Source organism: Bacillus sp. S2(2019) (assembly GCF_005144805.1).
In the GTDB taxonomy this organism is placed as follows: domain Bacteria; phylum Bacillota; class Bacilli; order Bacillales; family Bacillaceae; genus Bacillus; species Bacillus altitudinis.
The window spans coordinates 1-55,722 of the sequence record NZ_SWFL01000002.1 but is presented as its reverse complement, the minus strand read 5'-3'; the positions used below and the strand labels follow the sequence as shown (position 1 = coordinate 55,722).

Annotated in this window: 64 protein-coding genes, 1 tRNA gene, 1 rRNA gene, 4 pseudogenes and 1 riboswitch (1 of these 71 only partly in view); of the genes and pseudogenes, 58 read left to right on the top strand and 12 right to left on the bottom strand. The window is 40.7% G+C overall.

Annotated features, from left to right (window positions below; translation table 11 throughout):
• The 9 genes and pseudogenes from FBF75_RS20040 to FBF75_RS05425 all read left to right on the top strand — a co-directional run.
• Positions 1-828: pseudogene (locus tag FBF75_RS20040) on the top strand (cache domain-containing protein); its annotated part reaches 222 nt to the left of the window's first position; the annotation flags it as partial.
• Positions 820-1,770, top strand: a complete 951-nt coding sequence (locus tag FBF75_RS20035) for a methyl-accepting chemotaxis protein (protein WP_370529240.1) — start codon at positions 820-822, stop codon at positions 1,768-1,770. The pseudogene FBF75_RS20040 and the gene FBF75_RS20035, both read left to right, overlap by 9 nt.
• Before the next feature lie 126 nt (positions 1,771-1,896).
• Positions 1,897-2,940 (top strand): annotated as a pseudogene (locus FBF75_RS20030) (HAMP domain-containing protein); the annotation flags it as partial.
• On the top strand, positions 2,935-3,885 hold the full coding sequence (locus FBF75_RS20025; RefSeq protein WP_370529239.1) for a methyl-accepting chemotaxis protein: 951 nt from the start codon (positions 2,935-2,937) through the stop codon (positions 3,883-3,885). The pseudogene FBF75_RS20030 and the gene FBF75_RS20025, both read left to right, overlap by 6 nt.
• Before the next feature lie 176 nt (positions 3,886-4,061).
• A pseudogene (locus tag FBF75_RS20020) lies at positions 4,062-5,099 on the top strand (HAMP domain-containing protein); the annotation flags it as partial.
• On the top strand, positions 5,091-6,038 hold the full coding sequence (locus FBF75_RS20015) for a methyl-accepting chemotaxis protein (protein WP_370539194.1): 948 nt from the start codon (positions 5,091-5,093) through the stop codon (positions 6,036-6,038). The pseudogene FBF75_RS20020 and the gene FBF75_RS20015, both read left to right, overlap by 9 nt.
• 369 nt (positions 6,039-6,407) lie before the next feature.
• Positions 6,408-7,451: pseudogene (locus tag FBF75_RS20010) on the top strand (HAMP domain-containing protein); the annotation flags it as partial.
• Positions 7,443-8,396 (top strand): methyl-accepting chemotaxis protein, encoded by a 954-nt coding sequence (locus FBF75_RS20005; protein ID WP_375803961.1) that lies wholly within the window; start codon positions 7,443-7,445, stop codon positions 8,394-8,396. The pseudogene FBF75_RS20010 and the gene FBF75_RS20005, both read left to right, overlap by 9 nt.
• A gap of 90 nt (positions 8,397-8,486) precedes the next feature.
• Positions 8,487-9,011, top strand: a complete 525-nt coding sequence (locus FBF75_RS05425; protein ID WP_046526561.1) for a type 1 glutamine amidotransferase domain-containing protein — start codon at positions 8,487-8,489, stop codon at positions 9,009-9,011.
• Positions 9,012-9,066: 55 nt separating this feature from the next.
• Here FBF75_RS05425 and FBF75_RS05420 read toward each other — a convergent pair whose 3' ends face one another.
• Entirely contained in the window at positions 9,067-10,056 is a 990-nt protein-coding gene (locus tag FBF75_RS05420) for a Gfo/Idh/MocA family protein (protein WP_019743561.1), read from the bottom strand.
• A 200-nt stretch (positions 10,057-10,256) separates the two neighbouring features.
• Here FBF75_RS05420 and FBF75_RS05415 point away from each other — a divergent pair, with 200 nt between their 5' ends.
• The 4 genes from FBF75_RS05415 (at position 10,257) to FBF75_RS05400 (ending at position 13,460) form a co-directional block, all read left to right on the top strand.
• Complete coding sequence (locus tag FBF75_RS05415) at positions 10,257-10,649, top strand: DoxX family protein (RefSeq protein WP_008344160.1); 393 nt, start codon at positions 10,257-10,259, stop codon at positions 10,647-10,649.
• A gap of 65 nt (positions 10,650-10,714) precedes the next feature.
• Positions 10,715-11,857 (top strand): AI-2E family transporter, encoded by a 1,143-nt coding sequence (locus FBF75_RS05410; protein ID WP_007500555.1) that lies wholly within the window; start codon positions 10,715-10,717, stop codon positions 11,855-11,857.
• A gap of 124 nt (positions 11,858-11,981) precedes the next feature.
• Positions 11,982-12,815: an undecaprenyl-diphosphate phosphatase gene (locus tag FBF75_RS05405; RefSeq protein ID WP_024719699.1), complete on the top strand. Its 834-nt coding sequence runs from the start codon at positions 11,982-11,984 to the stop codon at positions 12,813-12,815.
• Between the two features lie 171 nt (positions 12,816-12,986).
• Positions 12,987-13,460: a stress protein gene (locus tag FBF75_RS05400; RefSeq protein ID WP_079920591.1), complete on the top strand. Its 474-nt coding sequence runs from the start codon at positions 12,987-12,989 to the stop codon at positions 13,458-13,460.
• 41 nt (positions 13,461-13,501) lie between these two features.
• Here the strand turns inward: FBF75_RS05400 and bioB are convergent, their stop codons facing one another.
• The 3 genes from bioB to FBF75_RS05385 form a co-directional block, all read right to left on the bottom strand.
• The gene (bioB, locus tag FBF75_RS05395) at positions 13,502-14,497 is read right to left on the bottom strand and encodes a biotin synthase BioB (protein ID WP_017358975.1); all 996 of its coding nucleotides are present in this window, start codon (positions 14,495-14,497) and stop codon (positions 13,502-13,504) included.
• Positions 14,498-14,652: 155 nt separating this feature from the next.
• Positions 14,653-15,003 carry a hypothetical protein gene (locus tag FBF75_RS05390; protein ID WP_003213146.1) on the bottom strand — a complete coding sequence of 117 codons (351 nt, stop codon included), beginning with the start codon at positions 15,001-15,003 and terminating at the stop codon, positions 14,653-14,655.
• Positions 15,004-15,245: 242 nt separating this feature from the next.
• Positions 15,246-15,623: a helix-turn-helix domain-containing protein gene (locus FBF75_RS05385; protein ID WP_007500560.1), complete on the bottom strand. Its 378-nt coding sequence runs from the start codon at positions 15,621-15,623 to the stop codon at positions 15,246-15,248.
• Positions 15,624-15,782: 159 nt separating this feature from the next.
• On the opposite strand from FBF75_RS05385, the gene FBF75_RS05380 reads away from it, so the two are divergent.
• The 18 genes from FBF75_RS05380 to FBF75_RS05300 all read left to right on the top strand — a co-directional run bounded on the left by FBF75_RS05380 (position 15,783) and on the right by FBF75_RS05300 (position 27,052).
• Positions 15,783-16,022 carry a helix-turn-helix transcriptional regulator gene (locus FBF75_RS05380; protein ID WP_017358976.1) on the top strand — a complete coding sequence of 80 codons (240 nt, stop codon included), beginning with the start codon at positions 15,783-15,785 and terminating at the stop codon, positions 16,020-16,022.
• An 18-nt stretch (positions 16,023-16,040) separates the two neighbouring features.
• Positions 16,041-16,193 carry a hypothetical protein gene (locus tag FBF75_RS19625; protein ID WP_162835675.1) on the top strand — a complete coding sequence of 51 codons (153 nt, stop codon included), beginning with the start codon at positions 16,041-16,043 and terminating at the stop codon, positions 16,191-16,193.
• Positions 16,171-16,365 (top strand): hypothetical protein, encoded by a 195-nt coding sequence (locus FBF75_RS05375; protein ID WP_226650593.1) that lies wholly within the window; start codon positions 16,171-16,173, stop codon positions 16,363-16,365. The genes FBF75_RS19625 and FBF75_RS05375 overlap by 23 nt, the downstream gene beginning before the upstream one ends.
• Positions 16,366-16,467: 102 nt before the next feature.
• A complete protein-coding gene (locus FBF75_RS05370; RefSeq protein WP_017358980.1) occupies positions 16,468-16,872 on the top strand; it encodes a RusA family crossover junction endodeoxyribonuclease in 405 nt (134 codons plus the stop codon).
• Positions 16,873-16,889: 17 nt separating this feature from the next.
• Entirely contained in the window at positions 16,890-17,075 is a 186-nt protein-coding gene (locus FBF75_RS05365; protein ID WP_370648332.1) for an XtrA/YqaO family protein, read from the top strand.
• Between the two features lie 124 nt (positions 17,076-17,199).
• Positions 17,200-17,718: a sigma-70 family RNA polymerase sigma factor gene (locus FBF75_RS05360; protein ID WP_136944513.1), complete on the top strand. Its 519-nt coding sequence runs from the start codon at positions 17,200-17,202 to the stop codon at positions 17,716-17,718.
• Between the two features lie 152 nt (positions 17,719-17,870).
• A complete protein-coding gene (gene terS / locus FBF75_RS05355; protein ID WP_007500563.1) occupies positions 17,871-18,518 on the top strand; it encodes a phage terminase small subunit in 648 nt (215 codons plus the stop codon).
• A gap of 8 nt (positions 18,519-18,526) precedes the next feature.
• Positions 18,527-19,828 carry a PBSX family phage terminase large subunit gene (locus tag FBF75_RS05350; protein WP_160758062.1) on the top strand — a complete coding sequence of 434 codons (1,302 nt, stop codon included), beginning with the start codon at positions 18,527-18,529 and terminating at the stop codon, positions 19,826-19,828.
• On the top strand, positions 19,825-21,282 hold the full coding sequence (locus FBF75_RS05345) for a phage portal protein (RefSeq protein ID WP_039169994.1): 1,458 nt from the start codon (positions 19,825-19,827) through the stop codon (positions 21,280-21,282). Before FBF75_RS05350 ends, FBF75_RS05345 begins: the two co-directional genes overlap by 4 nt.
• A gap of 34 nt (positions 21,283-21,316) precedes the next feature.
• Complete coding sequence (locus FBF75_RS05340; protein ID WP_125589763.1) at positions 21,317-22,408, top strand: XkdF-like putative serine protease domain-containing protein; 1,092 nt, start codon at positions 21,317-21,319, stop codon at positions 22,406-22,408.
• Positions 22,409-22,430: 22 nt separating this feature from the next.
• Positions 22,431-23,354: a phage major capsid protein gene (locus FBF75_RS05335; protein ID WP_008344119.1), complete on the top strand. Its 924-nt coding sequence runs from the start codon at positions 22,431-22,433 to the stop codon at positions 23,352-23,354.
• A 13-nt stretch (positions 23,355-23,367) separates the two neighbouring features.
• A complete protein-coding gene (yqbG, locus tag FBF75_RS05330) occupies positions 23,368-23,751 on the top strand; it encodes a protein YqbG (RefSeq protein WP_007500574.1) in 384 nt (127 codons plus the stop codon).
• Complete coding sequence (locus FBF75_RS05325; protein WP_017358987.1) at positions 23,748-24,104, top strand: YqbH/XkdH family protein; 357 nt, start codon at positions 23,748-23,750, stop codon at positions 24,102-24,104. Before yqbG ends, FBF75_RS05325 begins: the two co-directional genes overlap by 4 nt.
• Positions 24,101-24,598, top strand: a complete 498-nt coding sequence (locus FBF75_RS05320; RefSeq protein WP_025207873.1) for an HK97 gp10 family phage protein — start codon at positions 24,101-24,103, stop codon at positions 24,596-24,598. The genes FBF75_RS05325 and FBF75_RS05320 overlap by 4 nt, the downstream gene beginning before the upstream one ends.
• Before the next feature lie 4 nt (positions 24,599-24,602).
• Positions 24,603-25,058: a phage tail terminator family protein gene (locus FBF75_RS05315; protein ID WP_041091933.1), complete on the top strand. Its 456-nt coding sequence runs from the start codon at positions 24,603-24,605 to the stop codon at positions 25,056-25,058.
• Positions 25,045-25,257 carry a YqzN/YkzM domain-containing protein gene (locus tag FBF75_RS05310; RefSeq protein ID WP_008344108.1) on the top strand — a complete coding sequence of 71 codons (213 nt, stop codon included), beginning with the start codon at positions 25,045-25,047 and terminating at the stop codon, positions 25,255-25,257. The genes FBF75_RS05315 and FBF75_RS05310 overlap by 14 nt, the downstream gene beginning before the upstream one ends.
• A gap of 3 nt (positions 25,258-25,260) precedes the next feature.
• Positions 25,261-26,607, top strand: coding sequence for a phage tail sheath family protein (locus tag FBF75_RS05305; RefSeq protein WP_017367936.1), 1,347 nt, complete (start codon positions 25,261-25,263; stop codon positions 26,605-26,607).
• Between the two features lies 1 nt (position 26,608).
• A complete protein-coding gene (locus FBF75_RS05300; RefSeq protein ID WP_003213309.1) occupies positions 26,609-27,052 on the top strand; it encodes a phage tail tube protein in 444 nt (147 codons plus the stop codon).
• Between the two features lie 276 nt (positions 27,053-27,328).
• On the opposite strand, the gene FBF75_RS19795 is transcribed toward FBF75_RS05300, so the two are convergent.
• Positions 27,329-27,385 carry a putative holin-like toxin gene (locus FBF75_RS19795; RefSeq protein WP_229200408.1) on the bottom strand — a complete coding sequence of 19 codons (57 nt, stop codon included), beginning with the start codon at positions 27,383-27,385 and terminating at the stop codon, positions 27,329-27,331.
• A 183-nt stretch (positions 27,386-27,568) separates the two neighbouring features.
• On the opposite strand from FBF75_RS19795, the gene FBF75_RS05290 reads away from it, so the two are divergent.
• From FBF75_RS05290 to FBF75_RS05190, 21 genes are all read left to right on the top strand, one after another.
• Complete coding sequence (locus FBF75_RS05290) at positions 27,569-28,009, top strand: phage tail assembly chaperone (RefSeq protein WP_008344099.1); 441 nt, start codon at positions 27,569-27,571, stop codon at positions 28,007-28,009.
• A gap of 41 nt (positions 28,010-28,050) precedes the next feature.
• Positions 28,051-28,188 (top strand): hypothetical protein, encoded by a 138-nt coding sequence (locus FBF75_RS05285; RefSeq protein ID WP_008344097.1) that lies wholly within the window; start codon positions 28,051-28,053, stop codon positions 28,186-28,188.
• 1 nt (position 28,189) lies between these two features.
• Positions 28,190-32,182, top strand: a complete 3,993-nt coding sequence (locus FBF75_RS05280) for a transglycosylase SLT domain-containing protein (RefSeq protein ID WP_481748719.1) — start codon at positions 28,190-28,192, stop codon at positions 32,180-32,182.
• Complete coding sequence (locus FBF75_RS05275; RefSeq protein ID WP_008344093.1) at positions 32,175-32,843, top strand: LysM peptidoglycan-binding domain-containing protein; 669 nt, start codon at positions 32,175-32,177, stop codon at positions 32,841-32,843. The genes FBF75_RS05280 and FBF75_RS05275 overlap by 8 nt, the downstream gene beginning before the upstream one ends.
• Positions 32,844-32,854: 11 nt before the next feature.
• Positions 32,855-33,865 (top strand): XkdQ/YqbQ family protein, encoded by a 1,011-nt coding sequence (locus tag FBF75_RS05270; protein ID WP_135226206.1) that lies wholly within the window; start codon positions 32,855-32,857, stop codon positions 33,863-33,865.
• Positions 33,862-34,128, top strand: coding sequence for a DUF2577 family protein (locus FBF75_RS05265; RefSeq protein WP_017358996.1), 267 nt, complete (start codon positions 33,862-33,864; stop codon positions 34,126-34,128). Before FBF75_RS05270 ends, FBF75_RS05265 begins: the two co-directional genes overlap by 4 nt.
• A 14-nt stretch (positions 34,129-34,142) precedes the next feature.
• Positions 34,143-34,565, top strand: a complete 423-nt coding sequence (locus tag FBF75_RS05260) for a DUF2634 domain-containing protein (protein ID WP_008344087.1) — start codon at positions 34,143-34,145, stop codon at positions 34,563-34,565.
• Positions 34,558-35,604 (top strand): baseplate J/gp47 family protein, encoded by a 1,047-nt coding sequence (locus FBF75_RS05255; protein ID WP_136944511.1) that lies wholly within the window; start codon positions 34,558-34,560, stop codon positions 35,602-35,604. Before FBF75_RS05260 ends, FBF75_RS05255 begins: the two co-directional genes overlap by 8 nt.
• Positions 35,591-36,514, top strand: a complete 924-nt coding sequence (locus tag FBF75_RS05250; protein WP_116306111.1) for a YmfQ family protein — start codon at positions 35,591-35,593, stop codon at positions 36,512-36,514. The genes FBF75_RS05255 and FBF75_RS05250 overlap by 14 nt, the downstream gene beginning before the upstream one ends.
• Before the next feature lie 11 nt (positions 36,515-36,525).
• A complete protein-coding gene (locus tag FBF75_RS05245) occupies positions 36,526-36,909 on the top strand; it encodes a phage tail-collar fiber domain-containing protein (protein ID WP_116306108.1) in 384 nt (127 codons plus the stop codon).
• A 15-nt stretch (positions 36,910-36,924) separates the two neighbouring features.
• Positions 36,925-37,797 (top strand): hypothetical protein, encoded by an 873-nt coding sequence (locus tag FBF75_RS05240; protein ID WP_046526570.1) that lies wholly within the window; start codon positions 36,925-36,927, stop codon positions 37,795-37,797.
• A 10-nt stretch (positions 37,798-37,807) separates the two neighbouring features.
• Positions 37,808-38,137 (top strand): XkdW family protein, encoded by a 330-nt coding sequence (locus FBF75_RS05235; RefSeq protein WP_017367928.1) that lies wholly within the window; start codon positions 37,808-37,810, stop codon positions 38,135-38,137.
• On the top strand, positions 38,134-38,310 hold the full coding sequence (locus tag FBF75_RS05230; RefSeq protein WP_017367927.1) for a phage portal protein: 177 nt from the start codon (positions 38,134-38,136) through the stop codon (positions 38,308-38,310). Before FBF75_RS05235 ends, FBF75_RS05230 begins: the two co-directional genes overlap by 4 nt.
• 209 nt (positions 38,311-38,519) lie before the next feature.
• Positions 38,520-39,725 (top strand): hypothetical protein, encoded by a 1,206-nt coding sequence (locus tag FBF75_RS05225; protein WP_046526571.1) that lies wholly within the window; start codon positions 38,520-38,522, stop codon positions 39,723-39,725.
• A gap of 521 nt (positions 39,726-40,246) precedes the next feature.
• Complete coding sequence (locus FBF75_RS05220; protein WP_240692315.1) at positions 40,247-41,563, top strand: hypothetical protein; 1,317 nt, start codon at positions 40,247-40,249, stop codon at positions 41,561-41,563.
• A 13-nt stretch (positions 41,564-41,576) separates the two neighbouring features.
• The gene (locus tag FBF75_RS05215) at positions 41,577-41,897 is read left to right on the top strand and encodes a hypothetical protein (protein WP_136944509.1); all 321 of its coding nucleotides are present in this window, start codon (positions 41,577-41,579) and stop codon (positions 41,895-41,897) included.
• Entirely contained in the window at positions 41,897-42,037 is a 141-nt protein-coding gene (locus tag FBF75_RS05210; RefSeq protein ID WP_039170001.1) for an XkdX family protein, read from the top strand. Before FBF75_RS05215 ends, FBF75_RS05210 begins: the two co-directional genes overlap by 1 nt.
• Positions 42,038-42,073: 36 nt before the next feature.
• Positions 42,074-42,286: a BhlA/UviB family holin-like peptide gene (locus tag FBF75_RS05205; protein ID WP_017367922.1), complete on the top strand. Its 213-nt coding sequence runs from the start codon at positions 42,074-42,076 to the stop codon at positions 42,284-42,286.
• A gap of 12 nt (positions 42,287-42,298) precedes the next feature.
• Positions 42,299-42,562 (top strand): phage holin, encoded by a 264-nt coding sequence (locus tag FBF75_RS05200; RefSeq protein ID WP_116306105.1) that lies wholly within the window; start codon positions 42,299-42,301, stop codon positions 42,560-42,562.
• Between the two features lie 19 nt (positions 42,563-42,581).
• Positions 42,582-43,400: a peptidoglycan recognition protein family protein gene (locus tag FBF75_RS05195; RefSeq protein WP_136944508.1), complete on the top strand. Its 819-nt coding sequence runs from the start codon at positions 42,582-42,584 to the stop codon at positions 43,398-43,400.
• A gap of 102 nt (positions 43,401-43,502) precedes the next feature.
• Positions 43,503-43,949: a biofilm-forming protein gene (locus FBF75_RS05190; protein WP_136944507.1), complete on the top strand. Its 447-nt coding sequence runs from the start codon at positions 43,503-43,505 to the stop codon at positions 43,947-43,949.
• A gap of 59 nt (positions 43,950-44,008) precedes the next feature.
• Here FBF75_RS05190 and FBF75_RS05185 read toward each other — a convergent pair.
• Positions 44,009-44,081: transfer RNA gene (locus FBF75_RS05185), tRNA-Ala, on the bottom strand.
• Between the two features lie 72 nt (positions 44,082-44,153).
• On the bottom strand, positions 44,154-44,711 hold the full coding sequence (gene cudC, locus FBF75_RS05180) for a choline uptake/conversion transcriptional regulator CudC (RefSeq protein ID WP_136944506.1): 558 nt from the start codon (positions 44,709-44,711) through the stop codon (positions 44,154-44,156).
• 207 nt (positions 44,712-44,918) lie between these two features.
• Here cudC and betB point away from each other — a divergent pair, with 207 nt between their 5' ends.
• Together betB and FBF75_RS05170 are read left to right on the top strand one after the other, a co-directional pair.
• Entirely contained in the window at positions 44,919-46,388 is a 1,470-nt protein-coding gene (betB, locus tag FBF75_RS05175; protein ID WP_058213676.1) for a betaine-aldehyde dehydrogenase, read from the top strand.
• Between the two features lie 27 nt (positions 46,389-46,415).
• Entirely contained in the window at positions 46,416-47,624 is a 1,209-nt protein-coding gene (locus FBF75_RS05170) for an iron-containing alcohol dehydrogenase (protein WP_136944505.1), read from the top strand.
• A gap of 40 nt (positions 47,625-47,664) precedes the next feature.
• Here FBF75_RS05170 and FBF75_RS05165 read toward each other — a convergent pair whose 3' ends face one another.
• Entirely contained in the window at positions 47,665-48,144 is a 480-nt protein-coding gene (locus FBF75_RS05165) for a DinB family protein (protein ID WP_019743389.1), read from the bottom strand.
• Between the two features lie 205 nt (positions 48,145-48,349).
• Here FBF75_RS05165 and FBF75_RS05160 point away from each other — a divergent pair, with 205 nt between their 5' ends.
• Both FBF75_RS05160 and FBF75_RS05155 read left to right on the top strand, forming a co-directional pair.
• The gene (locus FBF75_RS05160; RefSeq protein ID WP_056702380.1) at positions 48,350-48,880 is read left to right on the top strand and encodes an NfeD family membrane protein; all 531 of its coding nucleotides are present in this window, start codon (positions 48,350-48,352) and stop codon (positions 48,878-48,880) included.
• Between the two features lie 11 nt (positions 48,881-48,891).
• The gene (locus FBF75_RS05155) at positions 48,892-50,439 is read left to right on the top strand and encodes a flotillin family protein (RefSeq protein ID WP_076820979.1); all 1,548 of its coding nucleotides are present in this window, start codon (positions 48,892-48,894) and stop codon (positions 50,437-50,439) included.
• Positions 50,440-50,469: 30 nt separating this feature from the next.
• On the opposite strand, the gene ftsW is transcribed toward FBF75_RS05155, so the two are convergent.
• Genes ftsW through FBF75_RS05140 form a run of 3 tightly spaced genes read right to left on the bottom strand, consistent with a single transcriptional unit; the run spans position 50,470 to position 53,416 of the window.
• Positions 50,470-51,603 carry a putative lipid II flippase FtsW gene (gene ftsW / locus FBF75_RS05150; RefSeq protein WP_481746905.1) on the bottom strand — a complete coding sequence of 378 codons (1,134 nt, stop codon included), beginning with the start codon at positions 51,601-51,603 and terminating at the stop codon, positions 50,470-50,472.
• Positions 51,604-51,608: 5 nt separating this feature from the next.
• A complete protein-coding gene (gene rodA / locus FBF75_RS05145) occupies positions 51,609-52,763 on the bottom strand; it encodes a rod shape-determining protein RodA (RefSeq protein WP_136944504.1) in 1,155 nt (384 codons plus the stop codon).
• Between the two features lie 14 nt (positions 52,764-52,777).
• Complete coding sequence (locus FBF75_RS05140) at positions 52,778-53,416, bottom strand: DUF1232 domain-containing protein (RefSeq protein ID WP_169476055.1); 639 nt, start codon at positions 53,414-53,416, stop codon at positions 52,778-52,780.
• 170 nt (positions 53,417-53,586) lie between these two features.
• Here FBF75_RS05140 and FBF75_RS05135 point away from each other — a divergent pair, with 170 nt between their 5' ends.
• Positions 53,587-54,141, top strand: a complete 555-nt coding sequence (locus FBF75_RS05135; protein ID WP_136944503.1) for a GNAT family N-acetyltransferase — start codon at positions 53,587-53,589, stop codon at positions 54,139-54,141.
• A 240-nt stretch (positions 54,142-54,381) separates the two neighbouring features.
• Here FBF75_RS05135 and thiT read toward each other — a convergent pair whose 3' ends face one another.
• Positions 54,382-54,957: an energy-coupled thiamine transporter ThiT gene (gene thiT, locus FBF75_RS05125; RefSeq protein WP_136944502.1), complete on the bottom strand. Its 576-nt coding sequence runs from the start codon at positions 54,955-54,957 to the stop codon at positions 54,382-54,384.
• Between the two features lie 97 nt (positions 54,958-55,054).
• Positions 55,055-55,157, bottom strand: a riboswitch (TPP riboswitch).
• Positions 55,158-55,592: 435 nt separating this feature from the next.
• Between thiT and FBF75_RS05120 the strand changes: the two genes are divergently transcribed.
• Positions 55,593-55,722 (top strand): 16S ribosomal RNA (locus FBF75_RS05120); the annotation flags it as partial.

Here is a 55,722-nt window from a genome sequence, read left to right as displayed (position 1 = left end):
AAACTGTTTACCGAAACATCCAGTGCTGCAGACTTTAAAAAGAAAAACCAGGACGAACTGTATGAGCATTTTGAGATATACAGTAAAATCAATGAAGATGATGTAGTTGGATTTTATGCAGCAAGTAAAAATCGTGATTTTATTCAGTTCCCTAAAGTGGACATGCCAAAAGGCTATGATCCAACAACTCGTGATTGGTATAAAGCGGCGATGCAGGACGAAAAAGGCGAACCTGTGGTCACCAATCCATACATCTCTGCCACAACAAACGGCATGGTTGTCACAATCGCTCAGCGTCTGAAGGACGGGTCGGGAGCCATTGGGATTGATATTGATGTTCAAGATATCGTCGATAAAATCAAAGATATTAAAATTGGACGAGAAGGATATCCAATTATTGCAAATAAAAACAAGCAGATTGTAGCTCACCCAGAAGAAAAATCAGGCTCTGCAGTTACAGAAAATATTTCATCAATCCTTTACAGCGGCAAAGAAGGAACATCAACTTATGAGAATAAAGGAGAGCAAAAACGCCTCGTTTTTGTGACAAATGATTTAACAGGTTGGAAAATTGCTGGAACGATGTTTGTATCAGAAACAGAAGAAGCAGCACAGCCAGTTTGGAATTCTGCCATTATTCTTTTAATTTCTTCTTTTATCCTTGGCGGTATCGCTATCTTCTTTATCGTTCGCTCCATCACAATTGGACTTAGAAGGCTTGTTGATTTCTCAGAAAAGGTGAGTGAAGGGGATCTAACGGAAACCCTCGAAACCAAATCGAAGGATGAAATAGGAGACCTCACAAGAAGCTTTAGTAAGATGAGTGAATCTTTGCGTGAAGTTATTCGAGCGGTCCAGCAATCTGTCGACAATGTGGCTTCAGCTTCAGAAGAGCTGACTGCTAGTGCCAGCCAAACAAGTCAGGCGACAGAGCATATCACCATGTCGATTGAACAATTCTCAAATGGGAATGAAGCACAAAATGAGAAAGTCGAATCTAGCACGAATCAGCTTGTCGCAATGAATGAAGGATTACAAGGTATGTCACAAACTTCATCAGAAGTGACTGCTGTCTCCATTCAATCGACAGAAGCGGCTGGACAAGGCGGACGTATCGTTGAAAGCACAGCGAATCAAATGAAACATATCGACACATCTGTACAAGAAGCAGAACAAGTCATGAAAGAATTAGAATACAAGTCTAAAGATATTACGAGCATTTTAAATGTCATTAATGGCATCGCAGATCAAACGAATTTACTTGCACTCAATGCAGCCATTGAAGCAGCAAGAGCAGGTGAATCAGGGCGCGGCTTCTCTGTCGTAGCAGAGGAAGTCAGAAAACTAGCGGTCCAATCCGCAGATTCAGCGAAAGAAATTGAAAAGCTGATCCAAGAAATTGTGTTGGAAATTTCCAAATCTCAAGAGATGTTCAAAGCTGTTAACCGAGAAGTAAATGCAGGACTTGGGATGACAGAAGAAGCAAAAGAAAGCTTCCAAAACATCTATGAGGCGGCAGAAGGTATGTCGAAAAAGCTCACTCAATTAAATGATACAGCGGTTGACCTATCAAGCGGATCAAAACTTGTGTCACAAGCTATGCAGGAAATGCGTCAAGTTTCAAGAGAAAGTGCGGCGAACATTCAAGATATTGCGGCATCTGCTGAAGAACAATTGGCATCTATGGAAGAAATTTCGTCCTCTTCTGTCACACTTGCCAATATGGCTGAGGAGCTAAAAGAGCTGACAAGTCAATTTAAAATTGATTAAAAAACGATGAAAAAATATCCAGAATTGTCTGGGTATTTTTTTTATTTTTAAACGTCATTTCCAGCCCTCTAAAAATAAACCTTTCATCCGATAATAACTTTAGAGAAGTAAAGGGGGAAAGAGAAAATGGGAAAAATGATCCAATGGTTCAAAAAACCATCCATTTCTAAAAAATTAGTTATTGCCTTTTTGGTAGTCCTCATACTGCCAACCGTCGCACTCACAATCAGTGCATTTTTTACATCAAAAACAGAGTTAGACAAACAGATTATGGGCAGTGCGATGAGTCAGGTCAATGCATTTGATACCTTAATCGATGAGAATATTGGGAACAAGGCAGAGGCTGTGACTCTGTTTACAGATGATCTCAAAGCGGTTAATCTTCAAGAAAAAAATAGAAAAGCTACCATTAAAGAATTGCAGCAATACGGAAAAATTAATGAAAAAGATGTCTCAGCCATTTATGCAGGTTCAGAAAAGGGCTTGTTCATGCAATACCCAGTTCAAAAAATGCCTGAAGGCTATGATCCGAGAGAGCGTCCGTGGTATCAAGAGGCCATGAGTGCTGATGGTAAACAAGTCATCACGAAGCCATACGTCGCAGCATCTACAGGTAAAATGGTCATCACCATTGCCCAAAAAACGAAAGATGGCTCAGGGGTAATTGGTCTTGATATGGAAATTGACAGCCTCATTCAAAAGCTAAAAGAAATTAAAATAGGTCAAAAAGGATATGCTTTCATCATGGAGAAGGATAAAACCGTGCTAGCAGATCCAACCCAAAAGCCAGGAAGCAAAGTCAATGAGAATTTGGCGAACATTATTTTTAAAAACAAACAAGGAAACGGCAGCTATACACTCAATGGAACAGATAAAAAGGTGGCGTATGTCACCAATGAACTAACCGGCTGGAAAATCGGCGGCACGATGCTCGTATCAGAAGTAGAGGATGCAGCTAAACCCGTTTTCAATACTGCCATTATTGTGTTCAGTGTGACACTGATCGTAGCAGGAACCCTCATCTTCTTTATTGTCCGCTCTATTTCAAGTAGATTATCCAATCTTGCCCGTTTCTCGAAAAAGGTCAGCGATGGTGATTTACGTGATAAACTTCAGATTCAATCAGATGATGAAATAGGACAAGTTGGTAAAGGCTTTAATACGATGATTGACTCATTAAGATCCCTCATTGGCGCCGTCCAAACCTCTGTTGAAAATGTCGCTTCTTCATCAGAAGAACTGACCGCAAGCGCAGGACAAACAAGTAAAGCAACAGAGCATATTACATTAGCCATTGAACAATTCTCTACTGGTAACGAAAGCCAGAATGATAAAGTGGAATCAAGCTCAGAAGAGTTAGAAGAAATGAACAGAGGCCTTCAGCACATGAATGAGTCGGCTGAATCGATTACCGCTTCATCCATCAAATCAACAGAGATTGCAGGAGAAGGCGGACAGCTAGTGGAAAAAACCGCTTCTCAAATGAACGTGATTGATCAATCAGTGAAAAAAGCAGAGAATGTCATCAGTGCGCTGGAAAGCAAATCAAAAGATATCACCCAGATTCTTGGTGTCATTAATGGCATCGCAGATCAAACGAATTTACTTGCGCTGAATGCAGCGATTGAGGCAGCAAGAGCTGGCGAATCTGGTCGAGGCTTCTCCGTTGTAGCAGAAGAAGTAAGAAAACTTGCTGTTCAATCTGCCAACTCAGCGAAAGAAATTGAAAACTTAATCAAAGAAATCGTTCAAGATATTGATGTATCACAAGAAGTATTCACAGCAGTAAATCAAGAAGTTCAATCAGGCTTAAGCTTTACTGAACAAACGAAAGTCAGCTTCCACAATATTTTCGACATGACCAAAGAAATCTCAGATCAGCTCCAAACAATGAATCGAACAGTTGTCCAGCTGTCAAAAGGATCTGCACATGTTTCTGAGGCTGTCCGTGAGATTGCAGACGTATCACGTGAAAGCTCCGCCAATATTCAAGACATTGCCGCTTCAGCTGAAGAACAGCTGGCATCAATGGAAGAGATCAGCTCATCCTCTGCCACCCTTTCTTCAATGGCAGAAGAATTACGTGATTTGATTAGCAAATTTAAAGTTGAATAAACAAAATGAAAAGAACCTCCAGCTAGGGGGTTCTTTTTTGAACTGAACATAACGAAAGAAATAGGTAAATATGCTTATTTTGGTGAGTTTTCGAGCATTACACCTTGAAAAATAATCCGTATTACCTAAAAATAGAGGGGGATGATCCCAAATCATAAACCAAAAGGAGTAGAGTCATGAAAAAAATCAACTTTTTTAAGCACTTTACGATGTCAAAGAAATTAATTACTGCATTCTTAGCGATTCTCCTAGTGCCCATTCTTGTGTTGGCCGCATTTTCCTATGAAGTGGCGTCTAAGTCTCTCAATGATGAGATTATGTCTAGCGCTGCAAATGGTGTGAATCAATTAAATGAATTGATCAATAAAGATGTACAGCCTAAAATTGATATTGTTTCATATTTATCTAAATCGGTGAAAAAAAAGGAACTGGCCTCTAAAAATAAGGATTTACTTAAGGTGAAATTAGAGCAACTATCGGAAACAGACGACGATGTCGTAGAAGTATTTGTTGCAGATCAGAATGGTAAACTAACTGAATATTCCGAGATTCATAAAGGCAGTGCCAAAAGCGCAAAAAATGAACCATGGTTTCAACAATCAATGGGAGATGACAAACTCATCATTTCAGATCCTTTTACAGACAAGTCATCAGATGACCTGCTCATCACAATATCAGAACAGTTAGCAGATGGTTCTGGTGTCATTGGTATAAATGTACGATTGAACACGATTGTGAAAGATACAAACAGCATCAAAATTGGTCAAGAAGGTTATGCGTTTGTCGCTACCTCAGACCAACGTTACATTGCTCATAAAACGGAAAAGGCCGGGACGAAACTGACAGGCGATTTCATCGAAAAGATGTATCACAATAAAAAAGGAAGTTTCGAATATGAATTTAACGGACAGCCGAAGCAAATGTTTTATGACACAAATGAAGCGACAGGCTGGAAGCTTGCGGGAACAATGTATGTCAACGAAGTGAAGGAAGCCGCACAGCCAGTGCTTGACTTAACCATGATCATCCTAGCTGCTGCGATTGTCATCGGTGGAATCGCGATTTATTTTATTATTAAATCGATTCGAAAACCACTCATAGAGCTCTCTGAATCTGCTGAGAAAATCAGTCAGGGGGATCTCACCCAGCATATCGAGGTGCGCACACACGATGAAATCGGCAAGCTTGCACAGAGCTTTAACGATATGTCGGCAAAGCTGAAACAAGTCATTCAAGCCGTCCAGAATTCAATTGAAAATGTGGCTGCCTCATCTGAAGAATTAACAGCTAGTGCAGGACAGACAGCCCAAGCAACTGAGCATATTACCTCATCTATTGAACAGTTTTCAAACAGCAATGAACATCAAAATGAGATGATCGAAAAAAGCTCTGTCCAGTTAAACGACATGGATCGAAGCTTATCACATATGGTCAACACGACTTCTCATATGATGGAATCATCTATCGAGTCTAGCAAAACCGCTCAGGCTGGTGGAGAGCTCGTTCAAAAAACAGCAGGTCAAATGCAAACGATTGAACAAGCAGTGAAAGAAGCGGAGCTTGTGATTGCAGGGCTAGAACAGAAATCTAAGGACATTACAAGCATTCTTGGAGTTATCAACGGCATTGCAGATCAGACGAACCTCCTTGCTTTAAATGCAGCGATAGAAGCCGCACGTGCAGGTGAGGCAGGAAGAGGCTTCTCTGTGGTCGCTGAAGAAGTTCGCAAGCTTGCAGAGCAATCAGGCAGCTCTTCAAAAGAAATTGAAAGTCTGACGAACGAAATCGTAGATGAAATTGAAAAGTCGCAGAAGATGTTTAGACAAGTAGCAGGTGAAGTTCAATCTGGATTAAACATTACAGATGAAACGAAAGTGAGTTTTGAGAAAATCACCCATAAGACATCAGAAATGACAGAACAAATGAAACAAATGAATGGATCAGCCCAAGAACTTTCTCATGGCTCAAACGATATTTCACAAGCAGTCAATCAAATCAAAGAGCTTTCACGTGAAAGTTCCGCAGGTTTCCAAGATATTGCGGCTTCAGCAGAAGAACAGCTGGCATCAATGGAAGAGATCAGCTCATCTTCCGCCACTTTATCCCAAATGGCAGAAGAACTGAGAGAGCTCATCAAACAATTTAAAATATAAGAGTCATAGTGGAACACCTGACGTTTTGGCGTCAGGTGTTTCAGCGTGTAGACAAACCCTCGCATTCGGTGTCAGTCCTGCGTGCTGGTGCTCACGAATTCAAATTCGCTCCGCGCCAGTACTCGTCCTTCCTAGGGCTGGAAAGGTTTTCTATCACGCTGAAAAGAAGAAAAGGGCTAAAATCAAATTCATTTTAGCCCTTTGTCAATAATTTGGAACACCTGACGTTTTGACGTCAGGTGTTTTTCCGTTTTTTGCACATAATTTGGGTATTTTGGACTTATCTAGACTTTAATAAATTAAAAAAGTAAAGAACCTAGTAGTACTTCCGATATATATACTATCTTACTAAAAGGAGTTTTCTTTTTTATGAATTTCATACAGTATTTCAAAAAACCATCTATATCAAAAAAGCTCGTTTTCTCTTTCTTATTTATTCTTTTATGCCCAATTATCGTATTGGCATTCTCTTCATATCATACGGCGAGCACCTCTTTAAATGATCAAATCATGCAAAGTGCAAAGGAAAATGTAGAACAGCTGGACAAAAACATTACGAAGGTTGTGAAAGTAAAAACAGACGCAGCCGATTTCTTTAGCAAATGGATTACGAAGAAAAAGCTGGGGCAAAAAGGAACGACTGATATTCAAGGGCGCTTTGAGCAATTCATGAGCATGAATGATGACACAGAAGGCATCTTTGTTGCTTCAAGTGATGGAAAAGTGTTCTCAAGATATCCAAATCAAAAAATGCCTGCTGATTATGTCGCAACTGAGCGGGATTGGTACAAAGATGGCTGGGCGAAAAACGGTGAGCTGTCTGTTTCCGCTCCATACCCAACCGCATCAACTGGTACACTTGTTGTGACGATTTCTAAAAAACTAGAGGACGGTTCTGGTGTTATTGCCATGAACCTGGACATTGCGAATCTAGTAAAAGAGTCTAATAGTATCAATATTGGTAAAGAAGGTCATGCTTTTATCGGAAGCCCAGATCGAACATACGTGGCACATCCAACGAAAAAAGCAGGAACAAAATTAACAGGTGATTGGGTAGACAAGCTTTATACACAAGACAAAGGTTCAATGAGTTATATGTTTGAAGGGAAAGAAAAGCAAATGGAGTTCACAACAAACAAAGCGACTGGTTGGAAAATTGCCGGTACAATGTTTGTCAGTGAAGTAGAAGAAGCGGCGCAGCCAGTCTTCAACATGGCGGCCATTATATTAGCTGGTGCGCTCATCATTGGCGGTATTCTCATCTTCTTTATCATCCGTTCTATTACAAAACCACTTTCCATGCTTGTCTCCTCTTCTAAGAAGATTAGCGAAGGAGATTTAACAGAGAAAATTGATGTCCGGTCAAAGGATGAGATTGGTCAGCTCGGTACAAGTTTTAATGAAATGAGTGAGTCACTCAGAGATGTGATCCAAGCTGTACAGACATCTGTTGAAAACGTGGCGTCATCGTCGGAAGAACTGACGGCAAGTGCAGGTCAAACGACAAAAGCAACCGAACATATTACATCATCCATTGAAACATTCTCGAACGGAAACGAAAATCAAAGTGAAATGGTGGAACAAAGTGCAGCCCACTTGAAACAAATGAACGAAGGGCTAAATGAAGTTGCACAAACATCTGATGTCATTACAGAATCATCGGTTCAATCAAAAAAAGTCGCAGAAACAGGCGGACAGCTTGTTGAACAGACAGTTGGCCAAATGAAAACGATTGATCATTCAGTGAAAGAAGCTGAAAGTGTGATCAACGGATTAGAGCATAAATCAAAAGATATCACCAACATTTTAGGTGTCATTAACGGTATAGCAGATCAAACGAATTTACTGGCTCTGAATGCAGCCATTGAAGCAGCACGTGCGGGCGAGTCAGGCAGAGGCTTCTCGGTTGTAGCAGAAGAAGTCCGTAAGCTGGCGGTTCAATCATCAGATTCTGCAAAAGAGATTGAAAAACTCGTCAAAGAAATTGTCTCTGAAATTGAAACGTCTCAAAATATGTTCAAATCTGTGAATGAAGAAGTAAAAAATGGTCTATCAATTACAGACCAAACAAAAGAAAGCTTCTCACAAATCAATCAGCAAACGGCAGAAATTGCGACAAGAATCAATGAAATGAATACGACAGTTCGTGAGCTTTCAAAAGGATCTGAGCAAATTTCTAAAGCAGTGAATGAAATTGCAGATGTATCGAGAGAGAGTTCAGCAAGTATTCAAGATATCGCGGCATCAGCAGAAGAACAGCTGGCATCAATGGAAGAGATTAGTTCTTCTTCGACGACGCTTTCCCAAATGGCGGAAGAATTGCGTGACTTAATTAAAAAATTCAAGATCAGTGAATAATAGAAAGTGGTTCTCCTCAAGGGGAACCGCTTTTCTTTTTAAGAGATGATCTCGTACAATAGAGGAAATCCGAAGAAAAGGAGAGATGTTATGCGTTTATCAAATAAGAAGGTCATTGCGTTAGTCAGTGATGATTTTGAAGATTTAGAGCTATGGTATCCCGTTTTGCGATTAAGAGAAGAGGGGGCAACTGTCCATCTCGTAGGCGAAAAAGCAAATCATGAATATATCGGGAAGTACGGAGTGCCAGCTGTATCAGATGCAGACTTCTATTCCATTCAAGCAGATGATTATGATGCGGTTCTCGTTCCTGGAGGATGGGCGCCGGATAAACTGCGCCGATATCCAGAAGTATTAGACATCGTTCGTACGTTTGATGCAAAGGGCAAACCGATCGGACAAATCTGTCATGCCGGATGGGTGCTCATTTCAGCTGGTATCCTGAAAGGTAAAAAAGTAACGAGTACACCTGGTATTAAAGATGATATGACGAATGCTGGAGCGGAATGGTTTGATGAAGCCGTTGTGACAGATGGTCATATTGTATCAAGCAGACGCCCGCCGGACCTTCCGCCATATGTGAAAGCATTTGCCGATGTATTAGCGGCAAACTAGTTTAACACGAACAAACAAAGGGCTGTAAAACGCCCTTTGTTCATTCAATGTCTCATTACATTTGTCTGTCGGCTGGATAGATAATGCCCATTTGTCTTCTCGCCTCGTCCATGACGGACATGGTTTGAACGGATAAGGCAAATGTATTGATTGGAGACTGTCCCTTTTTTTGCTTGATGCATTGAATGAAGTGATCGATTTCATAATACATAGCCGGTTGATCATCTTTGATAGAAATATCGGTTTGCTGTCCATTCCGATCATGGATGATGATACGAGAAGGGCGATGGAATTGATCAATCACCATCGTGGCATCCTCCCCTTGAATTTCAGCAGATACATGAGATGTTGAGATTTTTGAATGGAAAAGAAGTGCTTGATGTCCTTCATATTGTAAAAGTAATGAACCGCTCCCATCTACTCCAGAAGAAAGTGTATAGCCTCTCGCGGTGATTTGATGTGGCAGCCCGAATAAATAAATGATGGGAAAGACAAGATACACGCCGATGTCCATTAAGGAGCCATTGGATAATTCCGGCTTAAAAGCATTTGGAATCTCACCGTTTCGGTAGGCATCGTATCTTGAGGAATATTTACAGTAATGAGCGATCACTTGCCGAATGGGGCCTAGTTGATCAAGATGCTGTTTGATTTGAAGAAAATTCGGCAGAAATGTGGTCTTCATCGCTTCCATTAAGCACACCTGATATTTTTTCGCAGCAGCAATCATTTCTTCAGCCTCTTTCCGGTGAGAGGCCAATGGTTTTTCACATAATACATGTTTTTGATGCGCCATCATCAGCATCGCTTGCTCTTTGTGAAGGGCGTTTGGACTTGCGATATACACAGCATCAAACGCATCACTTGCCGCCATTTGTTGTAAATTAGTAAAGACGGTATCAATGCCATACTTGTCTGCAAATGCCTGTCCTTTTTCAGCAGACCGAGAATAGACGGCCGTACATGTAAAATCCGCCACTCCTTCACCAGCCTGTAAGAATCGATCTGTAATCCAATTCGTTCCGATGACAGCAAATCGAATCATCACATTCCCTCCTTCTGCTTTTCTCTGATTATACATGCTTTGAAAGCGTTTGTATGAAAGAATCTTCTTTTTTATTGAAAAGCGGATGAAACCTTTACCTTAGCTGATGCGTCTTACATAAAGAATATAAATGTACGAAAAGTGGATAGTTTCCTCCTTCATTCGGGTAATACTTGAGAAGGAGGGAGGAGGAAACGAACATGAAGCGCATCCTACATATAGGAAGTACATACGCATTCGCGCTTTTATTTATAGCAGCCGGTGTTTTTCATGTGATAGAGCCAAGCGGCTTTGCCCGCATGATGTCTGGATGGCCATTTCCCTATGGCATCATTTATGCCACCGCATGCTTGGAATGGCTGCTGGCCGTATTACTACTTCTTCCAAACGTAAGGATTGTGGCAGCAAAAATGATCGCTGTCTATCTGGTGCTCATTTTCCCTGCGAACCTATTTGCTGCGAGAGAAGGGATTCCATTTCCAGGGCAAGAGAGCACAGAACAAGCCTTGTTATGGATGAGGTTAATCGGACAACCGATTTTGATTGGATGGGCCATGTCCATTGCGAAACGTGAAAAAAAGCTAAAACAATGATCACAAAATGATGATCAAGTAGTGTACAATTTACTAATAAAATAGCCCGTGTTTGGAGGAAAGATATGAATTCTATGCAAATGTGGAGCAGTCGATTTAGAAAATTTTTTCTTGATAACAAGTTTGTTCTCTTTTTACTCATCCTGCTATTAATAGGGTTGAATATCCTTGTTTTCATGAAAGCATCTTTTATTTTCACACCGCTCATTGTACTCATCAAAACCATTGCCTTACCGATTATTTTAACGGGGGTTGTGTATTATTTATTAAATCCAATTGTGAATTTATTAGAGAGATTTAAGGTCAAACGGATCTTTTCGATTTTGCTTTTATATATCGTCATTATTGGGATCATTACAGTGACCATTGTATCTATTATTCCTTTTTTACAAGCACAAACGATGAGTCTGTTTCATAATCTGCCAAAATACGTTGATACGGTAGAAGAACAGATTAGACAATTAACTGGAAGCAACTTTATTAGTCAAGTGCAGAAAACGATGAACTTTAACGTCTCTGAATTGGTGAGTAAAGCGTCAAGTCAAGCGACGAAGATTTTGGAAAGTACTTTTACTGGAGTCGGCACTTTCTTAGGGGCGCTTACTGAAATTATCATCTCGATCGTGACGGTTCCGTTCATTCTGTTTTATCTATTAAAAGACGGCAAAAAACTGCCTGACTATTTCTTGAAATTTATCCCGAATAAGTTTAGAGACCATACTCATATCGTGCTTCACGAAATGAACCATCGTCTAAGTTCTTATATACGCGGGCAGATCATTGTCAGCTTCTGTATCGGTATTCTTCTTTTAATTGGCTATATGATTATTGGACTTGACTATGCGCTGCTGCTGGCGATTATTGCGGCATGTACAAGTGTAGTGCCATACCTTGGTCCAACCATTGCGATTACACCAGCGATTGTGATTGCGCTTGTGACATCACCAGTGATGCTTTTAAAACTCATCATTGTCTGGACAGTGGTTCAACTTATTGAAGGGAAATTCATTTCTCCTCAGGTCATGGGGAAAAACCTTCATATCCATCCGATTACGATTATTTTTGTTCTATTAACAGCAGGTAAATTGTTCAGCGTCGTCGGCATCATTGTTGCGATTCCGACGTATGCCGTTCTGAAAGTGATCACGACCCACCTGTTTGATTGGTTCAAAATGCGATCCAATTTGTATAAAGAAGAAAAGGTTTGATGTCATAATCTTTTTTAGAAAAAAATATAGTATCATAAAGACGAGCTTTCGAAAAAGAAAGCTTGTCTTTATGTGGACATAGATGTTTGCCTTCAAAAGATCAGAATTGAAAGGAAAGAAAATCATGAATCTATGGGATTTATTCGTGGCACTGGTTTTAGGAATTGTCGAGGGATTAACAGAGTATGCACCTGTCTCGTCTACAGGGCATATGATCATTGTTGATGATCTTTGGCTAAAATCAAAAGACATCATTACGCCAGAGGCTGCAAACACATTTAAAGTCGTGATTCAGTTAGGTTCTATTTTAGCTGTCATGATCGTGTTCAAAGATCGTATTTTGAACTTATTAGGCTTAAAGAAAAATATCACAGAAGAACAAAAACGCAGCGGACATAAGCTGACCATTGCTCAAATTGCTGTTGGACTCGTCCCAGCCGTCATTTTAGGATTCTTATTTGAAGATTATATTGATAAATATTTGTTTGATGTGAGAACGGTCGCTGTCGGTTTGATTTTAGGGGCTGTGCTGATGCTTGTCGCTGATTGGATCAATAAACGTAAAACAGAAACAAGCTCTGTGGATAATATGACGTACAGACAAGCGCTGTATATCGGGCTATTTCAATGTTTAGCACTATGGCCAGGCTTCTCGCGTTCAGGTTCTACAATAGCAGGTGGTGTTATTCTTGGACTGAATCACCGAGCGGCAGCTGACTTTACGTTTATTATGGCCATGCCGATTATGGCGGGAGCAAGCCTCTTAACACTTGTTAAAAATGCCGAATATTTAACAACAGACATGCTTCCATTCTTTATTGTGGGCTTTGTGAGTGCGTTTATTGTGGCTCTCTTTGTTGTTCGATTCTTCCTAAAACTGATTAATAAAATCAAACTTGTGCCTTTTGCGATCTACCGAATCATCCTAGGTCTGATTTTATTTATCCTGTTTATGTAATGATGGAAAACTACTCTTTTAAAAGAGTAGTTTTTTTGTTGTTTTGCCCTTTTAAACAGTAAAAACAGCCTCTTAATTGGTAGAAAAAGAAGTTTTTTCTTAAATTAGTGTTTAAGTGAAAAAGAAAAGGGTAGTACATAAACATACCAATTAAAGGAGGAGTTAGAAATAATGAGGAAAACAAGTAAATTTTTTGTTAGCTCTGTGATTGCTATGTCAATGGTTGCTGTCCCTTTATCTCTTACGACTTTTGGTCAAAAGGCTGAAGCTGCTACGACAACAGGTGTCGATGGAAGTGTCTCGATTGATCCAGTAGCCATTGCCGATAAAATTGAACAAGCAGTAAAATCATCTCAAAATCGTGATGGATTTGTAAAAAATGCGGCATACAGTGCATTCTATGAAGCAGGTCAAAATTACAACGTAGTTGTTCAAAACTTAAGCCAAGATCATGATTTTAGCGGACTGAACAATGTTGTCTATTATGATAGTGTTGAATATGACGGCATTACGTTTGGTATTTGGGTATTTGAAGATGGTACGTTTGTCAACAATGGTGACGGCGGCTATATTAACTGGACTTTTGTTGGCAGCTTTGACCGCGAAGAAGGAAGCGGTACTGTCGATTTCCATAAAAGATTCTAATCTCAACGTCAAAAGTCTGCCGATTCATCGGCAGACTTTTTTTAAAGCGCACATTCTTCTATTTCAAAACCTAAATCTTCAATGATGTGATGATCGGTTTGAACTTGCTGTCCTTTTGTCGTTAAATAATCGCCTACAAAAATAGAGTTCGCTGCATATAATGCGAGAGGCTGAAGCGTTCGTAAATTAAACTCTCTTCCCCCAGATACTCGAATTTCCTTAGCCGGGTTGATAAATCGCATCAGTGCCAAAACCTTCAACGCTTTGATTGGATGTGTACGTTCTTGATGTTCAAGAGGCGTTCCTTCAATTGCATGGAGAAAGTTGACGGGAATCGAATCCGCATCAAGGGCTCTAAGCGCAAAAGCCATTTCGACAATTTGTTGATTGGTTTCGCCCATTCCAATAATAACCCCTGAACATGGTGACATCCCTGACTGTTTGACCTTCTCAATGGTCGATACGCGGTCATCATACGTATGGGTCGTTGTAATTTGAGCATGATGATCTTGATGTGTATTGAGATTATGATTATACCGATGAACACCCGCTTCCTTCAGCCGTTTCGCTTTTTCTTCATTTAATAACCCAAGGCATGCACACACCTTCAAAGGCATCGTCTCAGTAATTTCCTTTACTGCTGCGGTGACTTCATCTAATTCACGGTGCGAAGGTGCTCTCCCGCTTGCTACGATACAATAAGTCCCTGCTTTTCTTTTTAACGCCTCACGCGCACCTGCCACAATGGTTTTTTGGTCAAGCATTGTATATCTCTCAAGCAGAGCTGTTGAAATCACCGATTGTGAACAATACCCGCAGTTTTCAGGACAATATCCGCTTTTGGCGTTAAAGATCATATTTAATTTCACCTTTTTTTGAAAAAAATGAAATCTCACCTGATAAGCAGCATGCATAATAGGCAGCAACTCTGCGTCGTCTGCTTCAAGAATTTTTAGACCTTCTTCCATCGTAATTGGTTCATCATTGATGGCTTTCTTCACGATCGTTTCCCAAGACAAAGACGTTATTTTTCCCATCATAAGCCCCTCTCAATATGTAAACTTATTTTTATTAAAAGTTAACATAATAGATAGAGATTGGCAAGCACTGGTAAGCATCCTAAGTAAAAACACAAAAAACACAAAAAGGCGATGAACATATAGTCATCGCCTTTTCATATGAAAAAAATCGCTTAACGAACAGTAATATAGTTAATAACAAGCTCCCCTAGTGAATTATAGTAAGACACTGTAACAGAACCGCGTTGTACAGCACGGATCCATGTGAAGTTTGGAGCAGTTTGGTCTAATTGAATGGCATACGTTGCGCCTGAGACAGAAATTTGACTTGCTGGAAGTGAAACAGCGATTGAAGAACCTACAGTAAGTGTGCGGTTCACCGTAATCACTTTATTCATAATAGGAGCTTTTGCTATAACTGGTTCTTTAGGCTGTGCAGCTGCATGAGCACCTTCTGTTTGGAAGAACGTAAGAGCACCTAAAGCAGCTAAAGACAATGTACAAGCTTTCATTAATTTTTTCATCGGTAACACTCCTTTTTTTGGTATATACATATATTAATAATAATAGAATTATATGTCAATCAAAATAAGTGGAAAAATGAGTATTTTTGGTGAAAATTGTCACATATTATGTAGGGGAAGACGATTTTATCCCAAAAAACATGATTTTTTATTCATATGTCATTCTTTTTTAGGGGGAAAAAGAGACATAAAAAAAGCTGGGTATCTACCCAGCTATGTGATGCTTTATGAAAAGAGATCTTTTATTTGTCGTCTGTCTGTTTTGGCTGACGGCCTTTTTGTTTTTCTTTCTCTCTAATGTAGTTAATAAAGTCGATGGTTTGTCTTCGTGCTTCTTCAGAAAAATCGGAGGCAGCTTTAAACGCAATTTGCAAATCAGGATCATCTGCAAGATCGTCATCAGAGGCGTTTTTGTCTTTACCTGTGAGAAGATAATCTGTTGAGACCCCGTATAACTCGGCGATTTTCACAATCATTTCACCATCTGGCTTTCTCAATCCATACTCCCAGTTAGCATAGGTCGACATCGCCTTTAATCCGAGTTTTTTGGCAACGGTAGACTTACTCCATCCATGTTTCTCTCTTAATTCAGTTAGAATCTTTCCAGTCAAATTATCCATCGGAAACACCTTTTTTCATATTATGTGTAAATTTTATCATGAATTACACGGAAAAGATAAATAAATACACAAAAAGAATAAAAATATGATTGACTTACTCGTTTTGTGTATATTATCATAATGAATATAACTTACACATAATGAGTAAGAGGTGGAAACATGAAACTTGAAAATTTACGAGAAGAACGAATATTACAAGGAAAAACACAAACGTATATGGCGAAAAAACTTGGATATAAGTACACGAGTGGCTATGCAAATATAGAAATGGGCCGAACAAAGCCCAGCTTAGAAATAGCCAAGCATATTGCAGATTTGCTAAATATCGGTGTTCAAGAGCTTTTTTTTGGTCAAAAGTTACACAAAAAGAGTAATAGTCTTGAGGAAGACCGTTCTTAAAAAGGGGAGACAAACAGAATGAATATCGAACATCCGATGGTGACACAAATGAATGATTTCGGCTATCCAAAACGTTACTGGCCATATGAAATGTCCCGAAATGGTTATCGATTAGAGGACGAGGACCGTGAGAAAGGATTTGATGATGATGAGACATCAGATGACATTTGATGCCCGAAAAGAAGCCCAGCATTGCCTAGTACAAGCTGGCGGCTGGATCACTTTTCATCAAAAAGAGCCGATTTTTGCTTTCCCCACGGCAGAAGAAAAACGCACATACATGACCCTCATGGCAGAAAAAGCCGTTGATGACAAGAAGAAGGAAAGGATGAATGCGACATGAATCGATTGAAGCAAATCATGACATTCCTGAAATGTTTGCTCAATGCGGGTCAAAACGAACAAGACATTCGGCAGTGGGCGAAGGATGACGGGAGATCGTAGCATGGTCCTTCATTTTATCATTGAAAAAGAACATTTATGTACAAAAGAGACATTGATAAACAGAATTCAAACAGCCGCTAAAGCGCAATGCACAAGCAAAATAAAAGGCGCATTATCACTCGACATTCGCTCATTTTACAATATGCCCATTGATCTAGCGAACAGCCAAGACACGCGTACATCTGCAGAAAAAGGCTTGATACGCCCGGTACACATCTGCATTCTTCAACCAAATTTGCAGTATATACAAGAAGCACTTCATGCCGTTACCGATGACGCCTCTTTACAGATTGTAGAATTAAGAGTTTCACAGTTTTATAGCATGCGTCCTCGAATGGAAATCATTTTAAATACGATGGGTGATGATATGAGATCCTCACCACCAAATAAGGAGACAAGCATATGAACGAGCCAAAACAACTCATGATTCAAGAAAACCAGACATTTGTCGGTGAAATGGAAAAAGGAAAGATTCAAGTCATTGTGTTAGATGGAAACGTAGGAACGGCTTATATGATGGATGTACCTGAGCATGGAAAAACGATTATTCAAACAGCAAAAGGACATTTTGCAAGAGTCGATCATGAGATTGGTTTTAAAATCAGCTAGTCTGATGAACAAGAACAACTGAATAAGTCCAAGACGGAAAGCCTGCGGACACTGATCAAGACCCTATAAAAAGGGGCTGATTGGTGTCCGTTTTTTATTTTCTTAAAAAAGGGAGAGAGCATAGATGCAAGATTTACTGATTGAATATAAAAGAAGTTTAAAAGATGCCAGAAAACGATATGAACAATTGAAAGACAAAGAAGAGAAACAGATGTCAGATCAGGACAAACATGATCAAAAAATGATCGCCAGTATGGTCAGTGATTTAGAATACGTGGTGGAATGGCTTCAAATCGGTAGAGAGCCAGGCGCACGCAGAGGATTAGATAGACGGTCTGTGTATCAGCGCACCATTCTTGCTAATCAAGAGGTATTAGAGGCTTTATCACATGAATACACCCTCATTCAAGAGAAAGAAAGAGAGGTAAGTGAGTGGGACAAAAGGCGAATTGACGAAGCCTTATCCGTTTTGACAGATCGAGAGAAGGACGTATTTTTTATGCACACAACGCAGGGTCTGTCATTTAGCGAGATTGCGATCATGCTAGATGTAAAAAAAGGAACAGTCCAAAAACATATGGAAAGAGCTCGGACCAAAATGTCCAAAAAAGTACAAGAACGCCTATTCAGAGCTGCTGAATAGGCGTTTTTTCTTTCATCACATCAATCTTCAAAAGCTTGTCTTACAGTTGCCACCTATAGTTAGAAAGACCAAACGAATGTTTGCTAGCCCGGCACAAATGATTTCTCATCAGGGAATCATTCGAACTAAAAGGAGGCGGCAGGTGAATGTAAATGAAAGATAAACGGATAGAGGCTAAGCAGGATTATATGAAAGGGATGACGTACCAGCAACTAGCCGATCATTACAACGTCTCCATCCATACCGTTAAATCATGGAAAAGACGATACGGCTGGCAAAGACAAAAAACACCGTCAAAGCAGGCGCACTCGATCTTTCATCAATTTCTTTCAGATGAAACGATTGAAATCATGGAAAAAATGGATGGGCGCACATCTCTTGATATCATCTGGGATCAAATTCAAATTCAATACGCAGCCATTATTCGAGCGCAGCGCATCATGCATGTAGCAGATCAAGATGACATGATCAAAGAACTGAAAAAGGCGACGTACTTGCCTTCTTCATTAGAGGAAGAAACAGGCGAAGGCATTCATCCAGAGCCAGAGATCACGGCAGAGGAATTTTCGTTTCAATTTTCATGGGATCGGCATGCTACTTTTTTAAATGCCCAATCTCGTGCAATGGGAGAGCTAAGACGGCTGATTAAACAGTTTGAAGAGCTCGCTCACGCAAAAGATGAACGAAGATTAAAGCTGAAGCAAATTGAGCTGACAATCGAAAAAACAAAAAAAGCAGTTCGTGAGGAAAAAGAAGAAGATCTTCATATCATGATCAAAAGAAAAGAGGACGATTCATGACGCCGTTGATTGAAAAAGAAGTCAATCCTCACTTTGAACACTTTTTGTTCGATTGGAATCAAAAGTTTCAGTTTTTAGTAGGCGGTTATGGCTCCTCCAAAAGCTATCACATTGCTTTAAAGCTGATTTTAAAACTGCTTGAGGAAAAACGGACAGCACTTGTCATTCGAGAAGTGTATGATACGCACCGGGAGTCGACCTACTCTCTTTTACAAGAAATCGTCAGCGATCTTGGCATCGATCATCTAGTAAAGTGCCGCAGTTCACCGCTTGCTCTCACTTTTCGCAATGGGAGCAGCATTTTATTTAAAGGACTGGACAAGCCTGAGAAATTGAAGTCGATCAACAACATCTCAATTATTTGGATTGAGGAGTGTTCCGAGGTTTCATATGAAGGGTTTAAAGAACTGCTTGGAAGGCTGAGACATCCAGTTTTACCTCTTTATATGATGTTATCGACGAATCCCGTTGGTCAGGATAATTGGACGTACAGACATTTCTTTCGAGATGAACAGCTGAAACGATTTGTCCTTGATGACGAAACCTTATACAAACAGCGAACCATCGTGATAAAAGATACGTACTATCACCACTCAACAGCAGAAGACAATCTATTTCTTCCTAAAAGCTATGTCAAGCAGCTGGATGAGCTGAAAGAATACGATCCAGATCTTTATCGAATTGCAAGGAAGGGATACTTCGGTATCAATGGCACAAAAGTGTTTCCGCAATTTGAGGTCAGACAGCATGCTGACGTATTAGAAGCGATCGGGCAAATTGAAAGACCGCTGAAACGGGCGGGGATGGATTTTGGATTTGTCGAATCCTACAATGCGCTCATTCGGTTAGCTGTCGATCATGAAAAAAAGTACTTATATATTTATTGGGAATATTACGACCGCGGGAAAACGGATGATGAAACAGCTGTTGATTTGAAAGAATTTGTTGAATCAAAGGAACTGATTAAGGCAGATGCAGCAGAGCCTAAAACGATTCACTATTTTCGGCAACGCGGATTTCAAATGGTCGCTGCGCATAAGTTCCAAGGGTCACGTTTGCAATATACAAAGAAAATCAAACGATTTAAGAAAATCATTTGTTCCGATGCTTGCCCTTATACCATCTATGAACTTCAATCACTAACCTATAAGGCAGATAAGAACGGCCGCTTAGAGGAAGATGAATTTCAAATCGATCCACACACATTATCTGCCATTTGGTATGCGCTAGATGATTATGAGGTGACCGATTTGAAACAGACTGCTTCAGAGCGTGTCCGTCCAAACCGAGAGAGGAGGTCCATACAATGAAACAATTAAAAGCAACGATTATGAAGGCCAACATGTCTGATCATACAAAACAAATGTATGAGGATGAATTTTCATACGAAAAAGATGACATTGTCCCCCCGCCCTACCATATCAATGAATTAAAAAGCATGGCAGAATACTCAACGATTCTTCAGCAATGTATAGATGCGTATCGAACAAACATTTTAGGTTTTGGATTTGGGGTGGAATACGCCTTTGATTTTAATGCGGAAGATGTGAAACCGGTCAAAAAGAAGACAGCCGAGAAGGAATGGACAAGACTCGAAGAGTTTACGAAATACATGAACTATGATGAGTCTGCTGACGTGATTCTTGGTTATGTCCTAGAAGACCGGGAGAAAACAGGAAATGGCTTTTTAGAGGTGCTGCGGGATGGACAAGGAAAGCCGGCAGGAATCGAGTATTTGGATGCACTCCATATTCGCATTTGCAAGCTGAGTGAGCCAGTCGACGTCGAATTCCGCTACACAGAAAACGGCGAATTAAAGACGATGAATCGCAAGAAACGATTCCGAAAATATGTGCAGGTCATCAATGAGAAGAAAGTCTTTTTCAAGGAGTATGGTGATCCGCGCATATTAAATTATGAAACAGGCAAGTACGATGATGCTACACCAGAACCACTTCAAGCAACAGAAGTCATTCATTTTAAAATTGGCAGTGGGACGTATGGGATTCCCCGCTGGATTGGCAACATCGTCAATATGTATGGCGCACGAAAAGCAGAAGAGCTGAATTATCTTTATTTTAAGCAAGGACGGCATGTACCTGGTGCCATCATTGTTGAAAACGGCATGCTGTCAGAGACTTCTTATCAGCAGCTACAAGATTATATGGATGATATTGAAGGGTCTGATCATGCGCATAAGTTTTTATTGCTTGAAGTAGAAGGACTTCCGACAGAAAAAGGATTAACAGGTGAAGAAGATGTATCAAATGTCAAAGTGAACTTTAAATCCTTGGCGGAAATCCTGCAAGAGGATGCGCTCTTTTTAGAATACGATGAAAAGACGAGAAACAAAATCCGCTCCGCTTTTCGTCTGCCGCCTATTTACACAGGAGAGTCACAAGATTATAACAAGGCCACGGCAGATACCGCGCGAAAAACAACGGAGGAGCAAGTGTTTCAGCCAGAGCGGCATCTTATTACAGGGAAGCTCAATACTCTTTTTCTCCCGGATTTAGATATATGGCATGTCCGCTTTCTATTAAATGGTCCTGACTTTAGAGATCCATTAGAGATAGCGAAGGTTCTGACACCATTTATTCAGGCTGGGGCAGTATCGCCAAATGATTTACGAGATCTTGCGGGGCGTATTCTTGGTAAGACGTTAGAGGAATGGCCGGAAGAATTCTACCACCGACCTTTAGAAAGCCGCATAAAAACAGCTGATGGGCTGTCTCCATCAGAGTCAAACCAGCTGGAGAAATAAAAGGACGTGAGCTTTTTTGAAAGGGGGTGAACATATGCCAAGGGAATTAAAAAACGCAAAAATTACACATGTTTCCTATGTGGACAAGGCCGCCAACCAAAAGAAATTTTTCTTGATGAAAGCAAAGAAAAAGCAGCCTGACTTTCAAAAAGAAGTCAGTGTCCTGACGAAGGCAGATGATGCGCATCGCCTCGTATATGGCGTCGTGTATGAACCGAATACACCTGATGCACATCAAGACTTTATGTCGGCCAAAGAAATTGAAAGAGCAGCACACGGTTTTATGAAAGATGCCCGTCACATTGATAAACAGCATGATTTTCAAGATGGTGTTGGCGAAGTCGTCGAATCATACATTGCCCCAGCGGATTTTGAAGTAGGCGGAGAGCTGATTCAAAAAGGATCTTGGGTACTTGTGACAAAAGCATCACAAGATATTTGGGACCAAATTCAGCAAGGCCACATTACAGGCTACTCAATGGCTGGAACAGCAGACATCATCGCAATAGAGGAACACGATCAGCTCCTATCTCAAGAAACGAACGAGAGAGGGCTTTTTTCTTTGCTGAAAAATTTCTTTTTGAAAGAGGAAGGTGCAAATATGCCACAACAATTTTGGAGCGTTTTAGATCATCTGCTGGAAACGTTGCAGTCAAGTGATGGTGATGAGTCTAGCGTAAGAGCGGCACTTGAACAATTGATTCCAATTGTGCAGGATGTGTTGAAAACAAATGATGTCCTCCAAACGATTGGCGAAAGACCAGCATCCGTTCAAAAGCAAGATGCCGGATTAACGACTGATCAAGTACGCGAACTAGAAAAAGCAAAAATGGCCATCGACAACGTTTTACAACAAGCGGATAAACAAGGGACAGATCAAACAGGTGAAGAAGAACCTGTACAAAAAGTGCTGGAGCAAGTGGTTGCGCCAATTCGTCATCAGCTCTCTTCCTTAGAGAAATCAGCAGGCAGAGAAAAAGCAGCGATTCAGGAAGTGCTTCAGCAACAGCTACTGCCTATTTCAGAGCGGATACACATGCTTGAAAAAGCGCGGGGCATTTCTAAACAAACAAATCACGATACACAAAATGATATGACAAAGCCCATATGGGATGGCTTACTATAAGCCTAAATAAGGAGGAAAAAGTGTGAGAAATCAAGAGTTGATTCGCAAGGCTGAAATGACACTTGCCAGCTTAAAAACAGGCGGTCTCATGAACGCAGCCCAATCCAACACATTCATTAGAATGATGCAAAATACACCAACCGTTTTAAATGATGCACGTATCATTCCAATGGAAAGTGATTCACAAAAAATCGAAAAAATCGGCTTCGGTCAGCGCATTTTACGCCCAGCAGAAGAAGGCAAAGCGCTTGATGCAAAAGACCGTGTTGTCCCAGCGACAAGCACTGTTCAGCTCAATGCAAAAGAAGTCATTGCTGAGATTCATATGACGTACGACAGCATTGAAAACAACATTGAAAAAGACGGGATTCAGCAGACCATTATGCAAATGCTGGCGGAACGAGCGGCAGTCGATATTGAAGAATTGATCGTCAACGGTGATACAACATCACAAGATCCATTTTTAGCTCAAATGGATGGCGTACGAAAACAGGCAGTTTCTCATATTGTCGATGCGAATGGAGCGGAAATTAGCCGTCAAATGTTCAAACAAGCCTACAAAGCGATGCCGTCAAAATATTTACGTGTACCTCAGGATTTCCGTTTTTATACATCCCCAAGTTTAGAGGTCGAGTGGAAAGACCAAGTAGCAAACCGTCAGACAGGTCTCGGAGATGCGGCGATTCAAGGCGGACTTTCTTCTGCATTCGGTGTTCCGGTCAAAGGTCTTGCCAATATGCAGCCATATGATGAAGAAGGAACAGACGTATCAGATATTTTACTGACACATCCGAAAAATATTATCGTAGGATTTTCTCGCAATATTCGTATTGAAGTAGAAAAAGATATTCGCAGCCGTAAGTTTATCATTGTTCTGACAGCGAAGCTCGACAGCAAATTTGAGGAAGAGGATGCTGTAGCCAAAGTCATGAAAGTGAAAGAGTAGGTGACAGCAGGCTATGATCATTTCTGCTGAGGAACTACAAGCCTATTCTGTATTTGATCGCGTGAAAAATCGTTCTGTAGAGAGACTAGCGGCAGATATTATTGAAGCAGAAGCAGCGGTATTTCAAATGGTCGGGCACGATTTTACACATGAAAAATATCAGCCCATTCCTGAAAAAGCAAGGATCGCCTTATTAAAAATGGCCCAGTATTTTGCCATGCTGAATGATGACGAATCCATGATGAAAGGCTTGACTTCAGAAAAAATGGGTGATTATTCATATGCAAAGGCAGCGGACAAAGTGAAAGGCAGACCTTATGTGTATGCCCTTCTTGTTGATTATATTGAACCTTCATTAACTGGCGGCAGCGCCAATTTAAAGGTGAGATCATTATGAGTTATGATTCTCTATTAACGGATCGCTGTGATCTTTTTCACTTAGAGAATGAGGGGGCAGTCCGCGGCAAATTTGGTATACCAGCAGGAGATCTGCAGACGGACCTCACTTATCCTGATACACCAAGTATGAGAGATGTGGCTTGCTATGTTGTAGAAAAAAGCCAGTCACTCGTGCAAGAAGAACCGAATACAGTCATCTATCAGTCCTATCTCGTCCATTTCCCTTTAGCAAGCGACATTCGTTTGCATGACAAAATGGTGTGGAACGGCATCTCACTTAAGTTGCAGCAGCCAAAAAGAGTGAAAAATCATCACATGGAAGTGATGGCCGTCAGAAAGGAAAACCTATGAAAATTGATGGACTTGACCGGCTGCTATCCCAGCTCCAACAGGCAAATAGTGGCGGCTTAACGGCGCAATATCAAGAGTGGTTACAGGAAATGGGCTTACAGTTTTTAGACATCATTCAAGATGAAATCATCAAAGAAAAGGCTGTTGATACAGGCCGTCTCCTCAATTCCTTTCAAAAAGGTGACAAGGAGAATCACTTTCTCACTTCCCGAGGCGGGCTCACGCTAGAAGTAGGGACACAGCTTGATTATGCCTCTTACGTGAATGATGGACATGCCATTTCTTCAAATGGAGAACGAAGATGGGTGCCTGGCAGATGGAACGGCAGCCGCTTTGAATATGATCCGAATGCCAGTACTGGCATGATGCTTTCATCTCAATGGATTGAAGGAAATGGGTACTGGGATCATGCCGTCATGCTCTATGAACAAATGTTTGAACACTCGCTGGATCGAAAGCTTCAAAGCTGGATCGATCGACATTTTGGGAGGTGATGGAATGAATCAAGAAGTCGGGGCAATCATGCATTATATATACACACACTTTCCTGTGAAAATGTATGATCGTCTTCTGCCAGAGCGTTTCCAAGTGCCATCTGTTTATGTGCCGCCAGTGACTGTCATTAGTGGTCCAGATACAGTGTCTACTTTTATGAAATCTTATTCGCTGCAAGTGAAAGTGTTTCATATGGATACAGAAAAAGCGCATGATGCGGCGGAAACAGTCGTCGATGCATTGCTTGCTGATCGTCAAATCATTCAGATGATCAGTGAAGATGGAGAGGTGCTGGATGATTATGTCCGCATAAAAAGAGTGGAAACAAGAATCATAGATCAAGGTGTAGCAGCGATTGTCCTGACGTGGGATAGCAGCTATTGGTACAACCGAGATAAACAGCCAAGCCTAGAAGATATCAATTTTTCAGATGGGGTGATCAAACGTGAGCAAGACTAAAAAAACACAGCTCGACCAAACAGCGGGCGAAGAAAAAGAATTTGGCTTTTCATTTGAAGCCTTAAAAGAGCACAGCAAGGATCTTTTTGGGGTAAAACCAGAAATCCTTGAAGGTGCTCTTTTTTATATCAAACATCAACCAATTACAAAAACAGAAGCAAAGAAGCACATCGATGCTTTTTTGTCCAAGGAGGTTTAAAGGATGAACGGAGGCACTTTTACACCAGGTACAGAGAAAAAGCGTCCTGGCATTTACTTTAATTTTAAAACAACAGCAGAGCAGCGAATTACTTTAGGCGAGCGAGGAACAGTTGCACTTCCTCTTGTCATGAGCTGGGGAGAACCAAAAACTTTTATTTCCGTTTCCGATATGGAAGACTTAAATAAAAAGGTCGGGCTTAACATTGATGATAAGTCACTTCTTCTTTTCCGTGAAGCGAAGAAAAAAGCGCAAACGGTCTTGCTTTACCGTCTAAACGAAGGAGAGCCAGCCAAAGCGGAAATCGCAGAAAACTTTGTGGTCACAGCCAATTATGGTGGTCAAAAAGGAAATGAGATTACCATTCAAGTGGCAGAAAATGTACTCGACAGCACAAAACGTGACGTCATCACCTATCTTGGAACAGATATTGTCGATAAACAGGTGGTCAAAGATGTCAAAGATCTTGTGAAAAACAAATACGTTCAATTTTCTGGTGAAGGCGAAGCGGTCATTACTGCTGGAGCGGCTTTAAGCGGCGGGAAAAACGGTGTGGCAAGTGTCGCAGATTATACAGCTTTCCTAGAAGCAGCTGAAACGGAATACTTTGATGTCATTGCACTACCAGTCGATAATAGTGAGCAATTAAAAGCGACATTCGCGTCATTTATTGAGCGTTTACGTGATAAGCAAGGACGTAAGGTACAAGGTGTTGTGGCTAACTATGCAGCTGATCAAGAAGGTATCATCAATGTCACAAGCGGTGTTGTTTTAGAAGACGGAACAGAACTCACGCCTGCTCAAACAACAGCTTGGGTCGCAGGAGCAAGTGCAGGAGCGAATTTTAATCAGTCACTGACCTTTGTTGAATACGAAGGCGCAGTCGATACATTAGAGCGTCTTGATAATGATCAAGTAGAATACCGTTTATCACAAGGAGAGTTTCTTTTCACTTTCGATGCAAGAGACCGCACGGTGAGCGTTGAAAAAGATATTAACTCTTTGACAAGCTTCACGGTTGAAAAGAACCAGCAAATGGCGAAAAACAAAATCATCCGTGTGCTAGATGCAATCAACAATGATTTAACATTTGAACTGAAAAATTTGATTAAATTACGCAAAGCCAATGGCAATGACATTCCAGCATCAGACGACGGTGTGCAGCTTGTGAAAACACTGATTACACAGTATCTCACACAACTTCAAGATGGAAGCGGCATTACAGGCTTTAACTCAGAAACAGATATCGTCATTGGCCTCAATGAAGATCGTGATGGATTTATCATCGATTTAGCAGTACAGCCAGTAGACGCAGCAGAAAAATTCTATTTCAATGTGGAGGTGAAGTAAGATGGCTTTTAAAGCGCAAAATACAATCTCAGGTAAAGAAGGTCGTCTTTTCTTAGAAGGTGAGGAGCTTGCCTTTATCAAAACGTTTGAAGCAAACGTGGAGAAAAATAAATCAGAAGTGAATGTGATGGGCCGCCGAATGACTGGTCATAAAACAACAGGGGCAAACGGAACAGGAACGGCAACATTCTATAAAGTCACGTCACGTTTCGTTCAACTTATGCTCAACTATGTGAAAAAAGGGGAAGATCCTTACTTCACTCTTCAAGCGGTAATTGATGATAAATCATCAGGCCGAGGCACAGAGCGTGTGACATTATTCGATGTCAACTTTGATTCAGCTAAAATTGCTGGACTAGATGTCGATTCAGAGGCACTTGAAGAAGAAGTTCCATTTACATTTGAAGACTTTGATCTGCCTGAAAAGCTGAAGAATTCTTTCTAAGAAATGTGGAGGAAATTAGCTAATTAATTAGCTAAATAAAAACCAAATATGCTATAATGCAGATGTAATGAAAAATGAATGCATTTGTAATGCACATGGCATTCAATAACACACAAAATGATGTTTACATGCAAAGCGATTTGCATACAATAAAAAGAAGCCAGGATGCGCTAACATCCCGGCAATGTACAATGAGGCCCTTCAAGGGGCTGGCTTATCAATTAGATAGTTTTAAGGATAGACTTTCCCTTTCACCTACCAAAGCTCAAGGGGAGTCTATTTTTTGTTTATATACGTCAACAAAGCAAGGATAAACATCCCGAATAAAAGCATTAGGGAAATCGCTTGGAACGTTGACATGAGCATCACCCCCTTCCTATCGGGGATGAGCCAGACACCCTTGAGCAAGCCGTTCAATTGTACGAGTTATATTATACATGAAAAGATTGGAAAGCACATTCAAAAATGGATGTGCTTTTTTGTATTCAAAAAACAAACAAAAGGGAGTTTTTAAACATGAGCGAAAAACAAACATTTGATCTTTCATTTTTTATGCCAGGACAAACAGTAGAAGCGGAAGAGGTCAAAGTGCCAATTTCTAAGCGTTTTGTTGATAAAAAAGGGAATGTCATTCCTTTTGTCTTCAAAGCGATTACCACGGAACGTATTGATGAACTGGAAAAAGAAAACACCACGTTCAAAAATGTCAAAGGCAGAGGCCGTGTGAAAGACTTAGACAGCCAGCGCTTCTACGCACGGATTGCCATTGAATCGACGATTTATCCAGATTTCCGCTCAAAGGAATTAAGAGAAGCCTACAGCACACAAGATCCAGTTGAAGTTGCAAAACGTGTTTTATCTGTCGGTGGTGAATACGCAAACTGGTTAAACAAAGCCATTGAAATCAACGGATTTGAAGACGAAATTGAAGATTTAGAAGACGCAGCAAAAAACTAATAAAAGATGGGGATAAGGAAGCAGTGTTTTTATATTACGCCATGCATGAGCTTCACTATTCCCCATCAGAACTTCTCGATTTATACGAAGCACCAAGACAATTTAAGGCATTCTTATTCGGACTCATCAGCTACAAGCTCGATATGCTAGAAAAAGAAGCAAAGAAAGGAGGGAAATAAACTGGCGAAGCTCACTGCACGATTTGAATTAGAAGACAAAGTATCAAAGAAGCTGTTGCGCATTCAAAAACGATTTCAAACGTTTGAGAAGCAGCTCAAACCATTTAGAAAACCGGTGAAAATAAGCCTGGAAATGGATGAAAAGAAGCTAAGGAACCTCAATTTATCGATGAGAAGGTTTTCTGTATTATCCATGAAGCTAGATCAAGGAATCTATCGTGATCTCAAATCATTAACAAACCAGCTGAACATGATACCGAAACAGATGGTCATATCGATTCAAACAAAAGGACTAGATGTCATTAAATCCAGTATAGATCGATTGAAACAATCACAAGCAAGTCCAATGCTGCTGACGTTCAAACTGAATGATCAGTTGTCAGGAAAAATGTCATCAATCAAAAAATCAATCCTTCAGCTCATGAACAGAACGTACTATATGAGATTAAACATGGTTGACCAAGCCACCACTGCCATTCAACGAATCAAAAAGACACTCAAAAGCTTGACAATGGCTAAACATGAGATCAGAGTATCTGTTCAAGACAATGCAAAGAGTAAGTTGAAAAAACGAGATCAGGCAGAGTCAGTTGTGAAAGAACAAAATATAAAAAAAGAACCTGAGGCTGTTAGTCCGCCAGTTAAAACGGATGAACCTAAACAGGATTGGCTCCAGAGCCTTGCTAATAAAGGGTTAAATGAAATTCAAAAATATGCAGGTGATGTTGCAGACAAGGTGAAAGAAAAATTAAGTCCTAGAAAGTTTTGGGACGAAAAGGCACTTCCTTGGGTTGAAAATAAAATGGAAGAGTACAAGCAAGATGTGATCGGAAGAATAAAAGAGAAGATTAAATTCAATCCTGAAAAAAAACTAGATGAATTGGTGACCAATGTATTAGATCGTCTCTTTGGTGCAGGTGATCAATCGAATGGAAGTAGCACTCCAGCGCCAACAACAGCGCCAACAACAGCGCCAACATCCACACCATCAAATTCAGCTCCCAATAAGAAATCTAAGCCGCGAGGTGGTAAAGGTTTGTTTCGCAATAGTTGTTGTCCCTGTTGTGCAAGAGGTTTAAGCAGGGGAGGATCTACTAAAACTAAAAATAGAAATGGTCAATCACCAAGACAACCTAGAAATCCAAATGCCACAACAAGAACCGAAATGAATAGAAGACCTCCAAGTAAATTAGGGGATGCGTTGAAAAATATCGGTAAAGGGAGCGGTAAATTATTAAAGAAAGTACCTATTCTAGGCAGTGTACTTAGTGCAACAAATCTAATTGGTATGAAAAAAGAGAATGCTGGTGAAAAGATCGGTGCGACTGGAGGAGGAATCGCCGGTGGAATGGCAGGTGCTGCAGCAGGTGCTGCTATTGGCAGTGTAGTTCCAGGGGTAGGTACAGCCATCGGCGGCCTAGTAGGCGGCATCGCTGGAAGTATGGGTGGAGAATCTATCGGTGAAACAATTGGAAAATGGTTTGATGGCGGTGGATTTGAGAAGATTGGCCAAAAAGCCATTGAAATCAAAGATCAAATTGTTGAAGTGTGGTCTACAGTTGCGGACTGGTTTATCGAAAATGTGTGGACACCATTAAGCAGCACGGTTGGCACAGTAGCAACCACAATCTGGTCAAGTCTAGTCAATGCATGGACATGGATACAAGAAACATTCAGTGCAGTTGCGGGCTGGTTTATCGAAAATGTGTGGACACCGTTAAGCGATACAGTTATTACGGTAGCAACCACGATCTGGTCAAATCTAGTCAATGCATGGACATGGATACAAGAAACATTCAGTGCAGTTGCGGGCTGGTTTATTGAAAACGTTTGGACACCGCTAAGCGACACAGTCGTTACGGTAGCAACCACGATCTGGTCAAGTCTAGTCAATGCATGGACGTGGATACAAGAAACATTCAGTGCAGTAGCAGGCTGGTTTATTGAGAATGTGTGGACACCGCTAAGCAGCACAGTTGTCACAGTCGCTACTGGGATTTGGACAGCATTATCAAATGCATGGAAAACCATTCAATCAATTTTTGGAGTAGTATCCTCTTGGTTTATGAACAATGTATGGAATCCGCTTGTAGAAACGGTTGGAACCATCAAAGATAGCATTGGGAAGAAGTTTGAAGAAGCGTATAAAGTGGTGACAGATATATGGGATGGATTATCCAAATGGTTTAAAGATAATATTCAGACACCGATCGTAAAAGTGGCTGGTGCCATAAGTGATGGTTTTTCTGCAGCATTTGGTTGGGTTCAAAAGATTTTTGAAAAAGCAGGCGGTATTGTAGATGTTGTAATAAATTGGATCGTTGGAAAGAAAAAACCTGATAATAATGCAACAGGCGGCTATATCACCCAGCCTACCTTATCATGGATTGGTGAAGCGGGTAACGAATTTGTCATTCCAACTCAAAATAACCGGGGCCGTGGGAAGATGTTGCTTGCACAAGCTGCTTCTCATCTTGGAATGTCTGTTGTGCCAAGCAGCAGCGGAGCAGCAAGTCCAGTTTCTAGCTCTCCAGCTCCAATAACGCCAAATGCTCCAGCAGCTCCAACTGCTTCTGCCGGTTCAATTGGTGGAACGGTTTCAATGAATGGAAACATCCAATCTGCCAGCATAGGTGAGCAATTTAATCATGATTTTGAACAAGGGCTGAATCAAAAGGTGGTTTCACTTGATCAATGGAAGCAAAAAAACATTCAGCAGCCATTTAATCAAATGACATCAGATTCAGGAAAGTACGGACAACAAACGGTATCGGCATTTGCTACTGGCCAGCAAATGACACCAACAGGAACTGATAGCTTTTTGCAAAGTCGTGTAAAAGCACCATACCAACAAGTGATGACAGCATCACCAACTTGGGGTTCTGGAACTGTTAGTGGCTTTGCAACAGGTCAAAATGCCACATCAATTGGCACAAGCCAATACGTAGACCAACACGTCAAACAACCATTCCTGCAAGCCAAACAAGAATCACCAGGATGGGGTTCAGGAATGATCGACGCCTTCAATAGCGGCATGCGTTCAAAAGCAAGTGAAGTCACACAAGCTGCCAAAGAAATGGCGAAGAAAGTGGAACAGGCGTTTAGAGAAGAACTAGACATTCATTCTCCTTCACGTGTCATGATGAGTCTAGGGAAATTCGCATCGATTGGTGTCGTCAAAGGGCTCGATTCAGTTGATGTGAAAAAGTTTGCTGAAAATCAAGCGGGTTCATTAATCGGAGCGTTCAGCGGTATGGGTGCTTCAGGTCTTAGTGTTCAGCAATGGCTCATGGCAGCTCTGATGGCGACTGGCACATCGATGAGCTGGCTTCCAGGTCTTATGACAATCGCTCAGCACGAATCAAATGGTAACCCGAAAGCCATCAACTTGTGGGATTCCAACGCCAAGAAGGGAACGCCTTCTAAAGGGTTAATGCAAACCATTGGACCGACCTTCCATTCCAATAAAGGCAAGGGCATGAATGATATTTGGAACCCAATTCATAATGCCGTAGCAGCCATTAACTACATTAAGGGCAGATATGGAACAGTCTTCAATACACCGGGATTACGGAGTATGAAAAGAGGCGGTCCTTATAAAGGCTACGCCAATGGCGGACTGATTACTCAGGAGCAGGTAGCTAGAGTCGGTGAAGGAAACAAACGCGAGTGGATTATTCCAGAAGAAAGAGGTATTCGCGGGAGATATTTATTGACGCAGGCAGCCAAGGCACTTGGGATGCAAGTCTATGATCCATCAAATGCATCTGCTCCTTTACCAGAATCACAGATGCAGCAAGTCACCTCAGCACAGCCAGCTGGGAATGCAACAACGTCAGGCAATAAACAAATCACCATCCAGTTTAATGGTGATCAGCATTTCCATAATGGACAGGATCAGCAATCGCTGGTCGAAAAAATTAGACAAATGCTTGTAGACGAATTGGAAGTAGAGCTTCAGACAGGAACGAAAGGGGTCGTGATCGATGGGTAAATCAGTGTATCAATTGTGGATTTCCCAAGGCAAGGAGAAGTTGCGATTCCCTGTGCTTCCATCCGAACTTGAGATCACAAATAATGTACAAAATGAAACAGTGAAGGTCTCCTCCTTTGGGGAACTGACTTTTATTGATGTACCATCGGCTAAACAAGTATCATTCACCTCATTATTTCCTAAGAAATATTCGCCAATTGCTGAATATAAAAGCATTCCATCACCAGAGAATGCAATAGCGAAAATTGAACGAATGATGCGTTCAAAGAAGTCTGTGCGACTGATTGTGACAGGGACTAAAATCAATATGACGTGCAGCATTGAGAGCTTCACACACAAGGAAGGGTCTTATGACATAGGGGATCGTGAATTTACGATCGAGTTAAAGGAATATAAAACCGCATCGCCTAGGAAAATCAAACGAAAGAAAAAAGCAAAACAAACCAAAAAGAAAAGACCCTCAAAAACACCACCAAAATTGTACACTGTCAAAAAGGGAGATACTCTGTGGGCCATTTCAGGCCGTTTTTATGGCGATAGTACAAAATGGCGGCGTATTTGGAATGCCAATAAAGCAGCGATGATCAAACGAAGTAAACTCAATATTAAACAGCCGGGATATTGGATTTTTCCAGGACAAAAATTGAAAATACCACAATAGGGGGGCTGACATTGATTGAGCTTTTTGCCATCAGAAGCGGCACGATGTATGAGCTTGTCACAGAGAGTGTGACACTTCAGGGGCAAAGGTATCAGGCCCCTCGCTCTATTCAGGCGAATATTATCACAAAGCAAGGCAGTCAAACATATTACCGTGTCTCAGAAGGAGACACGGTTCTTTTTAAATGGAAAGGAAAAGAGCTGTTCAGAGGCATCGTGTTTTCTAGGACGCCTGTTGAAGGAAAGCTGACCTTTACCGCATACGATATGCTCCAATATTTAGTGAAAAACCAAGATGTATATGTTTTTTCAAATCAACGGGCAGATCAAATTTTGAGGCGGATCGGGGCAGACTTTCAAATTCCTATGACATCCATCGCAAATACAGGACATATCATGAAGTCTCTCGTTTTTAAAAATGACACGAGTTTATATGACATCATTTTAAAAGCATTGAAGGAAACGAAGCGGCAAACCGGTAGAAATTATCAAATTTATTCTGCTAAAGGCAAGATGGGGCTGAGAGCTTGGCCCGATCCAGAGGACGTGTGGGTCATTGAATCAGGCGTCAACCTCATCGGTTATCAGTACAGCACCTCCATTGAAGAGACAGCAACACGTGTGAAGATGCGCACGTCTGTAGACGAACAGGGGAAGAATAAGAAAAAAGGTAGCAAATCAGATATTGTGGTGATCGAACAGGACAAAGCGGGTCAGAGTCAGTACGGCATTTTACAGCATGTGGAGACGGTCACAGGTCAAATCAACCAGCCGCAGCTTCAAAAAAGAGCGAAAGTACGCCTAGCTGAAAAAAAAGGCGTCAAACAAGAAGTGAAAAGCATACAAGCACTCGGAATCCCTGAACTGCAAAGCGGTCTGCCAATCTATTTGAAAATCCCTGAAATCAACATCAAAAAAACCTACTGGATCGATCAAGACAAGCATGAATTCAATGGAGTGAAGCACACCATGACAATTGACGTCGTTGAGAAAAATTCCATGCCAAAGGGTGATCAAGCATGAGATTAAGTGAAGCAATTAAACGACTCGCTGTCAATGCAGTAGATGCAGCTTCTCCAATTGATCTGGTGATTGGAGAGGTCACAATGGCTTCGCCTCTTCACATCCGATTAAATGAAAATAGTAAGCTGATCATTCCAGAAGAACTGCTTATTTGGCCTAAACGCTTAAATAAGGGTGAGGATGATGAGTTGAAAAGGGGAGACAGCATTATGGTACTCGCAATGGCAGGAGGGCAGTCCTTTTACATCATCGACAAATTGTAAGGGAGGTGATGAACGTGGCACTTTCACCAGAGGAAGAAATCGAGGAAACAGAGGAAGATGAAGAGGTAGAAACCTCGACGACGTATCGCATAGATTTTGAAAATGGCAGGCTGACAAATGAAGCCATTACAGGCATTGAATCGATCCGTCAATTTATTTATATGACATTGCGAACAGAGCGCTATGCACATCCCATTTACAGTCACGATATTGGCACTGAAATTCAGGAGCTATTGACTGATACTGAAGCAACTGATGAATACAAAGAAATGGAGATTCCAAGATTGCTTGAAGAAGCATTGGTCGTTGATGAGCGGATTGATCATATTGAAGAGATAGAGGTCACGAAGCAAAATGATGCCTTTCAAGTCAAACTAACCATTGTCACAGATGAAGGCACATTAGAAATAGAGGAGGTGATGGAGGGAGATGTTTGAGGAGCAAACGTATGAGGCGTTGATGGAAAGAATGCTGGACAGGCTGCCAGATGACATAGATAAAAGAGAAAACAGCGTCATTTGGAATGCCTTGGCGCCTGCTGCTGCTGAACTCGCTCAGTCGTATATTTGGCTTGATCAAGTGTTTGAGCTTGTCTTTGCTGATACAGCACAGGGGGAATTTTTAGATCGCCGAGCGGCAGAAGTAGGGATTGAACGAAAGCCAGCTACCACAGCGGTGTGGTCCGTAACCATTCAACCAGAGAACGTAAACATTCCAGTAGGATCAAGATTCTTTATTGAAGACGTATATTTTCAATTTTCAAAGGACGGTACACTAGAATGTGAGACAACTGGTACAGCCGGCAATGGGCAATTAACAGGTCAGCCGCTGCTATCGCTTGATACCATTTCAGGTCTAGAGTCGATGATCATGAAGGAATTGGTGATACCAGGGCAAGAGGAAGAAGATGATGCGTCATTATACGATCGGTATTTAATACGCGCAAGGCGAGAGGCTGTCAGTGCTAACAGAGCCCATTACAAAAAGTGGGCCGAGGAAGTGGTTGGTGTTGGCAGAGCGAAAGTGTTCCCGCTATGGAATGGAGAGGGAACGGTCAAAATTGTCATCACAGACGGCAATCTAGATGTAGCATCTGATCTTCTTGTCGAAAGGGTCCAGGAGTATATCGACCCTGTCCCGGGAGAAGGAGAAGGACAAGCTCCTATTGGTTCAAAAGCAACTGTTGAAAGCGCCAAGTGGCTAGATATTGACATAGAAGTGTCCGTCGAACTTCAGATGGACTGGACGCTTGAAGGTGCGCAAAAAGAAATAGAAGAAAAGGTCAAAGCACTGTTAAAATCAATCGCATTTGAAAAAAGTACGATTCGAATGTCCGCCTTAAATGATATCTTGTACCATTCAGAGAGCGTGTCCGATTATGCAAATGTCTTATTGAATGGGGAGTCAAAAAACTTAGTATTACAGGACATTGAGATACCACGTCTGAGGCAGGTGAAGGTTATTGAGCAAACTTGATGAAATGAAAAACTACTTGCCGCCTTATTTCACAGAGATTTATGATGTGGATCATTTACTAAAAACGGAGGCGCCAGAGTTTGAACAATTGGACGAATCCATTTTTGATGTAACGGATCAGTTCTTCCCCTTAACAGCGACGTGGGGATTGAATCGGTGGGAAAGAATGCTCAAGGTGCAGCGAGAGTCAGATGATTCAATTGAGCTGCGCAGGGCACGATTACTCAATATGATGTCGAACATTCCACCAATTACGTATCTTTCATTAGAGAAATCAGTGAATCGATTTCTTAAAAATCCAAGTGCGATCATCCGTCTTACAGTCAACCGTTATCATTTTGCATTGCGTGTCAACCTGGATGACCTGCAAAACACAAGATATATCGTCGAAATACTCGAAACGTTAAAGCCAGCACATTTGGCGTATACGTTCACCGCCAGTCATCATACCGATGTTCATGAAACAAATGATCATCACCAGCGGCTCACACTGCGAAGCAGAGTGGGCTTTTTCGATCATATTCCAATTTTACTCAATGGTGAATTCGTATTAAATGGAACGTTCTATCTTAGCGGGATACGAGGTACTACGGAGGTCCCAGCTCGTTTTCGGCATTCATTAAAGATGAGAATGCCGCTTCAACAAGAGAAAGAAACAGCATATCGTCTGAATTATGTCATGACTGGAGCATCGTATGAAACGAAGCAAGCAGCTACGCTGACTTTGCGTGCAAAGAACCAGCTTTCACATCACGCGAAAAAGAGGATGACGTTCCGCTTACCAGTACATGTTCAAAATGAACAAGGCGGCAGTTTACTGATCAAGGAGCATTACTGGATTCTCGATGGATCCGTTCCGCTTGATGGATCAAAAATGCTGGCAGCAACTTCTAAAAAAATAGACTTATAAGGAGGATCACAATGGCTGATCAATTAACCGTAACCACACTATATGCACGTCAACAAATGGCAAAGGCACGAGCAGAAGGAACAAAACTCACAAAAGTCGTCAAAATGGCGTTCGGCAATGGAGGAACAAAGGATGGAAAACCGATCTCTCTTGACGGAACCGAACAAGCACTCAAAAAAGAACTGGTTCAAAAAAATATTGATTCATTTACCTTCATGGAACCGGCAAAAATCCGCTACACCTGCACCATCGCTGAAGGAGAACTCGCAGGCGAAGTCATCAATGAACTAGCCCTTGTCGACGAAGCCGGCAAATTCACTGCCATCCGCACCATGACAGATAAACAAAAAGATGGCGACATCGAATTTGTTTTTGAGATTGATGATATTTATTAATGGAGGGGAAAAGAAGTGGACATAAAATCACCTTTACCGTTTGAAACCTCTGACAAAGCCCATGCCAACTTATTTAACCGGATGGTCGATACACTTGTGGAGAATGACAATGCGCTCAGTAGACAAATAGAAGGAATCACAAATGAAAGCTTGTTCATTTTAACAGGCGATCAAGCCATTCAAGATGCATCAGTCAGCGGTGAGCAATATCCAAATGGGATTACGTTGATGGCTATAGCGAATGATACCGGATATCCTACAAAATTAGGTTTTGTGAAGAACGAAAAAATAAATGAGTATCGTTTTATACAATATTATTATGGCAACGGTAATGAAACAACTAGTTATTTTACTAGTACTGGTATTTGGTTTAGACAATGGTATATAGCCTCAGGGTGGACAGAGTGGCACAAAATCTCTGGTTTTCTTCATACGAACATTGGTACAACTGGTAAGCAGTTGCTTAATAATGCTGAGCGACAAAAAATCCTTTTTAATCGAAAAATCAAAGATAGTCACAATAATTTTGATATAAAAAATAGTCGTTTTATTTGTCCGGAAAACGGAATGTATCTAGTAAACGCTGGAGTCTATATTGAGACGGTTCAAATGTATGCAAATTTTGAGCTGTCTATTTTTTTAAATGGTAAAAATTATAAAAATATATCTCATTATAGACATCTCCCTGCCACACCCTCTGAAACGGCAAAACTTGATATAGGTTTATATGGGGCTGCGAATGTTCCAGCTAATAAAGGAGATTACGTTGAAATTTACATGTATATAGGCTATGCGGGAAATTCTGATCGTTATATATCTGATAATTCAGGTTGGTACAACTATTTCGATATTACGGAATTAGGCGGCCGCAATTTCCCGAGAGTGTAGGAGGATTCAGATGATTTTATATGAAGCCATTAAGTATAAATACCCCGATGCGGACCCGCAAAAAGATTTTGAACTAAGAAATGATGGCGATGGTTCGTATTTAAACGAGTGGCATCTAGATGTGCCAAAGCCAACGGTAGAAGAGTTGAAAAAATGGTGGGAGGAATCCCAAGCCAACCCGAGGTATGAACCACCTCTTCCACTAGATTATCTAGCACAAGAAGTAGCCAAAGAAAAGCTAGTGAGAAAACAGCTTGAACACCAATGTGATCTTTTAACAAATGAACTAAAGGCGCTGAAAAATGAGATCCTCTTCATTAAAGGAGGGAGTGAAACATGAATTATTGGGTTATGGCATTATATTTCCAATGGGTGACACCTGAATTAGTTAAAGAAGCAGTTGAATTAGGTGATTGTTCGATGGAAGATCTAAATGCAGGATACGAGCAAAGGATGCTCACTTTAGAGCAGTTGCAAGAAATAAAACAAGCATCAAGAGTGAAAACTGAATAGAAATAAAAGGACCATACCTGATTTTTCAATGACATGTTCAAAGCACTACTTGAGAACGATATTAGAGCAGTTCTTAAAACATACAAATGATGCGAGAATACAGCAGCTAATACAAAAAAGCAGAAATGTGATGATTCACAGAGTGATTAGATAACATTATATAGTGGAAGGAAGCGTATAGTGATAATAGATTTGAAAGGAGAATGATCATGGAGATTAAGACACCACGTACTTTTAAAACAACTGATAAAGCCCATGCTGATCTATTTAATGACATGGTTGAGGCTTTTCTTGACAATGATGTGGGTCTATTAGAGTCAATCAATCAACATATGAAAGATATAAATCCACATGCATCTGAAGCAGAAAAGAAAAAATGGAACGATTCTCAGGGCTATAAAATTACAGCGGATAATGGAAGTCATTTAATTAATGTGCGAGCTGATGCTAGGATTTTTGATATGATAAAAGGAAAAGGAACGTGTACTTTTTATGCAGCTTCTGGAGTCGAAGATTCCCCATCAAATCTTTCATTGAGAGGATTACAGACAGTAGGCCAAGATAACATTGGTACTGGCTTTGCTGTAGATATTACTGGTAATGCTTATAGTTTTTACTATAATGCTGCAGATACTACTATTAACTGGACAAAGCTCCCGTCAAATGCTGAAAGAAATAAATGGAATGATGGGCAATTGTCTAAGATTACTTCAGATAATGGAGGGGTGATTCTATCTGTTTCAGATGGTGAAGATTTACTTGAAAAGGTTGTTTCTTTAGGCCCGAAGCATGGTACATTTTATGCCACAGGTAAAGCATTAAACAGCCCAACTACAAGATCATGTCGTGGTATGTATCATTTTACTTCTCAAGATAGTAATGGAAAAGGTACATTTGGATGGGTCATAGCAATAGATTATAACAATTACATGTATACAAATTATCTTGATTTAAATTTGGGGTGGCAAGGCTGGAAACGTGTTTTAACAAAGGAGGATATGGATAATACTTCTTTTGTTGATACGTATGATCTCGATAATTCTTCTGTATCAGCCGTTGAAAATGTTCCAACAAAACTTAATTTTGGTGATACAAGATCAGACGATTTAGGAGAGTATAATCGTTCGCGAGCTGAAATTACACTGAAAAATAATGGTCTGTATTTAATTAGGCTTTATCTTAATAGCAATAACATTCCTGTTGGATCAGATAGCATTTTGTCATGTTATGTGAATGGTACAGAATTTCAACGATTAGGTAATTGGAATCCTGTTATCTCATCAAGTATATGTGTATTGTACCTTCAACAAAAGTTTAAAGCGGGGGATAAGTTAACATTTTATATTACACCCAAAAACACTGGAAGAACTATTACAGTAAATAGGGCTTATGTTACTTTGTCACAGCTAAGATAGGATTATTTGAAAAATAAAGTGTGTGTGCAAATCGGTGGAAGCTGTCGTTCAAAACTTAATGACGTTCACTTTTACTAGATTCTATTTTATGTGTTCAATACAACAAAGGAACGAGAACAGAAACGCAATGCACAATACATGTTGTTAAAATTATTGGGTCAAATTGCAGGAAGAAAGAATGAGTTTGACTCTGTTGTTTTTACAATAAAGGAAGGGAATAGACCCATGCAATCGATCCACTTTATTGGAGTGGCGTCAATCATAGGTAAGGGCAGACGTGACAAATTAATATTATAAAAATCAGGATATTTAAAAAATATGTACTTAATATTGTTCTAATGACTTGAATCCTAATGAATTCATCACGTTTGGTTCCAAATCTAAGAACGAAGTGAAATAACTGATTTTTATCATAACATCACCTAATTCGTAATGTTTTTTGGAAGGAGAATAAGATCATAAAAACACCTCAACCTTTTAAGACGAGCGATAAAGCTCATGCAGATCTCTTTAACGATTTAGTGAAAATTTTAATTGAAAATGATCAGGAACTACTAGAACAATTCAACCTTCATACGAGAGATCCAATTCGTCACGTATCTGGTTCAGAAAAGAAAAAATGGAACGAATCTCAGCTATATAAACTGACAAATGATAACGGGTCCCAATTGATCAATATTCCTGCTGGTGGCAGTATCTATGAGGGAATTAAAGCGCTAGGGGCTTGCTCATTTTATGCGCCAGGTGGTTCTGGAGTAGTCGATTCCCCAGCTATAGGCAATGCTGCACTAAGAGGCTTTCAGTTTGTAGGTCAAAATAATATTGGCGTAGGAATTGCAATTGATACATCAGGCAACTCATTTTGTTTTTCCTATCATGTGAATGACATCGGAATCAACTGGATGCAAATGCCGACTCAAAATGAAAAAAACAAATGGAATGCAGGACAATTGTCTAAAATTACTGCTGACGATGGAAAAGCTTTTGAAAGAATTAATGCAGATGATCCTAGTATTTTAGATAAGCTGATAAAATTGCCGGGAGTTCATTCATGGTACATTCATGAAGCACATCCAGATCTTCCGACAAGAAGTTCAATGAGGGCGTTGTCTGTTTTTAGTGAAAATACCTATGGATGGGTCATCGGTGCAAACAATACAGGAGATGTCTATATTAACCGTTCAACAACTGATGTAACGGGTACACAACAAGAGTGGAGCGGTTGGAAACGTCTTAATGACCATAACCTATTAAATTCAAAGGGATTAAGACTTTCCATGTCAATAGGAACTGATATTTTAACGCTGCCATCCGGCTTTTACTTTGCAGTAGGATCTAATGTTGTAAATATGCCTGTCGATAATGATTCTTCTTGGTTTAATATTGATATCTTAGAAACGGTAAATGGTAGAAAGACTATTCATGTCATTAGAAGTTATGACAACACTCATTGGTTTGGTACTGTTCATACAGATGGTGTCTTTAAAGGTTGGAAAAAATTAGTGACTGATGCTGATTTTGAAAGTGTCAAGTGGCTAGATGTCACACTAGTCAATGGTTCCTCTATTGGAGACAGAGCGATCCAATATGTTAAATGGGGGAACTTATTATTGTTGAGGGGTCACCTAATAGCAAATAGAGAAGTGATCTGTGGAAGTATTCCAAATACAGGATTACCCGATAAAGGCATAGTAGTATCAGTTCCCGTATCAGGTACAACGGGTCATAGTAAATTATATATCTATAATACAGGAGAGCTAAAACTAACTGGTTTACATGCAGTGAATAACAGTGCAGTAACTGGCTACTATTTAGACATGGTTGTTCCATTAAATTAAGGAAGTGATACAAATGATAGAAGCCTATGAATACAATCAGCAAAATGAATTGATCAGACCTATCGAAGTGTTCGAAAGGGATGATGATGGAAATTATATTATTCCAGAGCAATGCACAACAATTGCACCACCCAATAATCCTTCTTTTTATAAGGCTGCATTTGATGTGAAAAAACAACAATGGTATGAATCAGCGACCCAAGAGTATAAAGACAGCTTAAAACCGGCCCCTCTCCCGCCAAGTGATATAGAACTTTTAAAGAAACAAAATGCTTTGTTATCAAAACAATTAACGCAGCTATTAGCTATGCAAAAAGTAGGTGCTTCAGATTGATGTTTCCAACTGTAGCGGATATCAAACAATTCTGGGACTGGCAGTGTTACGGCCCAGAGGACATTGCATTTTATGTAAGCATTGGCTGGATCTCGGCAGAAGACTATCAAAATATAACTGGAGAAATATACAAAGCCTAATGGCTTTATTTTTTTGCCGGAAAGAAGGTGATTCAAATGGAAGTAGATGTCGTTCAAAACTTAATGACACAAGGCCCATTCGCCGTTCTTTTTTGCTGGATTCTGTTTTATGTTCTCAACACAACAAAAGAACGAGAAAACAAACTCAATGAGCAAATCGAGGCGCAAAATGATGTGTTAGCAAAGTTTAGTGAGAAGTATGACGTCGTGATCGACAAGCTCGATAAAATTGAACGGAATTTAAAATAGGAGGAAAACATCATGAAAACATTCGACAAAGGCACTGTGATTCGCACAGTGCTTCTTTTTATTGCGCTTATCAACCAAACGCTTGTCATGTTTGGACAAACAGTGCTGCCGATTAGCGAGGAGCAAGTGCAAACCGTAGGAGAGGCACTATATGTGGCAGGTTCCACAATTTTCACTATGGTCACTGCCATGATCGCTTGGTTTAAAAATAATTATGTGACCTATAAAGGTCAATTGCAAAAAGATGCCCTGAAACAAAGAGGGTTAACAAAATAATTCTTAAAGGAGAAACAATATGGTGAAGATCATTCAAGCACTCATCCCAAAACAGAATCGCAACAGACCAGGAAACAGGATGAAGCCGCTCTATATTACGGTGCATAATACATCGAACACTGGACGGGGGGCTGATGCGGCAAATCATGCAGCATTTGTTGCTCGGGCAAGTACCGGGGTTAGCTGGCACTACACGGTCGATGATCAGGTCATTTATCAGCATTTACCTTTAAACGAAAATGGCTGGCACGCAGGAGATGGTAGAGGAACTGGCAATATGAAATCAATTGGAATTGAGATTTGTGAAAATGCAGGCGCTAATTTTGAACAGGCTGTTAAAAACGCCCAATGGCTTATTCGGAAACTGATGGGGGATTTAGGAATTCCTTTATCAAACGTGGTGCCACATAAGCATTGGAGCGGGAAAGAGTGTCCGCGTAAGCTGTTAAATCGTTGGGATGGCTTCAAGGCTGGTATTGCATCAGCATCAAGTCAAATGACAACAGCTAAACCTGTGAAAGAAACATCTATCAAAACCATATCAACGAGATCAACATCTAAAATCAACAAGGTCAAAAAAACATACAGTTTGCCCGCAGGTATTTTAAAAGTGACGAAGCCTCTTACAAAAGGGTCAGCTGTAAAAGCCGTACAACAAGCCCTAGCATCGATTTATTTTTATCCTGATAAGGGAGCGATCAATAATGGAATCGATGGGTACTACGGACCCAAGACTGCGAATGCAGTGTCTCGATTTCAAATGATGCATGGGTTAACCCCAGATGGCATATATGGTCCAAAGACCAAAGAAACATTAAGAAAGGTCATAGAAAGTTAACACATATGGAATGGATCAACCCTTATTTATTATAAAAAAGTAAAATAAAACCATTTTTGGTGTTATTTGTTGTATAATGATGAAAATGAATGGAGGGGTTGTATGAAGCGGATAAGTGTAATGATGTCTCTTTGTTTCATTGTCATGTTCCATTTTAATATGGAAAAGGTTGCAGCTAAGACCGTTTATCGAGAAGTAGAAGTTGATTTCATCATGACGGAACAGGAAAAAGATTTGTGGGTACCAGGAGGTCAAAATAATCCTGAACAATATCCATCTACTTATGGCTACCAATTTTCTATACTAAATGCAGAGGGTTGTACTTTAGAGGTGACACTCTACAGAACATCCTTATCAGGAACGGATTTTCCTTCATCAGTCAAAGAGTATACAGGTAACCAATATGATCTAAGTGCAACAGACCGAATTTTATCAAGTGGGCGCTACATTTATAGACCCCATGGTATTAAACTGACCAAAAAAGAAGGCTGTGGGGATGTTGAAATAAAAGGAGTCTTTGGTTATCAAATTCAAGAACCAGACAAATAAGCTTTTATGAGTAAAATCAAATGAAAAAGCCTATCCATCATTGGATAGGCTTTTGATAATGGAGCATAGCGGGATCGAACCGCTGACCTCTACGCTGCCAGCGTAGCGCTCTCCCAGCTGAGCTAATGCCCCGAAGTATTACGACATAACTTATTATAATCAATCCTCCTGTAAAATTCAAGCTGTAAAACACAAACACCCCGGCTATTTTTCTTTCTGAACAATTGGAATATAGTCAAAGATGTCTCCCGAATGAACCGAGTGGGCTAATCGTCTAAGCCAGTCATAATAGGCTTTTGAGCTTTCAAGCTGTTCAATGAGCTGTTTCGCTTCCTCTCTTTCATGTTCCTCCGCCTGATCATCATGAGCTACATCTTGAAGGCGTTCTTGCGCTTCTTCAATCGCTGCTAGATTGACCTCAACCTCACGTTCCCATTTTTGCGGGAAGAAGTTCATGAAAAACTTAAAAAAGTCTTTCTCAGCAACAAAGCTGTGTTTTCTTCGGCCACGGTGAAAGGTCTTTTTGACAATATTCATGTCTTGGAGTTTTTTCACACCTGTACTCATACTAGGCTTACTCATTTGCATCTCTTCACGCATTTCATCCAGCGTCATTTCCTCATTTAAATACATCGTCCCATATAAAATACCCGCACTTCTAGTAATGCCATAGAGATCCATTGTTTCAGCGATGGAATCAATGACGAGATCTTTAGCAGCTAAAATGCGGTCTTCTGCTTGTGGCTGTTCCTGCTTTTTCATCTTGTCCCTGCTTTCTATTAAGTGAATTCAATACGTTCAAAAAAATCTTTATGGACTATATGTTAACGAAAGAATGCAAAATGTCAAAATAAAAGAAGCATATCCACCCTTTGACAGAAAAATTTGAACATGTTAAGTTAATTATGTTCAAAACGTTAAATTTTTATTTAACAAACTTACCAAAGAGAATCAGAGGAGGTTCCTTCTATGAGTCAAACACTATTTATCGATGGACAATGGGTTGGCGCTAAGAGTGGCGACACAAGAGATATCATCAATCCATTTAATCAAGAAGTGATCGCGACAGTCAGTGAAGGATCAAGAAATGACGCGCAGTTAGCCATTAAGGCAGCAAGAAAAACCTTCGATCAAGGTGATTGGGCAAACATGCCTGGACTTGAAAGAGGAAATATTGTGTTTAAAATTGCGGAATTGATTAGACGAGACCTTGATGAATTAGCCAAATTAGAATCACTTGATACGGGTAAAACATTAGAGGAAAGCAAAGCAGATATGGACGATATTGCGAATGTATTTCAATATTATGCAGGTCTTGCTGATAAGGATGGCGGGGAAATCATTGCATCGCCTATTCCAAATTCAAAAAGTGAATTAGTCCGAGAACCTGTCGGTGTATGCGGTCAAATCACTCCTTGGAACTATCCATTGCTTCAAGCGAGCTGGAAAATCGCTCCTGCCCTTGCAGCTGGAAATACAATCGTACTAAAGCCAAGTGAAATTACACCATTAACCACGATCAAAGTTTTCAAACTTATGGAAGAAGCGGGCGTTCCAGCAGGCGTTGCCAACTTAGTGCTTGGACCTGGAGCAACTGTTGGAGATGAGCTGGCTGTCAATGACCAAGTCGATTTAATTTCATTCACAGGCGGTATTGAAACAGGGAAGAAAATCATGCAGGGAGCCAGCGGGAATGTGAAGAAAATCGCCCTTGAGCTCGGCGGGAAAAACCCGAATATCGTCTTTCAAGATGCTGATTTAGACGTAGCGGTTGACCAGGCAATGAATGCTGTGTTTTTCCATGCAGGGCAAGTGTGTTCAGCAGGTTCACGCTTGTTAGTGGAAGAATCTATTCATGATGAATTTTTAGAAGAACTGGTGAAGCGTACGAAAAAAATCAAGCTAGGCAACGGCTTTGATGAAGGAACCCAGAGCGGACCGCTCATCTCAGCTGAGCATCGAGAAAAAGTAGAAAAATACGTCAGCATCGGTTTAGACGAAGGAGCAACCTTAGAGACAGGTGGGAAACGACCTGATGCAGAGGAGCTTCAAAAAGGATTCTTCTACTTGCCGACGATTTTCTCAGGCTGTACATCAGAGATGCGAATTGTACAGGAAGAAGTGTTTGGACCAGTCCTCACTGTCGAAACCTTCCGATCAGAGGAAGAAGTCATCGAGCTGGCAAATGACACGATTTATGGTTTAGCAGGAGCGGTGTGGTCTTCTGATATTGGCAAAGCCGAACGAGTGGCTCGTCAATTAAGATTAGGCACGGTATGGATCAACGACTTCCATCCTTATTTTGCCCAAGCACCGTGGGGCGGATATAAACAATCAGGTCTTGGACGTGAATTAGGACGTACGGGCCTTGAAGAATATACGGAACTAAAACATTTATATCGAAATACAAAACCAGAAGCGGTTCATTGGTTTAAATAAATATCACTTATCTGGAGGAGATTCTATATGACTTTAAATATGAAAATTGAAAGCATGCAAAAATTCCATACGTTTGAAATTCCGACTGTCATCAAGCATGGCATTGGGGCAGTGAAACATGTTGGGGAAGAAGTAAAAGCATACGGCGTTTCAAAGGTATTGCTTGTCACAGATCCTGGTATTTATCAAGCAGGTGTTGTAGATCCAGTGATTGCTTCATTAAAAGAAGCGCAAATTGATGTGGTTCTATTTAATAAAGTAGAACCAAACCCGCCAGTCCGTTTAGTGAATGAAGGATCTGCGTTATATGAAAAAGAAGGTTGTAATGGTTTAGTCGCAGTAGGTGGCGGAAGCTCAATGGATACAGCGAAGGCTATCGGTGTGGAAGCGACTCATGAAGGATCAGTTCTTGATTACGAAGCGGCTGAGGGGAAAAAACCGCTTGAAAATAGAATCCCTCCGTTAACCACAATTCCGACAACGGCTGGTACAGGTTCAGAGGTCACGCAGTGGGCAGTGATCACTGACGAAGAAAGGGAATTTAAATTCAACACAGGTGGACCGCTCATTGCAGCTCACCTAACAGTGATTGATCCTGAGCTTCATGTATCTATGCCGCCGCATGTGACGGCAATGACGGGTATCGATGCGCTTGCGCACGCGATCGAATGCTATACGATGAAGTTTGCTCAGCCAATTACAGATGCGGTAGCGCTCATGGCCATTGAATATGCTGCTCATTATATTCGCCGTGCCTTTGCCGATGGAGAGGATTTGGAAGCAAGATATGGCATGGCACAAGCCGCGATGCTTGCCGGACTTTCCTATGGCAGTGAATCAGCTGGCGCAGCCCATGCGATGAGCCAAACGCTTGGGGGTATTATTCCTGTCGCACATGGCCAATGTGTAGCGGCAATGATGGGACCTGTCATGGAATATAACTGGAAAGGGTACCCAGAGAAGTTCGCTCGAATTGCGCAAGCATTCGGAATTGATACAAGCAGAATGATAACAGAGGAAGCCGCAAAAGCAGCAGTGAATTGGATGTATGATTTAGTGGAAGACCTAGAAGTTCCTTCATTAGAAGAACAAGGTGTACCAAAAGATATGATCGATCGCTTATCTAAAGAAGCAATGAAAGATCCGCAAACAGTTGGAAATCCAAGAGACCTGAACGAAAAAGCATACAACTGGATTTACGCTCGCTGCTTTGATTTAACACCTAAAACAGTGTAACAATGAAAAAAGGCTCCCAAAAGGGAGTCTTTTTTACATCTTATAGCTGTTCTTTAATTTCTTTAATTTGATGAATATGGCGCTTTTCATGTGCGCCGATAAAATCAAGGTATTGCTTTAATGAAAGTTCTTCAAACACAGGATGTGCAATCACGCGTTTGAAATCTTCCTCTGTAAACGTTGATAAAATTTGATTTAATTTCTCACGAGCTGTATCAAGCTCATCTTTTAAATGTGTAGGTGTCACATGCTTGCGCTCTGGCTCAACAATACTAGGCGCAGTGGCTTTTCTTGAACGATCCTCTGCCATTTCCACCGGCTTTGGCTCATATTCTTTAATCGGTGCTTTTTTCCCCTCGGCAGCTAGATGTTTTGCTGCAACTAGGTCCATCTTCTTTAAATGATCTGCCACCTCTTGAATACTCCAAGTATCATCAGATAATTTTTGATTCAATTGTTCTTCGTTCAAACCTTGCAGCTCTTGCCACAATTCTTGTCTTGCATCATGTAATAAACTCATTTTCATCACCTCAAGATCAAATTTTAACATACTGGTACATGACAATCATTCTTGAGCTATCGTTGAATTCCTTTGAAGAATTGTGAGGAAATTTGAAACCTTTACAAAAGTGGTTCGTATTACCTGTTAGAAGGAATACACTTGGATGTGAGCATGGTCTAAATGAATGAAAGGCTGCTCATTTCATAAAGAAAGGGTGAGGAAGATGGATGTGTTTGGGCTGCCTCTTCAGACGCTGTACTTATACATATTGATGGTATCAGGAATCCTGACGCTTGTTTTCGTCTTTTTTGGCGATGTATTTGATGGATTGTTTGAAGCGATTCCTGTCCCGTTCCTTCAACCAACATTGATCCTCGCATTTCTTACCTTTTTCTCGGCTGGAGGATTTATCTCTGAAAAAACAGCAATTGTAGGAAGTGGACTTGGCGCAGTATTATCTACCATTCTCGCAGTGGTTCTCGTTACTTGTTTAAATGTATTTGTCTTAGTCCCGCTTTCCTCTGCTGAAGAATCTCTTTCATATACGGAGGCCGACCTAAAAGGAAGAACTGGGGAGATCATTGTATCTGTACCAAAAGATGGGTTTGGAGAAGTGCTGTTAATTAGTAACAGCGGGAAAATCTCAAAGCCTGCCGTCAGTTTCGACGAAGAGGAGATTCCATATGGAACCCGGGTGCTGGTCGTCGAAGTGAACAAAGGCGTGTTATCTGTTATACCAAATGAAGAAATCTAGGAGGGAATGCTATGCCAGGAACAACCATATTAATTATTATTGGAATTGTGCTTGTGATTCTCATTGCACTTATTGGTGTATTTGTTTCGAAATACCGGACAGCTGGTCCAGATGAAGCATTAATCGTCACAGGAAGTTACCTCGGAAGTAAAAATGTCCACGTGGATGAAGGTGGAAACAAGATTAAGATTGTAAGAGGTGGAGGTACCTTTGTACTCCCTGTTTTTCAACAAGCAGAGCCGCTCAGCTTACTATCTAGCAAGCTAGATGTTTCAACGCCTGAAGTCTATACTGAACAAGGTGTACCAGTCATGGCCGATGGAACGGCGATCATTAAAATTGGCGGATCAATTGAAGAAATCGCCACTGCGGCAGAGCAGTTTTTAGGGAAAACAAAAGAAGATCGTGAAAATGAAGCAAGAGAAGTACTAGAAGGACACCTTCGCTCCATTTTAGGGTCAATGACAGTTGAAGAGATTTATAAAAACAGAGAGAAATTTTCTCAAGAAGTACAGCGTGTCGCTTCTCAAGATCTAGCGAAAATGGGTCTTGTCATTGTATCGTTTACAATCAAAGATGTCCGTGATAAAAATGGCTATTTAGAATCACTAGGTAAACCTAGAATTGCTCAAGTGAAACGCGATGCAGATATTGCAACAGCAGAAGCAGATAAAGAAACACGTATCAAACGTGCAGAAGCAGATAAAGATGCGAAGAAATCTGAGCTTGAGCGTGCCACTGAAATCGCTGAAGCAGAAAAAATCAATGAGCTGAAAAGAGCAGAATTCAGACGTGAACAAGATACAGCAAAAGCAAGCGCCGACCAAGCGTACGATCTTGAAACAGCTCGTAATCGTCAGCATGTAACTGAACAAGAAATGCAAGTCAAAATCATTGAACGTCAGAAGCAAATTGAATTAGAAGAAAAAGAGATCCAGCGTCGTGAGCGTCAATACGATTCTGAAGTGAAAAAGAAAGCAGATGCGGACCGTTATGCTGTTGAGCAGTCGGCTGCGGCGGAAAAAGCGAAGCGTCTTGCAGAAGCAGATGCGAAGAAATACAGCATTGAAGCAATGGCAAAAGCAGAAGCAGAGAAAGTTCGGATTGACGGGCTTGCCAAAGCGGAAGCCGATCGTGCAAAAGGGGAAACAGAAGCAGAAGTCATTAGGTTGAAAGGACTTGCGGAAGCAGAAGCGAAAGAGAAAATTGCAGAAGCATTCGAACAGTATGGTCAAGCGGCGATTCTTGATATGATTGTGAAAATGCTACCTGAATATGCGAAACAAGTATCTGCTCCACTTTCTAACATTGATAAAATTACAGTTGTTGATACAGGTGGTAACGGGGAAGGCAGCGGCGCCAACAAAGTGACCAGCTATGCGACAAACCTTATGTCCAGTCTTCAAGAAAGTCTGAAAGCTTCTTCTGGAATTGATGTTAAAGAAATTATTGAGAATTTCTCTGGCAAAGGCAATGTGAAACAAAGCATCCAAGAACTGACGAATGAAATCAAACAGCCAAGAAAAAAAGAAATCGCTGAACGTCAAATAGAAGAATAAAATCAAAAGACACCTTCTGATAGAGGGTGTCTATTTTACTTGGGGTACATGCCGGTGTCTTTTGATAGATGAAGAAAGATTCACAAGAATGCCTGCGGATATCATCATGAACACCAATGAAGACCCGCCGTAGCTAATAAAGGGAAGGGGTATGCCTGTAATGGGGAGAAGCCCGAAGACAGCTCCTAGATTAAAGCCTGCTTGAATCATGATTTGAAAAGTAAGCCCGATCGTTAATAGCTTTCCAAATGGATCTTGTAAATCTTGAACGATTCGAACGGCGCGATACATGATGAGTAGGTAGGCACCCAACACAAACGACAGCCCCATGATTCCCAGCTCTTCACTGATGATGGCCATAATAAAATCAGTATGGGCTTCAGGAAGAAATCCTAGTTTTTGAATGCTTCCGCCTAAACCATTCCCGGTAAGCCCTCCTGAATTCATGGCAAGATAAGAATGGATCAGCTGATAACCATCTCCATCCTCATACATGAAAGGATCACGAAAAGAAGTGATTCGTTTCAAGCGATAAGGAGCGGTCACAGCAAAAAAAGTGATCCCTGCCGCAGCCGTCGAACCTAGTAGAATGAGGTGGCGTGTTTTAAGTCCAGCACATAATAAGACGATACCGCAGCTCAATAAAATAGAAACTGCTGTACCTAAATCTGGCTGTTTTAAAATCAATAAAAAAGCTAGACTTAAAAGAAGAAGTGGAGGCAGTACTCCTTTTTTAAAGGATGTAATGTACGCTTGTTTCCTTGCATATACATAGGCAAAATAGATGATCATCACTAATTTCACAGCCTCAGACGGCTGGATGATCAGAGAGCCCAATTGAACCCATCGCTGTGAATTGTTTTTGACAACACCGATTCCAGGAAGCAGGACAAGGATAAGACATAACAATGACAGCATAACAAGCCACCGAATATATTTACGGTAAGCTTGATATGGAACCAGGGCCGCGGCGATGAAAAAGAAGAACCCAATCAAAAGCCATTGCCACTGTTTCATGAAGAAGTAGCTGCCCTGTCCATATTTTATTTCGCCTAAAGGATAACTCGCACTGTACACCATCAGTAATCCAAAGAAACAAAGACAAACAATCGTCCCAGCAAGAATGTAGTCGATTTTTTTTAGGTGAGAAAGAATCAATGACATCACCTTCAATCCCAGTTACGTCCAAACATGTAGGATGAGGACCTCAAATTGACACTAAAGACAAGGCCAATGGCGATCATATTGGTTAAAAGCGCACTGCCCCCATAGCTGATAAAAGGAAGGGCAAGACCAGTCACAGGCATTAGCCCTACTGTCATCCCAACGTTTTGGAAGACTTGAAAGACGATCAGCCCAACCACCCCAGCACATATATAAAGCCCATAAAGGGTATTCGCATGCATAGCCACATGAATCATTCGATAGATCATCATAAGATATAAACAGATCAATAGGGAGGCGCCGATAAAACCAAACTCCTCACCAATAACTGCAAATATAAAATCTGTGTGGGCTTCAGGGATATTTCCCCCTTGTACTTGATTTCCTTTTGTATAACCGCTTCCTGATAATTGTCCTGACCCAATGCCAAGCATTGCTTGTTTCAGTTGATACCCATATGTCGAATCAAATTCATCTGGGGAGAGCCACCCATAAATGCGATCAAGCTGATGAGGTTTAATCACTTTTGTAAAGTGCTCAAAATGTTCATTGTGCAAGTAGGTCAAAAATGCAAGAAGCCCGAGAAAAGAAGCGATTAATGCAGCGATCATCTTACTTGAAATGCCTGACACAAGCATCAGTGTAAAAGCTATAGACAAGATCACAAGTGCCGTTCCCAAATCTGGCTGAATTAAAATCAGGAAAAAAGGAACAGCGGTCCAGCATATGATGTTCATTGTGGGAATCATGCTTTCTTTAAACGCAAAGCGCTGATGTTTGTATCGATTTAAAATAGCCGCTAACAGAAGAATGACAAAAATTTTCATAAATTCTGATGGTTGCACTTTCATGGGCCCCAAGCTGATCCATCTTTGGGAGCCATTTTGATTCGTGCCAAAAAAATGAACGAGAATGATGAGGAAGAGACCACCTGCAAATAATCGAAAAGATAACCGCTCAAGCAGTTCATAATCAAAGTAAGCAACTGCCGCCATAAGGCCAAAGCCGACGATATACCAGAAAACTTGTCTTTTGACGAAATAAAACATATCTTGCGTTTCATACTGTCCCGATCCGCTATACACAGCCAGCAGGCTGATCACAAAGAAGCAAATGACAGTGAATAATAATGCGAAGTCAATGCTGTTCTGTTTTTTCATGTCTCCGTCACCTGCTATGACCTATTTGTCAGCTGGTTTAATACGACCTGCACCGCTGCAGCGTCATCAATATAGCCGATCGGAAAAATATAATCTGGTATTAAATCAACGGGCATAATGAAGTAAAGTAATGCGCCTCCCATCAACATCAATTCTCGAGAAGTACCCCGTGCGCTCATGAACGAGCTGTACATGCTTTTCAATTGATCAAGAAATGGCCCAACACCGCTTATCGTGTCTATCTTTTTTTCAAACTTTGCTGAGATCGTTTCTTTTCCCTCGTCTGATTGACTATAGGTCTCATATTCATTTAACTTCTGTTTCAATTCATTCTCGCTGAACGTTCCGTCATAGACATCATGATCTTTCAGCGTTCGCTCAATCTCTTCTACCGCTTGAATGAACGTATCACCGTGAACTCTTTCGTTTTTAATTGAAAATCCAGCCGTGATCAATAGATGATCTAAAGAAATGTGTAGAGCATCTGAAAGCCGCTGTAAATGGTTCAAAGTCGGTTTTCTTTTTCCGTTCATGATTCTAGACAGTGTGGCTTTATCAATTTCTGTTTGTGTACTCAGTTCTCTTAATGAAAGAGAACGTATTTGCAGTTGTTCTTTTAAAAACTGCCGAAGCTCAGTTGTTTTAAATTCCATCTCTTTCCTCACCCTTTTCATAAAGTTCAACTCTTTAATAGAAGAAGTCGTACCCAATATATAGGGGTGTTGACAAAATGTCAACGAATATCCATTAGGGATTGAATTTTATAAAATAGCAACTTATCATATGAAACATAGAGTAGGAAATTGCTAAAAGGGGTGTTCAGATGAAGGTTAGACATGCAGTACATAATGATATTCCTAAAATTGCCGAAATTCATGTGAAGAGCTGGCAAACGACTTATCACGGCATTATTTCACAAGAGTATTTAGATGATTTAAATGTAGAGGAGCGGGAAGAGAGCTGGAGAAGCAGGTCGCTTGAAGGCACGTTTGTCGCAGAGGATGCTGACGGAGTATTTGGTTTTGCTTCCTTCGGAAAACAGCGTGATGAGAGATATTCAATATATGATGGTGAGCTTTATGCCATCTATTTGTTGCAGAGAAAACAGAAATCAGGAGCGGGTATGGCTTTGATTGCAAAAGGTGTGGATTATTTAATAGAGAAAGGCTATCAGAATATGCTGCTCTGGGTATTTGAGCAAAATTCAGCTAAGCAATTTTATCAAAAACTTCAACCTAGTTTTGCCGTCACCAGCCAGTTCGAGCTGGCTGGTGAGAACCATGAAGAAATAGGGTATGGATGGGAACTATCTGTACTAAGTGCTCATGTTCAACAGATTATATCGTCAGCTTCCAGTAATAATGAGAGAAAAAAGTAAAAAGGGTGGCGAGTAAAATATAAGATATAAAAGGAGAAGCCTCTACTTTTCCTTTCACACCTGCTATTTTTAATGCCTCATAGAAACTGGCCAAAAAGTAGGCGAGACTGAGGATGTAACAGCACAGCATAATGGAGTAAGGATTCATTGTCGTACCTCCAGTATGAAATTTTCTACTATTAATAGATTCAATAGAGCAGCAAATTATGCATAAAAAAATAACCCGCTGAAACAGCTGGGTTATTTTTGTCGAGGAAAAACCAAACGAGACGCACTAGGGATGAGTAAACAAAGAACAATACTACAAATGATAAATGAAGGAATCATATATGTGCTGTTATAAACTAATGAATACACCCATCCTGGTGTTCCTTTTGGTGCATATTGAGAAAAGAAAACTACGCCTGAAATAAAGAACGTCAGCAGCCTGAAAAAACTGGCGACAAATACAGCTAGGATAATATAGAAGAATTGTTTCTTTCGCTTTTTATCCTGAATGGCTTTTTTAATTGATCCTGAGAATAGCCCGCTTAAACAAATCACAACAGATGCGACAAAGTAATCGAGAAATCCTTGTACAGGTGTAGCAATAATAGGATTGTTCATCAGCTGCAGTCCTGCGATTAACACACCGATGATAAATCCAGCAGACACCCCCCATCTAATGGACATGAGAATGACAGGAATCATGATCAGTGCAATTGACCCGCCGTTTGGCATTCTTAAAAAGAGACCTGATAAATAATCTAAAACAAGTGCAAGAGAAGTCATGATGGCGATCTCCATCAGTCGTACTAATTGATTTGATTGCTGCATAAAAAAATCCCCTTTTCACGAATTGTGCAAGGAGAGACCATGTCAGGATGAGTATGTGATTCATAGAAAAACATATCGGCTTGAATACAATGCATGTATGCAAGTGATTCCACATTCCTACTTCAGTATTAACTGACAGGTTCAAAGGGTCAGAACAACGAATTGTTCACTCTCAGCACAAAGCTCCCCCTGCGGTTATTTAATTTCAATCTATTATAAATATACTAAAGACCTACAGGATCAACAATAGTGAATTACGGAGTTAAGCCCTTTTTGTACGAATATATAGGAAGAGATCAAGAAAAATAAATTATTTAGAAAAAATACTTGTTTCTTCTTTTAAAAGGTGTTATATTTGTATTCGCCGCTGAAACAGCGCGGTTGAGAAATAACATTCAAGAAAAAAGTTGTTGACTTCATCTTGATAGAATGTTATATTAATAAAGTCGCCTCTGAGCGAAAATGAAGATGATCTTTGAAAACTAAACAAGACAAAACGTACCTGTTAATTCGAGTTTTTATAAAAAATCCTATGATACTTCATAGGTAGTCAGTCGGACTGACGAGGCAGGAAATGATCACATGCTAAGTTCGCTACATCGTGTAGCAACGCATGTGTGATATGCATCCTGCATACCTCGGAGAGTTTGATCCTGGCTCAGGACGAACGCTGGCGGCGTGCCTAATACATGCAAGTCGAGCGGACAGAAGGGAGCTTGCTCCCGGATGTTAGCGGCGGACGGGTGAGTAACACGTGGGTAACCT

Excerpts from the sequence above, each read along its gene's own strand:
- yqbG (WP_007500574.1), top strand. The coding sequence starts at position 23,368 with ATGATCATTTCTGCTGAGGAACTACAAGCCTATTCTGTATTTGATCGC.
- FBF75_RS05230 (WP_017367927.1), top strand. The coding sequence starts at position 38,134 with ATGAATTATTGGGTTATGGCATTATATTTCCAATGGGTGACACCTGAA.
- rodA (WP_136944504.1), bottom strand. The coding sequence starts at position 52,763 with ATGAAAAAACAGAACAGCATTGACTTCGCATTATTATTCACTGTCATT.
- FBF75_RS05410 (WP_007500555.1), top strand. The coding sequence starts at position 10,715 with ATGAATTCTATGCAAATGTGGAGCAGTCGATTTAGAAAATTTTTTCTT.
- FBF75_RS05285 (WP_008344097.1), top strand. The coding sequence starts at position 28,051 with ATGCATGAGCTTCACTATTCCCCATCAGAACTTCTCGATTTATACGAA.
- betB (WP_058213676.1), top strand. The coding sequence starts at position 44,919 with ATGAGTCAAACACTATTTATCGATGGACAATGGGTTGGCGCTAAGAGT.
- FBF75_RS05405 (WP_024719699.1), top strand. The coding sequence starts at position 11,982 with ATGAATCTATGGGATTTATTCGTGGCACTGGTTTTAGGAATTGTCGAG.
- FBF75_RS05155 (WP_076820979.1), top strand. The coding sequence starts at position 48,892 with ATGCCAGGAACAACCATATTAATTATTATTGGAATTGTGCTTGTGATT.
- FBF75_RS05325 (WP_017358987.1), top strand. The coding sequence starts at position 23,748 with ATGAGTTATGATTCTCTATTAACGGATCGCTGTGATCTTTTTCACTTA.
- FBF75_RS05360 (WP_136944513.1), top strand. The coding sequence starts at position 17,200 with ATGCAAGATTTACTGATTGAATATAAAAGAAGTTTAAAAGATGCCAGA.
- FBF75_RS05140 (WP_169476055.1), bottom strand. The coding sequence starts at position 53,416 with ATGGAATTTAAAACAACTGAGCTTCGGCAGTTTTTAAAAGAACAACTG.
- FBF75_RS05205 (WP_017367922.1), top strand. The coding sequence starts at position 42,074 with ATGGAAGTAGATGTCGTTCAAAACTTAATGACACAAGGCCCATTCGCC.
- FBF75_RS05245 (WP_116306108.1), top strand. The coding sequence starts at position 36,526 with ATGGCTGATCAATTAACCGTAACCACACTATATGCACGTCAACAAATG.
- FBF75_RS05390 (WP_003213146.1), bottom strand. The coding sequence starts at position 15,003 with ATGAAAAAATTAATGAAAGCTTGTACATTGTCTTTAGCTGCTTTAGGT.
- FBF75_RS05425 (WP_046526561.1), top strand. The coding sequence starts at position 8,487 with ATGCGTTTATCAAATAAGAAGGTCATTGCGTTAGTCAGTGATGATTTT.
- FBF75_RS05400 (WP_079920591.1), top strand. The coding sequence starts at position 12,987 with ATGAGGAAAACAAGTAAATTTTTTGTTAGCTCTGTGATTGCTATGTCA.
- FBF75_RS20035 (WP_370529240.1), top strand. The coding sequence starts at position 820 with ATGAGTGAATCTTTGCGTGAAGTTATTCGAGCGGTCCAGCAATCTGTC.
- FBF75_RS05290 (WP_008344099.1), top strand. The coding sequence starts at position 27,569 with ATGAGCGAAAAACAAACATTTGATCTTTCATTTTTTATGCCAGGACAA.
- FBF75_RS05210 (WP_039170001.1), top strand. The coding sequence starts at position 41,897 with ATGTTTCCAACTGTAGCGGATATCAAACAATTCTGGGACTGGCAGTGT.
- thiT (WP_136944502.1), bottom strand. The coding sequence starts at position 54,957 with ATGCAGCAATCAAATCAATTAGTACGACTGATGGAGATCGCCATCATG.
- FBF75_RS19625 (WP_162835675.1), top strand. The coding sequence starts at position 16,041 with ATGAATATCGAACATCCGATGGTGACACAAATGAATGATTTCGGCTAT.
- FBF75_RS05365 (WP_370648332.1), top strand. The coding sequence starts at position 16,890 with ATGATTCAAGAAAACCAGACATTTGTCGGTGAAATGGAAAAAGGAAAG.
- FBF75_RS05420 (WP_019743561.1), bottom strand. The coding sequence starts at position 10,056 with ATGATTCGATTTGCTGTCATCGGAACGAATTGGATTACAGATCGATTC.
- FBF75_RS05340 (WP_125589763.1), top strand. The coding sequence starts at position 21,317 with ATGCCAAGGGAATTAAAAAACGCAAAAATTACACATGTTTCCTATGTG.
- FBF75_RS05170 (WP_136944505.1), top strand. The coding sequence starts at position 46,416 with ATGACTTTAAATATGAAAATTGAAAGCATGCAAAAATTCCATACGTTT.
- FBF75_RS05235 (WP_017367928.1), top strand. The coding sequence starts at position 37,808 with ATGATTTTATATGAAGCCATTAAGTATAAATACCCCGATGCGGACCCG.
- FBF75_RS05380 (WP_017358976.1), top strand. The coding sequence starts at position 15,783 with ATGAAACTTGAAAATTTACGAGAAGAACGAATATTACAAGGAAAAACA.
- FBF75_RS05305 (WP_017367936.1), top strand. The coding sequence starts at position 25,261 with ATGAACGGAGGCACTTTTACACCAGGTACAGAGAAAAAGCGTCCTGGC.
- FBF75_RS05135 (WP_136944503.1), top strand. The coding sequence starts at position 53,587 with ATGAAGGTTAGACATGCAGTACATAATGATATTCCTAAAATTGCCGAA.
- FBF75_RS20025 (WP_370529239.1), top strand. The coding sequence starts at position 2,935 with ATGATTGACTCATTAAGATCCCTCATTGGCGCCGTCCAAACCTCTGTT.
- cudC (WP_136944506.1), bottom strand. The coding sequence starts at position 44,711 with ATGAAAAAGCAGGAACAGCCACAAGCAGAAGACCGCATTTTAGCTGCT.
- ftsW (WP_481746905.1), bottom strand. The coding sequence starts at position 51,603 with ATGTCATTGATTCTTTCTCACCTAAAAAAAATCGACTACATTCTTGCT.
- FBF75_RS05385 (WP_007500560.1), bottom strand. The coding sequence starts at position 15,623 with ATGGATAATTTGACTGGAAAGATTCTAACTGAATTAAGAGAGAAACAT.
- FBF75_RS05345 (WP_039169994.1), top strand. The coding sequence starts at position 19,825 with ATGAAACAATTAAAAGCAACGATTATGAAGGCCAACATGTCTGATCAT.
- FBF75_RS20015 (WP_370539194.1), top strand. The coding sequence starts at position 5,091 with ATGTCGGCAAAGCTGAAACAAGTCATTCAAGCCGTCCAGAATTCAATT.
- FBF75_RS05265 (WP_017358996.1), top strand. The coding sequence starts at position 33,862 with ATGAGATTAAGTGAAGCAATTAAACGACTCGCTGTCAATGCAGTAGAT.
- FBF75_RS05160 (WP_056702380.1), top strand. The coding sequence starts at position 48,350 with ATGGATGTGTTTGGGCTGCCTCTTCAGACGCTGTACTTATACATATTG.
- FBF75_RS05165 (WP_019743389.1), bottom strand. The coding sequence starts at position 48,144 with ATGAGTTTATTACATGATGCAAGACAAGAATTGTGGCAAGAGCTGCAA.
- FBF75_RS05275 (WP_008344093.1), top strand. The coding sequence starts at position 32,175 with ATGGGTAAATCAGTGTATCAATTGTGGATTTCCCAAGGCAAGGAGAAG.
- FBF75_RS05300 (WP_003213309.1), top strand. The coding sequence starts at position 26,609 with ATGGCTTTTAAAGCGCAAAATACAATCTCAGGTAAAGAAGGTCGTCTT.
- FBF75_RS05195 (WP_136944508.1), top strand. The coding sequence starts at position 42,582 with ATGGTGAAGATCATTCAAGCACTCATCCCAAAACAGAATCGCAACAGA.
- FBF75_RS20005 (WP_375803961.1), top strand. The coding sequence starts at position 7,443 with ATGAGTGAGTCACTCAGAGATGTGATCCAAGCTGTACAGACATCTGTT.
- FBF75_RS05415 (WP_008344160.1), top strand. The coding sequence starts at position 10,257 with ATGAAGCGCATCCTACATATAGGAAGTACATACGCATTCGCGCTTTTA.
- FBF75_RS05200 (WP_116306105.1), top strand. The coding sequence starts at position 42,299 with ATGAAAACATTCGACAAAGGCACTGTGATTCGCACAGTGCTTCTTTTT.
- FBF75_RS05190 (WP_136944507.1), top strand. The coding sequence starts at position 43,503 with ATGAAGCGGATAAGTGTAATGATGTCTCTTTGTTTCATTGTCATGTTC.
- FBF75_RS05225 (WP_046526571.1), top strand. The coding sequence starts at position 38,520 with ATGGAGATTAAGACACCACGTACTTTTAAAACAACTGATAAAGCCCAT.
- FBF75_RS05375 (WP_226650593.1), top strand. The coding sequence starts at position 16,171 with ATGAGACATCAGATGACATTTGATGCCCGAAAAGAAGCCCAGCATTGC.
- terS (WP_007500563.1), top strand. The coding sequence starts at position 17,871 with ATGAAAGATAAACGGATAGAGGCTAAGCAGGATTATATGAAAGGGATG.
- bioB (WP_017358975.1), bottom strand. The coding sequence starts at position 14,497 with ATGGGAAAAATAACGTCTTTGTCTTGGGAAACGATCGTGAAGAAAGCC.
- FBF75_RS05370 (WP_017358980.1), top strand. The coding sequence starts at position 16,468 with ATGGTCCTTCATTTTATCATTGAAAAAGAACATTTATGTACAAAAGAG.
- FBF75_RS05215 (WP_136944509.1), top strand. The coding sequence starts at position 41,577 with ATGATAGAAGCCTATGAATACAATCAGCAAAATGAATTGATCAGACCT.
- FBF75_RS05255 (WP_136944511.1), top strand. The coding sequence starts at position 34,558 with ATGTTTGAGGAGCAAACGTATGAGGCGTTGATGGAAAGAATGCTGGAC.
- FBF75_RS05320 (WP_025207873.1), top strand. The coding sequence starts at position 24,101 with ATGAAAATTGATGGACTTGACCGGCTGCTATCCCAGCTCCAACAGGCA.
- FBF75_RS05315 (WP_041091933.1), top strand. The coding sequence starts at position 24,603 with ATGAATCAAGAAGTCGGGGCAATCATGCATTATATATACACACACTTT.